This is a genomic window from Sinorhizobium americanum, assembly GCF_001651855.1.
GTDB classification, from domain to species: Bacteria; Pseudomonadota; Alphaproteobacteria; order Rhizobiales; family Rhizobiaceae; genus Sinorhizobium; species Sinorhizobium americanum.
Genome location: NZ_LNQC01000065.1, coordinates 1 through 57671, shown reverse-complemented (window position 1 = coordinate 57671; position 57671 = coordinate 1). Strand labels below are relative to the sequence as shown.

Genomic DNA, 57671 nt, shown 5'->3' with positions numbered 1-57671 from the left:
GACCACCACGCAGATCGAACAAATCATTCTCACCGCGTGTCGCCCACGCCCGGACGTTCGCTACGCGTGTCACGGAGAAAGACAACTTCGCCAAGGTGCCTCCTGCAACCTGCAGGCGCTCCATCAGCGGTGCGTAAAGCTCGTTGAGAATGCGTTCCTCCGAAACGACTGCCTCGAAAACCCGCACATATCCTTGCTCGCGGTCGGCAACCAGCGCGTCTGCTCTCTCACGAGCCCCCTCGTGGTCCTTGAGCTTCTCGGTCAGCAGATCGAGCGCCGTGTTTTCCTCGGCAATGCGTTTCGTCACCGCCGAAAGCTTGTTGGCGGTCTCCTTGTCCGCCGCGACCAGCTTTTCGAGGCGATCAATTTCGGCCTCGAGGACTGCGAGCGGCATCTTGGCCGGTTTATCTGTGTCGCGGAGATACGACCCGCTGTCATCGACTGGCGCCGTCGGCGGGGTACCCCGCCATGACGTCATTCCGCGCTGCGCCTCGGTAGCCTTCTTCGTCACCGATTCATCGACATCGCCCGAATAGGTCAGGAGGAAACGCTTCCAATCGTCATCCTCGAGGCCGGAGCGTTGGTGACGCTCCTGCATGGACCGCAGCACGTCGGGAGCCCGATTCTGCCTGAGATCCTGGACCTCGTTCCTGACGCCAACGATGGCGACTTGCTGGTTGGCGTAGTAGCGGATGTATCCACGAACCGTTTCCGCAGCCACAACGATCTCTTGCAGCCGCTCAGCCGTCTTGTTCGGACCCTTCGGTAGAAGGTTCTTGCGATCACCCTGGTATCGCGCGACCAGCTTCTTCTTTTCCTCGATCTGCGACTTCAGCGAAGCGATCTGCCGTGTCTTCTCGATCTCGGCGCCGATCTGCTCCGAAATCGAGGCCAGAGCTGCCTCCTCACGCTTGCGGGTGTCGCAGTACTCCTGCGCCCGCAACTCGAGCAATTCCTCGAAATTGACCGCGCCGTCGCGGTCGATCGAAGGATGCGCCTCGAAGATAACCCGTTCGATCTCTTTGATGAGGGTTGGCATGCCCTCGATCGAACAGAGCGTTTCAACGAACTGCTGCGAAAGGTAGCGTGCCCGCGGATAGGCCTCGGAGGACCAGTTCACCGGCGAATCGAGCGAAGCAGTCGTGGGTTCGCCACTTCTCCACTCCAGCATCACACTTGCGCCAGCGAGGTGCTCGGCGGCCCGCCCGAGAAAGGATGGGCGCTCCTCCGATGGCTCATACGAGTCGCAACCGGCTGCGATGATATCCGCGAGGGCGGTTTTTCCGGACCCACGGGCGCCGATGACCGCGACCAGGCCCGGATTGAGTTTCAGCTTGGGTGTCTTGGCCCAAGGCGCTTCGGAAATCGTCACCTCATCGATAATCTGGGATGGCGCGGCCCATGAGGGGGCTCAGGGGCTACATAGGCACGTTCGGGATCGAGGCAGGCCTGCCTCAAGGCATCGAAAGTTGGCAAGCCCTTGATCCAACAGAATCGGTCTTCCGCGGGGTTCGCAACTCGAGAGAGATCGTGAGCATCCGATCCCCAGATGCAAGGTTTGCAACCAGCGTAGCGCTCGCGAAGCTCATTGACGGTTGCCTTGCCATGGCCGAGCCAGAAGTCCCTTTGTTTTAGGCTGCTGGCAAAGATGGCGTGAGCAGCCTTCTCGATCTCTTCGCGGAGTGTGGCGTCTGCCGCTTCCTTGACGCCGGATGTTCCGTCGGCATTTCCCGACACGGCAATAGGGATGTTTTCCCCAGCCCATTCTATGTCGCGGTGGGCATCTATGAGGTTGTCGAGCGATACCTTGAACTGGGTGCAGCCATGTCGGAGCGCGTCGTCGTCATCGGTCTTGGATGGATCAGCACGTCGGCCGAGTCGGATAAGGTCGGAAGGCGTGCAAGCAAACTTGTCGTTGAATGCTCCAAACACAAGTTGAGCAAGGAAGCGGTTGAGTTCGCCAACGTGGTTCGGATCGTCAGGGCACACCAGAAGGTGGATGTTGACGAAGTTTCCTTTTATTGTGCCGGTGTTTAGCCGCAGCTCGATGTTTGGAAACAATAGATTGCAGTCTGGCAGTCGACCGCCTTCCTTGTACGACTTGGCGCGCTCGTAAGATCGGGTGACGCAATAGTCGGTAATACCGATCGCCCTGAGCTTCGGCGTCACGGCTTCTAACGCCGTCAGATACTGTACCCAGCCATCGACAGGGAATTGGTTTTCGAGGACCGTGCCGGGAGCGTGGATATGCGGCTCCCATCTATGCCATTCCGATCCTCGCGAGATCTGTGCCATCCTTGCTCCCCCTTCAACCATCCACCGAGTGCGGCACCCTTCACGGCCGCCAGGAGTTCTCGTGGCGGCCGAAATCCCTCATGCCCGTTCTCAATTCCAGCGGATATAATCTGCAGACAAGCGTTTGAACTCCGTGCTGGTCGCGCAGCTGGGGTTCGCCTCTATGTTGTTGATGAGGTAGCTTAGGCACTCGATCAGGCGCTGATTGATGACGTTCGTGCGAGCAGCTTCCAATGCCTGTTTGGCTTGAGTGCGGCACACTACCCGTCCCAACTGACCTGCAATCTCATAATGGCCGAAAGCTGCCATGATGTGCGGGGCGAACTTGTCGCCGCCCAGGCTCAGAATCTTGTCGTAGTATGGCCTACCTCCGGGGGAGACACCGTTGTTGTAGGAAACGCCTCTTCCGATCCGGCACAACAGGACGGTCTTAAATAGGCGTTCGGCCAGATTGTCGAAAATAGAACTCTGATCGGGGACATACGACCAGAGATTAGCAGCTACGGGCGCCTCGTGATGGAAGTTGTCCCAACCATTGTGCTTATCCGACAGTTCCGCGATTAGCGTGTCGACAATAACGAGGCGCTCCGACGCCGAACGGTACGCATTACCGCCGACAAGGCCAAAGAATTGCTCTCCAAGGGTATATTTGTCCCTGTACAGATTGGTGTTGTAGCCCTCAAGAACGATTCCCAGCCGATAACGCGGCTCGTCCGGGCACGTATTCCAGAGCGCGGGAGCCAGGACGGCTATGTTCTTCCGTACACCTTGATCGGTGTCAGGAGCGACGTAGATACCAAACACCGTCCGAAGCAAATTTCCACACAAGTGGCTAGGCAGCTCTGTAAAGCGCCGCTCGATGTTCTGCCTCGCGGCTTGATCAAGCGGGGCAGAATGTCCTTTCAGATTGGTGATGAAGGCTTGCACCTGGAGTGCTGCTTCGGTTGGACGATCATGTAGCACGTCCTGTACGCAGGTTTGCAGCCAGCCCAATAGCTCGAATGCGTTGATGTTGTAGCTGTTTGGGTGAGATATGCCGATATCGTTCCGCATATCCAGAATGTGCTTGAGCTTCTTATAGGTCGTGTCGGAGATCAGTTCCAACTTGCGGCATGTATCGAGGAGCACAGCATCCTTGAGGGCGGCCAGGTCGTCCTCGGTTCTGTAGAATTCTCGCGTTTTGCTACCGCCTACGGCAGCATCGAAGAAAATATCGAGACCGTAGAGCGAAGCCTTCTTCCGGAGGTCTACAACGACTTCATTCCAAATAGCATTGAGCGCATAGTCGAACAGACCCGAGCCTGCCCCTATCACAAACTTAGAAAGATAGCGCGCGTCGCGTTTGACCTCTGCTGGAAGCGACTGAAGATATCCAGGAAGGTTGCTCGCGATAATCGATCGCTCCGATGGGTCAGCCATTATATTTTCATAGGGAAGACCAACGTCCCGGAGAAAATCGACTAGTCGTTGTGCCTGCGGGTCCACAAGGCTAGCTGAGCCTATCGGAGTGATGAAGTTGTTCATTATATTCGCTCAATACTTTCCGCTGCATGGTCACGCGGAGATGCCGCGATTGTATCTAGCATAACGTGCAAGTGCGAGCGCGCAATCGCGAAGATATTCATCCAACTACCAAGCCAACCCCTGTTTTTGTCTCATTGGCGGCGCTTGCCTTGCGGTAGTCGGCTCGAGTCCGGATGATCTCGAAAATGGAACCAGATCTTGTTCCGAGCCCTATCGGAAGGAGAACCGGCTCATGGCTCGCTCCTTCGAGCCCCATTAGGAGGCTGCCGTACTCAACAGCGACGCCTCAGCGACCAACGCCTCTAACACCTGATTGAGCTTGGACAGGTCGTATTTGCCAGATGTCAGCGCGGCGGTGTCCTGCTTCATGAAATGGCGGTCATAGGATTCCTTGTGCTCCAAGGCGCCGTGCCACAATCCTATCTCGCTTGAAATTGCTCCAGATCACCTGCGCCGGCGGATAGTCGGGCAAGTTTAGGTCGAGGTAGCATTCGATCGCCGCAGCGCGGCCGTTGATATCGCAGTTGCTGAGCCCCTCTGGGCCGAGAGCCGGAATGCTCCTCAGTTCTTCGACATCAGGCAATACCATGCTGCGCAGGTTTGCCGGCATCCTTAACTCCTTGAGCTTCCGGTACGCATCGATCCCCTCCGCATCGTTGTCGAGAAGGAACAGGACCTGGTTCTGGATGTCGATCCGGACCAGCCCCTCGGCAAACCGGACCAGGTTGCCGGTGCCCCAGAAATTGTGCCGTTCGTCGCCGTCGATAAAGCGGAAGAAATCTGCAACGTCAGGCCGAAGGAGCTCGAGAGCGCGGCGCAGGATACGAGCATCTGAAGCCCCTTCGGTCGCGACCAGGATCGTCTGCCCTCGATCCGCGCCAGCGACAAAGGCCTCTCGCTCGACATAACCCGCACTCACGATATTGCCGAACTGCCACATCACCTCTGCCTCCGCATTCCGCGGATCCTGGGCGAAGATCAAGAGCATCGAAGCAGCGCTGAGGATGCAGACTTTCGCCGACAGGTAGCTTGCCTCGGACCAATATGAGTCGGAGTTCTCGGTCCAGGGAACACGGGCAAATCTCTCAGCATGGTCGGCAAAGCGCCCTTGCGAAACGATGTCGCGGTCGTCGGTCTCGTACTCCACATACCCCTGCGCAAGGCTCGTCAGTGGGAACTGGTTGGCGAGAGCACAGAATTCCGCAAAAGTCAGGTATTCCGCCCTCTCTCCGTCCATCTCGGAAATGCTGGCTGACTCAGCCGCGAGAGCCTCGTACTCCGATTTCGCGGTTGCCAAGCTCTGGCCAAGGATCTGCAACCTCGGAACGACGCGCGACAGCGGGCGCACGAAGGAGAGCTCGCTCTCCGCAAGTTCGCCTTCCTCCTCAGGATGAGCGGCATAGTAGTCGTAGTCTATGCCGTCGCATGGCCGACGCGCCAAATCCTGGCTCTGAAACAGGTAACCGAAATCGTGCCCCATGTTGTTCTTGGCATAGGCGAGGGAGACGCCACTCACCGTCAGTTCAATCGAAGTACCCATAGGTTAGATCTTTTCCCCTCCGGAATCCTTGCGAGGCTGTGACACGATCTCCTCGATCTCACGCCGCTGCTCAGCATGCTTCTCTGGATTCTGAGCCTTCAGCTTTTCGAGGTTGAGCAGCTTCCAGCGGACGGCGGGCAGCTCCGCCGCCTGGGGCAGGCCGATTGCCTTGAAATCTGGTTTGCCATCGTGGAGTGACAGCAGGAAGCGCATCGCCTTGTCGTCGAGCTTTGCGAGGATATCCGCCGTCATCCGGGTCCTCGCTGCTTTCAGATCGTCGAGGCCGACGGGCTCGATCGTCATCCCCTCGAACTCCTTCACGAAGGCTTCGTCGAGGTCTGCGAGCGAAGGCCTGACCAGCTCGTGCGGCGGGCGCCCGGAGCTGGCGACATAGATCAGGAAAGTCCGGAACAGGGCGTCGGTCAACTCCTCGTTTTCATAGAGCAGCTTCACATCGAACAGGTCTCGCGGATGCTGCCGGTCCACCGCCGCGTGCAGCTTTCCGCCGAACAGGTCCTCGAACGAGACGACCTGCATTTCGGCGAACCCGTATGCGTCCTCGACGGCCGCGCTCACACGTCGGCGTTCCGCCGGATGGACCGTTCCTCGCGCAACGGGTGACGTCTCGATCTTGATTTCCCTGCCGGACGAGAACGCGCGTGTCGTTGTTCCCGCCGCCGGCGATCCTCTGGACGCTCACACCGCGCAGATTGCGGATCAAGTCTTCACGGATGTGCTCCAGTGTCGTGTCGATGTTTTTCAGCGTCGTTTCACGGTCCTCGATCGGCAGATAGGTCAGATCGATATCGACCGAGAGCCGCGGCATGTCGCGATAGAAGAGGTTGATCGCAGTCCCGCCCTTCAGGGCGAAGGCCTCGTGGCGGGCGATGAAAGGAAGGGTCCGCACCAGGAGGTCGACCTGGCGCATGTATTGTTCACGGGCCATTCGGGGTCTCCTTTGGCATCAAGTCGGCCGGGACTGTGATGCGGTAGATAGGGTGCAGCCGGCCGCCCGGCGTCAGCGCCCGGTCACCCTTGCCGAGATCGACGGAGGAGATGTCGATGTGCCGGCGCCAGGCATGATTGTGCTTGTCGGCAAACACGAAGAAGAGGCGCTTGGTTTTGACGCTTCGGCATAGGGTGAGGAGCGTCGTCAGCAGTTTCGGGCGCAGATTGGCGAGGCTCTCGAACGCCACGTCCACCTTGTGGAAGCTTTCTCCTTTTGGGACCTCGTCGAGCATTTCGAGGATCGCGCGTTCGGGTGAGGACATCGGCATCGGCCAGCGCCATGGGCTTTGTGCCAGCTCCGGATCCTCGTCGTTGGAAAGGTCGAAATCCGCGTTTTCGACGCCGATCGCTCCTTCGCCGAACAGGACGTTGCTCCTGGTCTTCACGTCGGCGTCCGTCCGCAGCTTCGATAGCCATGCCGGGATATCGGATCCGTAGAGATAGAGGGCGAATTCGCCGCCGAACGACAGGTAATGAGCATGTCCTCGCAAGGAGAGGGAACTTGCTCCTCCGACATGAAATTTATGCCGCATGAGCCAGACGGCCGAGAGCAGGGGAATTTTCCAGCCTCCGACGGCTTCTGGATTGGGGTCCGAGGAAAACGGGCGGCGGTACACGCCCGACATGACCGGCTCGAGCCAGCCCTGTTTGACATAGCCCGAGACGGACTGCCGCGAGATGGCATGGCGAGCCATCCACCCCGAATCCACCAGGAAACCAGGGGGGACTTGCTGGAGGAGGTGCTTTAGCTTTGTCTCTGATTGTCCACTCATGTTTGACATTATGGCATAATGTTAAAGTTCGTGCGACTCCAACTTTACGGGGCGCCAAATTTGTCAATTCAGGCTTGACCGCATGCGTTGGTCTCAAAGTAGAAGTCAGGTGGGCGCCCTGCAGACCGGTCTGTCGGCATAGATGAAGCCCTGTCGGCTCTTCACCCATCCGGGCAGCCATCCCTTGGCGCTTGATCACATGGCGAGTAGGCGTGGTCTGAAAACTTGGCGGTGAGTAGTCGCAAATCGAACAGTCGGCGGTTCGATTCCCCTCAAGGCGAAGGATCGGAGACATCCGAACTGAGCGGCATTTTGCCGGCTTCCAGTTGTCTCAGGCGGATGGAGAGTTCGCGTTGCCGCCTTTGACCGGAACGCCCTAGAAGCGGGAACGGTCTTGGTCGGTATGAATCCGAGCGTCTCAATTGGGGCAGTTAGCGGAATCTGGCCCGCCGCCATGACCAGTTTTTGGTCCTGATTGGTCATGAAGTTTAGTGAGCCAACGCTCAAACGCAAGGTGATTTTCAGCGTTGTGCAATCACCCCTTGTAAAGCGTGACACATGGTGAGTATTCTGAGCCATAGAAATGCAGAGCTTGGGGGGCGCTGTGCAGGATTTTCGTGATTATTGGACGTGCCTTGTCTGAGGCCGATTCAATTGCCCTGGTGCCGAAGATTTGGCCGTCCATCGACAACGTTTCGCCGAAAGAGCAAGGCGGACCGATCGCAAGGCAGGGTTTTTCCTATCAGGACGAGATTGCTGTCGGATTTATGCTCGACATGATCGCGGATGCGGGTTTGGTCAAAATTCACTTTGAAACCCATGATGATCTTGTTCTCGTGCGTTCCAAGGGTGGTGACCGGGCTGAGGCAACCGCCGAGTTCGTGCAGGTGAAGGCCAGTGAACCCGACAAGCTCTGGTCTGTTGCCGATATATGCCAACGAAAGAAGAAGGATGCCGCGGGGACGTCGATCTTCGAGACTTCCCTTGCGCGCGATGAACACGAAGAGATCGCTACCTTTCGCCTTGTGACCCTCCGCCCGGTCGTGTCCGATCTTGCGCCACTTACATATACCTTCGGGTTGGAAGGACGAGATCCAAAATGCGATGCCATGAAGGCCTTGGAAAAGGCCCTGAACGACAAGTTCCCAGGACTAAGATCCGCTAAGGAAAATGACTGCGGCTACTGGTTGGAGAGTTGTTTCTGGGACGTTCGCCATGACTTGAATACTGTAAAGAAGGCCAACAGGCTTCGCCTTTTCACTCTCGCGGAAGAGGCAGGGCAACCACTTTTGCTGGAGCAGATCGAGGTACTTCTCACAGAGTTACGAGGCTGGGTCAAAGCGGCCGGCGATGCTAAATGGATACCGGATAAGTCAAAAAAAATTGTTGCACGCGTGGACGCGATTGCTTGGTGGCGGCAAAGTCTAGCAAGGTTGGCACATGCAGCAGATGCCGCTTCAGGTGGAACTCTTGTCGAAAAGATGAGAGGCGCCAGACTTCCTCAAGAGCTCATCGCCATGGCTGTCGAACTGCGACTGAGCTACGCAGCCAAGGTTCGAACCGCCACCTATATGGAGCCCGATCTCTCAGAGGCGTTGCAAGAGCAGGTGAAATCTACCACTCAATCGCTGAGCGCAGATCTAGCTGCTGGGCTACTAGATCTAAATGGCCCACAGTTCCATGCTCGTTGTTTGACGGAGATGAACAAAATTAACGCGGCGCGAGCCAACGGGACTAAAGACCATGCGGCATTCCTGAAAGGATGCCTCTACGACATTGCGGATCGGTGTTTGCTGCGTTTCGACAGGAGCGTTTCGTGAAGTCGCTGGTTCGTCTGGGAGCCCGGCCTGCGAGCCTTCCGCTCGCGGCTGACGATATCTTGGAATTTCATGCCGCAAGATTGTTGCTCCTCATGCACATCTGCGGAACCTCGGGGCGTATTGACGGCCTCACGAAGATGGCCAAGCTCGACTTCTTCACCAGGTATCCGGACTTTTTCGAAGCCGCTCGCGCAGCAATCGATAACACTACCGCAACTTCGGCTCCCACAGTCGACGCCGTGGAATCCTCCATGGTTCGCCATCACTATGGGCCTTGGGACAAGCGGTACTATCAGGTGCTCGGCGTGCTTGAGGCAAAGCAGCTGATAGCTGTCACAAAGCACAAGCAGTCCTACCAAATTGCCTTGTCACCTATGGGCAAGGAAAGGGCAAAGGCGCTCGCTGCAAAACCCTCCTTCCAGGATCTCGTTGCCCGCCAACGGGAGGTAAAGAAGGCGTTCGGCTCCAAGTCCGGCACTTTCCTAAAGGATCTCATCTATCGCCTTTTCGACCAGGAAGTCGGCAAGCGCACCCTTGGTCAGGTTATTACTCCATGAGCCGCCCTTACCTCTCCATCACTTCCCTTGATCGACGCTTGGCGACCGGCAATGTCGAGACCCTAATTTTTCATCCGGGGGTCAACTTTTTGTGGGACCTCCCAACACGGGCAAGACCAAATGGCTTCAAACGCTGGACTTCCTTTTCGGTGATGCGGGTTCTAATCCCTATGAATCCGCTGATTCGGAAGGCTTGGCTGAAAAGTACGATGCAGCCGGGGCTTGGTTGCAGATAGGCGAAGACAGCTTCCGCATCGAACGTCGCTGGAATGAACCGGGCGCCAAGGGAAAGATCTTCGTCGGTGACGAGGGTTTGCTCGCTCGGGATTTCCAGCATTGGCTGATGAGCAAGCTCGGCATCCCTGTGGTGAACTTTCCCAAGGGAAATCCCATGTCTGGCCAGACTTGGCCCGAACTGAGTTTCAGAAGCCTGCTTCGCCACATACACCGCCAGCAGCGGTTCTGGGGTGGCCTTGTTGATCAGCAGCCTGACGCTGAGTTCCATGCTGGCCTGCTGTCTTTCCTGGGACTGGCCGACCGCGTCTACAGCGAGGACTATGGTACGTTGGTGAAACTGCGTCTTGAAGCTATGAATTTGAAGGCTAGGCGCGATCAGTACAGTCAAACATTGAACGATCTCGCAATCGATCTGCTCGATACCGACGACGTCAGCCTTGGCGTCAACGAGATGACTATTCTCGGAGCCCAGCGGCGACTGCGCGATGCAATCGATAAACTTCAAGAAGAGCGCGTTCGCGTCCTCGAAGAGGCCAGCGCGAAGGCAATTCCCTACGACCGGCGATCTCGGATCGAAACACTCAGTCTTGCCCGGGCGCAAGCTCTTGAGGCACTGACCGCCGTCAATCAGAGGCTAGAGGCGGCGAACGAACGCCTCAAGGAGGTTCTCAGATATCGAAAGGACCTCTCCGACGAGATCGACCGGATGGCTCGTGCGGCAGACGCCGGTGAGATCCTGTCGGATTTGCGCGTCACTCATTGCCCCGCCTGCGATCAGGCGCTCAAGACCGCCCACGCCCCAGATCACTGCTTCGTATGTCACCAGCACCTGCCGGATGAACCCGACATCGAAGGCCTTGGGGCGGTGCGGCTTCGGTTTGAGCAGGACCGATTGAAGGCTGAACTCAAGGAGGCAGATGATCTTCTGGACGCCCTGCGTCGCGAGGTCGAAAAGCAGGTGTCGGAGAAGCGATCGACTGAGGAGGCCTTGCGCGCGATCGAAGTCGAGCTCGGCCCGGCACGCCAAGCCGTCGCCGCCCTCGCTCAGGCCGATGTCAGCGCGATTGACGTCAAGCTCGGCCAAGCCGCGGAGCGCGCTAAGCAGATGGGTCGCGTGACAGCTGCCCTAGAGCTAGGCAAGACGCTAACCTCCCAAGTCAAGGCTCTAGAGGACAAGATCGAGCCACTTGCGGAACGGGTCGACGAGTCCTTCAGGGCAATCGACTTCGACGGTGCTGCGCAGTGGCTCGAGGACGGCATGAACGCTTATCTGGAGGCCCTGAATCGTGAACGGAAGCATACTTGGAAACATAGCCGGGTCGAGGTCGATCTGACGCGAACCGGCGTCTCCTTCCGGATCGGTCGAAAGAAGTGGCAGGGCGCCCTAGGTGGGACCGACAGCCTTTATTTCCTGATGGCCTACAATTATGGCCTCCTTTCGCTCAGCCCGCGTCCCCAGACCCACTATCCGGGAGTGGCGATCATCGACGTACCTGGCGAATTTTCCGGCGAGTCCATCGGGGACAAGGAGAATTTCATTGTCCAGCCCTTCATCGATCTGCTTAAGGACGAGGCATTCAAAGGCGCTCAGTTGATTATCACCGGCGCCGCCTTCACTGGCCTGGTAGGAGCCCATGTTCAAGCCATGACCAAGGTCCACGTCGCCTGAGGATAGTGAACGTGAAGATCTGACCAATATCGGCCCTCACGTGGGCTAACCGTAGCGTGATCCGTGATCTGAATTTCAGGCACCTATATCGTCAACGGCCGTGTCAGCTTTTGGTAATCTGCCCAGGTCGCTCGTGCGGCTGTAATGGAAGGGCAATGCTGTCGTTTGCAGAGCTAAAGCGTGGACGCGCCTTACGCGCCGGACAGGATTGTGCTTCCACGAGCCTTGCAAGCCTTGTTGCTGTCATGTTCACCCTCTGGGCCACGAAGATCGCATAATGTATCGTCGGGAACTTCGAGCTCGAGCTCCGCGTCGTGGCTGAAACGTGCTTCGAAGAGTTCGGCTCGCCCAGTAGTTGCCAGCCGCGCTGGGACCTCAGTGTAGATCGAAATCGCCGTCGGAGGCCTGCCTTCATCACAAAGATTTCCGCGCCATTCCTAAACGCGCTTAGTCTCTTCAACGATCACGGGCTGGGGTCTGCTTCGGCGATTCTCGTATGCCCGTACCAGACCACGTCGTGGGGTTCGCAACGCACTTCGATATTGAGCTCGCCACAATATGCTAGGCGGCAGAGTCGAGTTATGTTGGCCAGCAACACTTGCGTGTGACGTTTCAGCACTCTGGGGTGGCACGATATGAGCTGCAAAATGCCGCCAACGGGACTCCAAGGCATAAATCGTAGCGATCGCGTCCAGAACGTGGAGTGGGAACATGAACTTCCGGTGAATTCTTTACTGCTACAATTCGAATTGCGACGCTTTATACCCGGAGCGGGATAACCTTGCCGGAGTCAGGGAGCGAGCTGGGGTTGATCTGCGCTATGCTCAGCCAACGTAAGGACGTCTATCGTGGCATTACTTACGATTTGGCGCTTGTTATCCGAATGCATTTTCTATACTATCGATCTTCAAGTTTTAGCACCTGTAAGATTTACTATTATCGGAAGGAGACGTCTCGTGTTGTTGAAACGTGTTTCCGTCCTCCTGTCGGTCTTTTTGACGGCGTGCGTGCCATCCTTCCGGTTTCCTGCACCTCCGACCCCCGAGGCAAGCAACTGTCAGAACACCCCTCCGAGTGCCGCCGAATCTGCGGACTGGAGCCGTGCACAAAGGCTCAATACACGCGAATCATACAGGGCTTTCCTCGCGAGGTATCCTCGCAGTTGCTACGCGGGCTCGGCCGTGAGCAGGATGAAGACAACGGTTCAAAAGCAACCTGTCGCCGTACGAAATTTGCCGGTTAAGTATCGGCGAGCCTGGTCCGGACGAACAGCTTACTAGCTCTTGGGCAAAGATGTTCTCACGGGTTGCGAATTCCGTGAGAGCTGCGAGCGGCAAACGGGGGACGCATGATTTTCTCGGAGTTGGAAACATCCTCTAGGTTGGCTGATGCACTTTGATGTTGTTCATGCTGCTGACCCACGATTTCATGGCGGGACGTCGAGCGCATTAAGAGCCGAATTAAAGGCAGCGAAACTTTGGGGGTTGAGCTGTGGTTTGCTGCCATTTCTAGGACATCAGCAGTCTCCCGTTGGCGTCTTCGAAAATCGCTTGGCGGCCGTGATCGACCAGTCGAATACTGTTTGGCTGACCGGATCGGAAGAGGCGACCTGCGACATTCTTCTGGCGCATCATCCTGCCGTCTTTGAACGAATGCCGCGTTCGCCGGTACGTTTACGGCCTCGCCGTGTCGTGTGTGTGGTTCATCATCCGCTTTTCGACGGTCAACGTATTCAGCAATATGAGCTCGCAGTTGTGGAGCGTGTTTTGGATCGCCTCTTCGGCGTTCCGGTCACCTTTGCTCCTGTCGGTCCGAAAGTCAGATCTCAGTTCGAAGGACTCGGCACGAGAGGGCCCACACTTCTGCGGCACGATTTATGGAACATGGTCGACCTCGCCGAATGGCCCCAACATCAGAGAGATGCTCCAAAAGACCGCGTTAATTTGGGACGGCACACGAGGGAGAACCCTCTGAAATGGCCTGATTGTGTGGATGACTTGCGGGCAGCCTATCCGGAACGGGATGATTTCAGCATTAAAGTCCTGGGCGGTGTTCCCGACGCGCTTCGGAACTGGATAGGCTCGAACTGGGAAATTCTTGCTTTCTCAGAAAACGATGTGCCCGACTTTCTCAGGCGCCTGGATTTTTACGTCTATTTTCACAGCAGGCATTGGGTGGAGGCGTTTGGCATTTGTGTCGCGGAAGCAATGGCCAGCGGTCTGGTGACAGTGCTTGATCCCTCATTTGAGAGCCTTTTCGAAGATGGCGCCGCCTATTGCAATGTTGCGGAAACGGGAAACGTCATCGAGCGATTCATCGGTTCGCCTTCAGCTTATGTCCAACAATCAAATGCCGCGCGAGAACTCGTCCGGAGAAAATTTGCGATCGATCAGTATCCGCAAAGGATGGCACGCCTTTACGATGATCTGGAACTGCCAACGGCTCCGGTCCTGAAACGCAGTCAAGCTATGGGCAGTCCTTACTCAGAGAGAAATACTGCAGAAGACAGACCGGTCCGTTTACCCCCCCGGCGGATAGGTCCGAGGCGACGGGTTCTTTTCGTGGCCACAAACGGGGTCGGGCTAGGACACATCACGCGTCTGATGGCTATCGCTGAGCGTTTGTCTGATGACGTGGATCCTATCTTCTTTACGAGATCGGCCGGAGCCGCCCTGGTCTTTGCGCGAGGTCACGCGGTAGACTATATCCCCTGCGGCCTCGCGATGGGGGTTACGGACGAAAGCTGGAACAGGGCGTACGCGCAAGAGTTGCTGAGCGCCGTGGAGGCCTTTGATGTTTCAGCTGTGGTGTTTGATGGCAATAGGCCATTTCCAGGATTAATTGCCGTCGCTGAGAGCCGTCGTGATGTGTCCTGGATCTGGATACGTAGGGCCTTGTGGCGCGTTGATCATGAGTTCAGTCCGGACTCCCAGGACGTGTTCGACATGGTCATAGAGCCAGGCGAATTTGCCCATGACGAGGACCACGGGCCGACCCGCGATTTGCCTGGTGCGGTTACCGTTCCGCCTTTGCTTCTTTTGGAGCCGGGCGCGGGCTTGCCTCGGAGCGAAGCTGCCGCCAAACTAGGCGTCAATTCAGACCGCTTCACTGTCGCAGTACAATTGGGCTCACAGCGCAATTTCGACTTTGCAGGCCTGCCCGAACTCCTTCTCGCCCGATTGGCAAGACGGGATATCCAAACGGTCCAGATCCTCAATCCCCTTGCCAGGCCTTCCGACGATGGTGGATCGGTGGTTCCACGCAGAAGCCTTTATCCCCTGACTGACTGTTTCAGTGCGATCGATCTTCTGGTGACCAACGCTGGATACAACAGCTTCCATGAAAGCGTCTTTGGGGGAATCCCCTCGATTTTCGTGCCTAATGAAGCGCCGGAAATGGACGATCAGCATCTTCGCGCTGTTTATGCCCAGTCGGCGGGATTAGGCCTATGTCTGCGATACTCCGAGTTGAACCGCGTAGAGACAATCCTCGACGTGGCGCTTTCCGATAACTTTCGGGCCGAGGTCCGGCGGCGGTCAGCGCGCTTGAGTTTCGTCAATGGTGCTGCCATCGCCGCGAAGTTGATCGAGCAGCTTGTTTTTAGTATTCGCGCTGACCGCCCTTTGCATGCCTCGATTGCTCGCACGTGAGCTGTTGGACGATGTTTTCGCCGATCTGATCGGTAAGAAACTCATCGATGCTCGACGACAGTGCAATTTCGTTGGAAATGTCCCATTTCGCCAGGATCAGTGCCCAGCGCTGGCGAATATATCGGCCATAGTTTTCCGGTGGCACTGATGGTAGGTGCCGATGCGTGGGAAGGAATTCCAACGGAGCGGAACGGGCAGCAATCAAATCCACCCGCAATTCTGACAGTACCACAATTGGAAATTCGGTGTTGCCTCTGCAAGCTTTTACCGTCGTGTCAAGAATCTCGACAAGATTGGCGGGCATTGTGCCCAAGACGGAGATCAAGCTTCTGGGATTTGCCTCGAGCGTGGGGTCCTGGAAGAGATAATTCAGGCTCCTCTCTTCCTCAACAGAATCGTTGGCGCTCACAATTCTGTTGGGCCTGCTCAACGAAAAGTACGAGCCGGCTCTGTCGATAATCCAGCGCACTGCCACTCCTGTGCTTCCTAAACCCACGTCATAACAAATACAATTTCAAAGCCCGTTCTGCTGAACAAATAGTTCAACCTCTTCCTCGACCGCTTTTCGTGCGGCGGCATCGAGTTTCTCGCCAACTGCTGTCCTCGTTTTATCCGCCCCTTCGACCTTGAAGCGGGTTGCCAGCGTTGCATTGAAATATGCGCGCCGCATGTCCGGCTTTCCACGCGCAAAGGAACCTTCCGCGTAACCTTTGGCGAGCTCGAGATAGGCGTCCTCAAAGCCCCGGCGCGCTGACAATTCAAACAACGAAAGTGCGCGATTGGCATCGCGGGGCACCTTGCCATCTCCCTTCAGGAGAAGGCGCCCTGCGTAGAGTGGCGCATACTGGTTGCCCATCTCCGTCGCACGGAGCATCAGATCCAGTCCTCGTTTGACGTCCTTTCGCACGCCCAAGCCGCTGACATAGGCACGGCCGAGATTATTAATCGCGTCGATCTGCCCGGCATCGGCGGCTGCAGAATAAAGTTTTGTCGCCTCGATATCATCCTTCTTCACACCCGTGCCGCGGCGGAAGCTGTCGCCCAGCGCGTTGATTGCATTCGACCAGCCACTCGATGCTGCAAGCCTGTACCAGAGGATCCCTTCCTCGGGGATTTTCGGCACTCCTTGGCCACGTATGTAAGCTGATCCGACATTCGTCCTTGCCCTGAGATTTCCGAGAGACGCCGCCTTCATGTACAGATCGAAGGCACGCTTGAAATCCACCTCACGACCCATCCCGACGCGCGCCATATATCCGAGGTTGACGAGTGCGGCGCTGTATTGTTGTTCGCTGGCGAGCTCGTAAAAGTGTTCGGCCCATTCATAGCGCCGGGCTATTTCCAGAACCCGGCCAAACTGGTACTGCAGGCGCGGATTTGTGGGATTTGCAGCAAGCGCGAAACCACAGGCTCGCAGCCCATCGCGGACATTGACGAGCCCGTTTGTGACACCAGGTACAACGCGTTGCGGGTCGTTTGGATCGGCTGCGTAGAGGTCGCAATCCGTGACAAGCGTTTTCATTCCGCTTTGCGTGGCTGGCATTTCGCGCGGCCAGACACGAAAAGTCTCACTTACGGCGCGTTCGCCGGCTTGCTGAAAAACAAACTCCTCACCAGCGGCTGCAGTCTTCGCACTCAAGGGCGCCTCGGTGGAAATCGGTGTGGCAGCAAGTGCGCCAGTGACAAATAGCCCACGCTCATGCAAGGCAGCAATCTGGAGTTTGCTTCGTTCAAGCGCTTCCGCCGCAAGCTGGCTCTTTGGAAATGCCTTTACGAAGCGTTCGAAATCCGTCGGGTCGGGACTGTCCTGAATGAAGTGCCAGAGCACCCGATCGAGCGTCAGTTCCCCGTTACGAGCCGAGCCCTCCGGTGCCGATTTGATGTCGCCCGGGCGAAAGACGAACCTTGTCTCAATCGAGCCAGTGATCCACGGTATCTGCGATCCGTTGGTAGCGAGCCGCACATCTCCGCGCACTGTTCTGAATGTGTCATAAACGTCGAGTCCGGGCTGCTGAAGCGCATTCGCAAGCGCCGAAGAATAGGGGCTGTTCACGCCTGTACCGTCATAAGCCACTTCGCCGGCGCCTGTGGCAAAGGCGATGAGAACCTGGCCTGCGCCGGCCTCGATATTCGCCAGACCCTCCTCCAGTCCCTTTTGGGAGGTGAGGGGATTGTTGCGGCAGGCGTCAAGGATGATCAGTTTGACGCCAACCGGATCGTCCTTCACGATGTCAATGAGTGAATTGAGCGCGATGGCGTCATCAATGACCTCCTTCGGCGATCCCGTTCTTACATCGACGGGCAGCAGCAGGTTTCGCCCTTCGTGCTGCAACGCATGGCCCGCATAGTAGAGGATAGCCATATCGGCGCCGAGAAGATGGGTGCGGATTGCATTTTCGAGGTCATCGACGACTGCTTTTTTGACGTCGTAGAAAAGTAGGACATCGAAGCCAAGCTCCGTCAGCGTCGCGGCGATCAGCTTCGAGTCGTTTTTCGGATTTGCCAGAGGCGCAAACTCGTATTCGCCGTTTCCAACCACGATAGCCGCTCGCCGTTCCGCGTAGGCCATCGATGAGAACGCCGCTAAGAGAAGCGCCACCAGTGGAAGCAGGAAAGTCCATTTCAGCCGAAAGGAAGAAATATTCTGTGCCATTGGCGCCGTCAGCCTAATTGCTGCTTCGTTCGATTGCTTAGCGAGAATATTTGCATAGCCATAGTAGTGCAAATTTTGCAGTTCCGCAGCCGGGAAAAAACAGGGTCGTTTGCAAATGTGAAAGGTTGTTCCCCGCTCATTTTCTGGCCGGATCTCGGTGCGCCAGCGTGAATCAGCCAGGTTTCGCCGCTCAGGCTCTGTCCTAGAGAGTAACCAAGTCGAACAGAAATGACTCCACCTGCAATTTTTGAGTGGAAGATTCGAGGTCGATACTTCAAACTGGGAGTATAGAGCGGTGCAAGGACATGCGTCTTTCGAGGCGACTGGTCTTTATGGTAGGTTGATTGTCGAAGACTGCCGGCGTCACGAGACAGGGGGCACTCTCCGCATGGCCGAAGACCGCAAGACAATCGTCCGGACGCCACTAGACCCCGGGACGCTGACCTTCACGCATCTCATCGGCCATGACGAAATCAGCCGCTGCTTTGCATTCACCGTGGGATTTGTCAGTTCCGACGAGAACGTCGACCCACTAAAGCTCCTCGGAAAGCCAATCTCGGTGGAGGGTGAGTCTCAGGATCCCAAACGCTGGTTCAGCGGGCTCATTACGGATTTTCGCCTGATCCGCATACAAGAAGGATTCGCATACTACGAAGCCGAGGTGCGGCCGTGGCTCTGGCTGTTGGGTAACACAACCGATTGTCGTATCTTCCAGAACATGAGTGTTCCGGAAATCGCCGAGGAGATCTTCTCTAAATACAAGCCGGCCAAGTTCGAAAAACGGTTGCAGGGTTCCTACGAGGCGCGGGAATACTGTGTTCAGTATGATGAAAACGACCTGGACTTCGTGCAACGCCTGCTCGAGCACGAAGGCATCATGTATTTCTTCGAGTATGGCGACGGCGAACACACCCTTATCCTTGCCGATGCCATGAACAAGCTGAAGCCTGCGCCCGGTTATGCGACGGTCAAGTTCCGCGCGGAAGGCGAACCGGTGCGACGGGACCTGGAATATATCACCGAATGGGTGGCGACAACCTCCGTCCACCCGGGTATCTATGCCCACACGGACTACGATTTCACTAAGCCCGCCGCCGATCTGATGGCGCAATCGGCGCAGCCCTTCAGTCATTCGGAATCACAGGGAGAGTACTACCGTCATCCCGGCGCGCACCTGACCGTCGGTCGCGGCGATTCCGTTGCCGTCGTAAGGCGCGAGGAAATCCAGGCTGCGCACAGGCGGATCGCAGCCGCCGGCACTGTGCGCGGGCTCGCTTCGGGATGCACGTTCAAGCTCGAAGACTTCCCTCGCAAGGATCAAAACGCGGAATATCTCGTGCTTCGCGCCGAGTACCGCCTTTTTGACCCAGGCTACCGGCCCGCCGCCTATGCGGAAGAGGAGACCTTCCGCGCCAGCCTGAAGGTCGCGCCCACGTCGCTGACTTACCGGCCGCCGCGCATCACGCCTCGGCCGATCATGCGTGGCCCGCAGACAGCGACAGTCGTCGGCCCGAAGGGCGAGGAAATCTTCACGGACAAATACGCTCGCGTGAAGGTGCAGTTCCACTGGGACCGACTTGGCAAGAAAGACCAGAACAGTTCCTGCTTCGTGCGGGTCTCGCAGACTTGGGCAGGCGCGGGCTGGGGGTTCATTCAGATCCCACGCATCGGCCAGGAGGTGATCATCGACTTCCTTGAAGGTGACCCCGACCGGCCGATCATCACCGGCAGGGTTTATAACGGGAAGGAAATGCCTCCCTACGAGCTTCCGGGAAATGCCACTCAATCGGGGCTGAAGACGAATTCCTCACCCGGCGGAGGAGGCTGGAACGAATTGCGCTTTGAGGACAAGGCGGGATCGGAGGAAGTCTATTTTCAGGCGCAGAAGGACAACAACCTGCTGATCAAGAATGACCGCAGCAAGCTGGTCCAGCACGACCAATCGGACCGCATTGATAACAATGCCAAGCATTCTGTTGGCGTGAACCTCGACGAGGATGTCGGCAACAACAAGACGACCAAGGTGGGCGTGGACCGCACGGTCAATATCGGCTCCAACGATACCGAGACGGTCGGGCTCAATCGCTCGCTCACCGTGGGCGTTGATGAAACGATCAGCATCGGCTCGAATTCCACCGAGACGATCGGCTCCAACCACACCCAGACCATCGGCATCGTCCAGACGGTGACAGTGGGGGCGTCTCGCGTCGACTCGGTCGGTGCGACGGAAACCAGGTCGGTCGGGACGGCACAGATGAACACCATCGGCGCGACGCGGTCGGTGAGTGTGGGCAGCAGCCAAAGCCATGACATCGGTGCGTCTGACAGCTGGGAAATTGGCAGCGACCAGAGCGTCCAGATCGGCGGCGGACAGATGAGCGAGATCGGCAAGGGCCGCAGCGCGAGAATCGCTGCGGACGATTCAACGCAGATCGGCGGAGCGAGATCGGTGAAGGTTGCCAAGAGCAGCCTGGTCGAAATTGGCCAGGATGGTGGTGTGAACGTCGGGAAGAAGCTGGTGATCGAGGCAGGCGAAGCAATCACCATCAAGACTGGCTCGGCAATGATCGTAATGAAAAAGGACGGCACGATTACGATCGAAGGCAAGGATGTTTCGGTCAACGCAAATGGCAAGTTTGTCGGCAAGGCTTCGGGCGAGGTCACTTGGAAGGGCAGCAAGATCAATCAGAACTAGGGGGCAATCATAGATGTCCGACACTCGGGAACGTATTGAAGGCGTGGTGATCGGGATTTTGCTGGGCTTTGAGGCAGGCGCACCGCTGGTAGTCTTTCCTGGCAATCCCCGCGAAACCGCACTGCCTGCGCGCAGCCTTGCCGACCTGACGTCCGTGACGATCGGAGCCGAAGTCGCGCTGCTCTTCGAGGGCGGAGACCCGGCACGGCCGCTCGTTGTTGGCCGGATCGTCGAACCGGCGCGCAAGACTTCGACGCCGAATGTCGTTCGGGACGGCGAGCGCGTGCGCATCACCGGCGACGAGCGCATCGAGCTTCGCTGCGGCAAGGCGACAATCATCATGGAAAAAGACGGCCATATCACCATCCGCGGCACCTATGTGACCAGCCACGCTAGCGCCGCAAACCGCATTCGTGGCGGATCGGTGAACCTCAACTGATGGCCGCCGTACCCATCCTTCGCGAAATTGTCCGGCAGCATGCCGAAATGGCCGCATTCCTGTGGACGGTCTACGACTGGCATCTGCTGCATCCGTATGAGAATCCCGACATGGACGAGGAGCGGCTCGACCGGTTGATCGAGCGATTGGAAGCGCATCTCGACGGTCTGCGCGTGGCGGGAAAGGCCGGGCTGGAAATTGCCAGCGAGCGCTACGCCGAATACCCGGAGGCCGGCGAGTTGTTCGTGATCCGAATGCTCAAGGCAGCACAGCCTATCCCGATCAGGCAATTGGACCTGGAGAAAGTCAGGGAATATCTCAGGGTAAACGGGGTTTTGCAACGCTGAGGACAGCGCTATTCGCTGGCGAGGGCCCACATGTCGTCGGGAATCGGTATGCGCTCCCAACGATCCTCCTTGAAGACAGCGACGCCGCCATAGTCGAAGAGGATGATATCGCGTCCGACTACCTCCATGCGGTTCGGCGTTGTAAGATCGGCGGGCAGCTCTATCGACCGCCTGTAGGCGAACGCCGTGTCGAAGACATGAATTCCCGCCTCGCTCAGGATCGCGATTTCGCCCTGCCACGGGCTGATGGTATAGAAATCGTCGGTCAGGCCGGTGGAGGAGAGGTCCTCCGTTGCGTTGAGACCGCTTGCGCGCACGATGATGCCGTGGTCACCCACCGCAACGATGTCACCGCCGGGCATGACGATACAGTCGTTCAGGCCGCCGCGAGCGTCCGTCGGGGCTTCCGTCCACCCACCATCGCGAAGGTATAGCGCCGCTGACGGCGGCACGCGGATCGTCCGGAACCGTTGTTGGAGAGCATCGGCGCCATCCGGATCGCCGCTCCTGCGTGCGCGGTCGATCTGCGCCTGTTGCTCCGCCGTAGGATCGTTGTACTGGACCCGCTTCTGGCCGCAAAGCGCCAGAGGACCGCTGCCAGGGCGGATCGCCATTCCGAAGAAGGCGCAATCCTCAACCCCCGGCATATCGGAATCGCACAAGCGCACCCAGTCGTCCTGCTGCCGGCGCTCATAAAGCTGCGAACCGTAACCGCAGGCATAGAGCCGGCCATTGTCGCTCGCGATCCGCGACATTGCTCCATAGCCTTCAGCGTCATCGCTTAGCACGCCGGCGCCCTCTATCTTTTCGACCGGGATGTCGCCGATCAGGAAGTATACGTCTCCCTCATTGCTCATCGGAACGAAGACCGGCTTGCCGTCGCCAGGGTCGACGATGGAGGTGATCGACTTGATCGTACGCGGTAATTCCGCATAACCCCACAAGATCTCGTGGCCTTCGTTGTACATGAGGACGATGCTCTGAGGGTCTTCGTCTCTTAGCTCGCCAATCGAGATCGCGAACTGCTGTCGCGACACTGCGTGCCCCGCCCATATCCTGATCATCAGCTTCGCTCCTTCCCAGAGCGCAATGCGCTCACATGCGTTCGCGCCACCGCTCTACCTATTTGTTTTTGCCGCATTTGTGCGACGTCAGGTGATTCTACCCCCCTGCAAAATGCCCTAGCGATTCATCATGCGGCCTTTGGCGGCCCGGCTGGGTAGCGCGTTTGACGTCCGCAGCGTCTGGTCGCCGTCGAGCGTCTTGGATTGCTTGGTGACAGCCCGCTTTGCCTTGCGGATGCATTCCGGCGAGAGATCGAGCTCGTCGAGCGTGGACTTGGCCACGTCGTGGACCTCCTCCGAGGTCCCCGTGCCCCACTCGCCGGATTTCTTCAGCTGCTCCTTTTTCTTCTTTAGCGCTTCGCCCTTGAGCGGCTTGCCCTTAGCATCGACTGCCCCCGCCTTGCCGATCGCGTCCATGCCCTCGCGTTCCGCTTCATGGATCTTGTCGTGGTTCTTCGGCGATAGACAGATGCAGACACCCTCGCCCAGTGTAGGCGCGCCGGCAACGCGCTTCTTCGGGTCGTCGGCCTGGTCTCTTGTCCCCGTGCGATAGGCCTTGTCGGGCACGATGTGATGTGCCTCGCCGCCTGCCTCGTTGCACTTGTCGGCGATGTCGTCGTAGCTGCCGACCATGCATTCTATGCCGGCGTTAGCCTTCGTTCCCGGCCTGCCCGCGCGGATCATCGGCGGTCCGCCACCCTGCGGGGAGGTGTGGTCGTTCGAGGCAATGTCCGAGAAGCGGTTGACCGGCTCCCCATCCATCTTCACGTCATTGGACCAGGCGTGCGCGTATTCCTTGCCTGTAATCTTCGAAGTTATGATGTTCTTTTTCGGCGCACAGCCCGCCTCGTCTCCGGTGCACTTTGAATAGTAGGATTTGTTCTTTTGGTTGACAGTTTCTCCCCCAATCTTGACCGTGCTCGTACCTTTGTCAGTATCCGAATCCATACCGAACGTCGGGTAGGGCACGGGCACGCCGGGCGGAGTGGCCGGGGTCTGCGGCGGCGTGAAAGCGACATAGGGAAACGCCGCGATCACCTTGTTTGCTTGCGCCTTGCAGGACACCTCCAGCCCGTTCGCGAAAACCGTCATCTATTCTATCTCCGTCTGGTCTTGCCGGTGGTGAACACGGCCGCGCCGCAGGCGCCATCGTCGCCCGAGGCTTCGATCAAAACCGGTTCGCCCGCATCATAACCCTTGCGCGCTGCCGTCATTGCCATTCCCGCCATCATCGGGACTACGGCGGCCCCGACATTGCCGACGCTTTCGGTGGGGCTCCAGAAATCCTGGAAGCCGTGATGGCCCCTGACCAGTCGCAGCGACGCAAGTGCAGACTGTTTGAAGAAATAGCTTTCGCCGATGGCGTCGGATATCCGGTAGCCGATGCGGTTCATCTCCATGCCTGCCTCGGCGAGGGCGGCGCGGTATGCGCTCGTCATGCCATCGCCGCGAAAGGGCAGGTCGGCGTGGTTGTAGATGTAGGCGGTCTCGCGGGCAAGGCCTAGGCCGAGGAGGCGCATGAGACCGCCCCCGCGGCGCGCGCAGAGGGCGGCGGCGGCGGCCTCGCCGGGAATAAAGCCATTTGGATTGTCCAGGGTCAGCAGGCGATTATCCGAGAGGTAGTGCCTAACAGCCCCTGCCGTCAGATAGCTGTCCACACCGGCGATCATCACATAAGGAGCCTCGCCGGCAGTGAGCATCCTTCGCGCCTGCTCGAGGGCGACATGTCCCGAGGGGCGCCCGTGGGCAACGATCCTTGAGCGGCCGTGCGGTGGACATTCCGCGAGCTGCGCAATCCAGTCGAGGAGGCGCGTGCCATCGGGCGCAGGGCGGCCGGGTCGGCCCTCCTCGGCAAGGCAGAGAATGAGCGCGGTCTTGCCGCGGGCTTCAGGCACTGACTCGAAGGCTTCGCAGATGGCACCTGCCGCCAGGTGGGCCATGCGCTTTTCGCCGATCCAGCTGCGTGGCAAAGGCACCGGAGCACCGATCAGCCAATCGCCGCCAGATCCCAGAAAGCGCGTCTCCTGAAAGCCGTCCAGATGGGCCCGCATCGCCGCGCAAGCGGAAGGGGCGTCGAGGCCGACGGCTGTCACCATGCCGATGGAGACGATGTCGATCGGGATGCTCAAACCGCTTCGTCCTCTATTTCTTCTATCCCATTGGCGCGGATGTAGCGTCGTCCCGTCGCACGTGCCCGCAGCATGGATTGCGTCGGCGGCCCAACCCAGCATTCGCTGAAGTCCAGGATTGTCCGGTGGATCCGCTGCGAAACCCGCCACACCAGCGAAAGGCGCCGGTGCTCCAGATCGAACAAGACAGTGTCGGGCAATATCGAGCTCTCGAAGGTTGCCTCAGATCCCCTGAACAGCGTCATTGGCAAGCTGGTGCTGGGGAGACGAAAGCTCTCGCGGCCAGCGGGGGTCAGGTTCACCAGCACCACCTCTTCGCCACCCTTTGGTGAGTTTATCTGCTGATCGGCTGGCGCCATCTGAAAATAGCGCTCGTCGAAATCCGGCGGCAGGAAGGGAAAGATTTTTTCAGTCCAGTTGTCGTCATAGGTTCCGCCATGCTCGACGCGGCCAGGCCAGCCACGTCCATACGGCCCGAAGCTCATTGGCCGGTAGTCGCCGAAAGGCGAGCGGATCTCCTCGCCGATGGCTTGCGTGTTGGGTAATTTCAGTCCGGGAATAAGATGCTGGTTATTCGGCCGCGCCCATCCTGTGCCAACGGGGTTGAGGTGGTAGCTGGCGGGAAGATCGTCATCGGGATCGAGGCGGTCGCTGCCGCCCCAGGCCGTATCGTAGGAGAATGGCTGGCGAAGGAAGGGCAGCGGTGCCGTTGCGGCAAAGAGCGGCCCGCGCGCGCGCCATTCGCGCTCCCCCACCACGTCGAAGGCCTTTGACCAGTCACCAAGCTTGATCCCGACCCGGACACGCTCGGCGGGACGCGCCCCCGGCGCATAGGCGCACCCATTGGCGATTACGTCGCAGAGCGGCTTGCGGAAGGCGAAGTCCGTCTCCCAGAGAGTGGCCGAAAAACCCGGTTTGCCGGTATGACTGTCGGCCATCACCAGCGGCACCTGCTCGGATGATTTGCGCAAAGGACCGCCCGGCGTCTCGGGGAAGTCGAATGTCCCCTTGACGACGATGAGGATGTACTCGTGCCCGGCCTTGTCCATGGCCATCGTGAATTCAGTCGGGAAGCCGGTCTGGTTCCAGATCTGCATCAGCCGGACCTCAGATCTGCGCAAAGGAGTTCGCGGAGGGTCAGTTCGGGTTCGTCCGGATTGACCTCAATCGGTTCGGACCCCCGAACCCAGAACACCATGCGCCGGACCAGGTTGCCCTTGGCCGGGAGCGCTGGAAAGGGAAGCGAGCTTAGGTGGGCGGCGAGGCCGTCGCCGTCGAGTTGACCCGCGCAGGCCGATGTTCCAGCTGCCTCCAGCGCATCGAACCACTCATGAGCAGCAGTCGCAATATCGCTTGCTGCAACCGGAGGTGCCGCAGCAATCGTCAGCGGAAACGGCCGACCCGCACGGTCGGTGCTGGCCATCACAACGCCGGTCATGGGCCCGAAGACCTCGCGCCCGACGAGGAACCGCAGAACGGGGTGCGCCTGCGGTGAATTGTGCGAAAATCGGTGAACCAGATGTCGGCTGATCCAGCGATCCCATGCGCTAACGAACGAGGCCGGTAGGCCGCGCGTGACGAAGTCTCCGGTCGACGGGAGCTTCCCGAAGAATCCCGGCAGGGTCAAAGCCGCGTCGGACACGTAAACCTCGCGAACATTTTCAGGTCATATGGATTAGCAACGCTCGCGGCCCGGAGTTCAAAGTCAGCGTAATGACCTTGAGCTGCAAGCCGCAGCCGGTAGAGTTCCGGAAGTTCGGTCCTGGTCAAGCGGCCGGCACGCAGCATCCGCAGTAGTGCCCAGCTTCCCGTCTCGCTGACCATGACCTCCGGCGAACCGTCGATCGGCTGGAAGGCAAGGGTGATAACGCCGGTTCCGTCCTTTCCTGGCCAAGTCATCGGCTGCGGTCGGGTTGGGTTGTTGTAATAGGAGAGACTCTGTCCATCGACGTTCAGTGTTACGCGGCCAACGGTCGGCGAAAGGTCCTTTGCCTCGAGTGTAAAGGTCAAGATCGGTCCGGCGCCGCCGGGGAAGAGACTGTCACGGATCAGCCGACTCTGCTCCAGAGCCGCCAGAGCCGATGAATCTAGCCGGATGTCGGCGCGCCACTTCCAAGGGTGTCGGGTTACGTCAATATAGCTGACCAGGTGATTGTTTATAAAACTGTCGATCAGTCCTCCGGGACTGAAGATACGGGCGAAGTCGACGACGTTGACATCGATTGCGCTCTCAGGAACGAACGGATAGCGGTTCGTGAGTGCGGCTTGGCAGAAGGGCAGCACGTCGGCGCGCCAGATGGCATTGAGTTCCGAGGTCACCGCCTCCGTTGTGAGACCGCTCGTGTCCCCGGCGATGCCCGCCAGCCAATCGTCGAGCGGGTCGGGCAGGGTCGAGGCCTGCTTTGCGACAGCCCCCGTCAGTTCGGCCAAGCCGCCTTGTCGCTTGATTGCATCTTGGGCATCAGGGCTTGCCGACACGGTCTGCAGCATGTTCGAAAGCGCAGTCAGGGCCGCGATCGCATCGTCGAGTGCTGGAGGTTGGCCGTCGACCTCGGCGATTGCGCCCTTGATCGGCTTGAAATGCTCGGCGACCAATGCGCCCGAGAGATCCACTTCAGACTTAGAGCCCGGAGTGGGCATCAGCTTCACGCCTTTTTTGGCGAGCTTGCCGATCTTGCCAAGCTTCGATAGGAGCTTGGATGCTCCGGCTGGTGCCTTGCCGCCACCGTCGGCTTCGGAACGGGTAAGTTCCGTCTCATGCACGACGGCGTTCAGCAGCCGCTTCATCGAGGAGTCCGCGCTGGAGAGATCCTTGAGATTCTCGCTTGCCGTCTGCAGGTCTCCCAGTTGGGCGAGCCGAACATCGCGTAGGAAGCTGTCCCACTGCGAGATGTAGTCGTCGTAATAGAGCTTAAGAATATCCTGGGCAAGCGAAGCGACCGATGGGCTAGCGCTTTCCGAGCAGCCGCCGGCAAAGACGGAACGATCGAGCGCGGCCTGCGCGGCCACGTCCTCCAGCCTGGCGAGGATCACGTTATGGAAGCCGTCATAGGTGAAGGCCCCGCTGATGCCTACTCTAAAGGTCTTCTCCGAGCGGCGAGCGAGAACCTTCGGTCCGTTCGGGCCGACATGATCCGCGGGGATCCATTCCTTCAGCGCCCTAACCTCCGAATCGGAGAGCAGTGCGTTATAGGCGCGCACTGGCAGTGGAATCGAGCAGATACTGCGCAATGCTTCGCCTACCAGCGCCTCATCGGGAGAGATCAGACTTTGATCCGCAGCCATATTGGCGATCGCGGCGAGTTGATGATCGGCAGCCATCTCGGTCCGGAATGGCGGCACGGGCGCGAATTCAGGCAATCGGTCCGTCCACCACTGCTCGGCGAATTCGGAGTCCATCGGCGATAGCCCGGTCATCATGCGATACGTCTTAAGTGCGCCGAGCTGGAATTCCGGGTCGCGGATCTGGCGCCACATCGTTGCCTCGAGCAGCGCAACCATTCGCGGTTCCAGTATATTGCGTAAAGTGCGGTGATAGGCGTCAGCCTGAGCCTGCCTGATCTCGGTTGCGGCGGAAGGGCCGATCAAGGCCGCAACTCCAGCCGGCGGCTCGCTACGGGCATTCGAAACCTCGGTGACAGCCTCGAGCGCCATGTCGAGATCGAGCGGTTCAAGTGGCGCCTGACGTGCAGCAACCGGGGTGAGCGGGAGTTGCAAAGCCTCGAGCTGTTCTGCTTGGGCAGCAAGAGCCGCGTAATTCTTTCGATAGGAGATCGTGAAGATCAGACCGGCGACGAGCACCAATCCGGCTGCGGCTACAACGGCGCCGCGCCATATCCAGATACGCCGTTCTTCTGCGGCGGGATCGAAAGTCCCGAGCCCCGCTTCCTTGAAGATTACTTTCGAAAGCAATTCCTTGAGGAAAAAGCTGCGCTTCTCGGTATGCGGAATGGGGGATACCGGCTGTGCCGGCAGGCCGAAGGAGGATGCGAGAGCGGCCGTCAGCCGATCGATTGCCGTACCTTCCTGCGTTGCGGAGGTAAGATAGATACCGCGCAACCAGGCGCTTTCCGCGTAGCGGCTTTCACCGAACACGGTTTCGACTAGAACACGAACCGGCTCGGAAAGGGTCTCGACCTGAGCGGGGAAACGGAATATCTCCGCCCGGGCGGCAAGGTTCTCCTCGTCTTCGAGACGCGGAATGAGGCGCCGTTCCAGTACACCGGTCAGCGCCGCGAATTCCCGTGAGACGTCACTGCCGTCGATGCGTGCCCCAGGCGGGAAGGTTGCTCCCCACACCTGCTCGCGATCGGCGGTCGAGAGCCCCCCGAAGAGGGTCTCGAAGCCCTTTATCAGATCCGCCTTGGTCAGCATCAGATAGACTGGCAAGCGGATCTTCAGGTGTTCCTGAAGCTCGGTCAGTCGTTTGCGGATTTGGCGGCCATGTGCGCGGATGGCCGCATCGCCTTCCGAAAGCGTCTCGACAGAGAGCGCCACGATTACGCCGTTCAAGGCGCGACGGCCCCGGTGCTTCTTCAGAAGATCGAGGAAGCCCAGCCATTCGGCTGCGTCGACCTCGGGCTGGCTCTCCTGTTGAACGTAGCGCCCGGCGGTATCGATCAGTACGGCCTCTTCCGAGAAGAACCAGTCGCAGTTGCGGGTCCCGCCGACCCCGTGCAAATCGTCGGTGAGGTCGATAGGGAAACTCAGTCCCGACTGCCGCAACGCAGTGGTCTTGCCGGTCGCCGGCGGGCCTATAATCACGTACCAGGGCATTTCCCTCAGAAACTTCCGACCCCCCACTTTGCGACGCTTCAGTTCGCTCATCACCTCCCGAAATTTTGCGCCCACGGCGGCAATGCCATCTTCTGCCGGACTCGGTGGCGCTTCCGGTTGAGCCGCGATTTCCGATACGAAGATACGATTGGCACGGATTGCCCGGCGCTGAGCCGCGATCCACCAGATGAGAAACAGAAGGAGCAGAACGCCGATCACGATCAGCCGCAACATCTCCGATGCCAACGGAGCGCTCTCTCCGACACTGACGATCGGGCCGAATATCCAGATGATCAGTGACAGCAGGATCAGGCCGATGAAAGTCCAGAGCCAGCGCGAGGTAAGGACGGCCCAGAGAAATCGGAAGAACTTCATCTCAGAGCCTCTTTGTGATTAGAAGCTCGATCCTGCGATTGGCGGCTCGACCTTCGCGCGTATCGTTCTTGGCCAGGGGTTGCGTCGCCGCACGTCCTTCCGAGCGCAGGCTTTCGGCCGGCACGCCGCTGGCGACCAGCAAAGCGGCAATCGTCGCGGCGCGGGCTTCGGACAGGCGCTGGTTGTTTGCCAAGGGATTGGTAGCCTGCAGTGGAACATTGTCGGTGTGGCCGACGATCGTGACACTTCCGATCAGTTCAGCATTGTCCTTGAGAACAGCGGCAATTGAGGCGACGAGCGGTTCGAAGCTTTTCGTCAATTCGGCCCGGGCAGACTGAAAAAGCTCCGGATTGCTGGATTGAAGCAGGAGTGTGACCGAAGAGGCGGTTTCATTTCCCTTCAAGGCAGGCCGCAGCGCTGCGGGCGCCGCGGTCCGAAACTCGGGCAAGAGCTCGAAGAGGACCGGTTGCACAGGTGGCGCATCCGGCGCTGGCGTGCGCTTGTTCGGTCGGTAGATTTCGGCCCGTTCGGGCGGCGGCAACGCCCGAACGAGGGTCGCCAGTTCCTCCGCCTTCGCACCCAGCCGCATCGATAGCGGTACGTAAAATGCAGTCGCTAGCATCACCGCCACGACTGCGAGCACCCAGATCGGAATGGCAAAGCGGGACGGTTCGTCGGCTGCCATGACGCCCTCCCACCGGGGCGAGAGCTTCGAATTCTCGCCGTCCGCGTCTCGCAGGAAGCGGGCAGCTGCGGCGCGCACGGCGTTCAAAGAACGATCGCCTGCACGGCCCGGAACGCGATATTTGCCCCGGAAGCCGAGCGCCAGGCAGAAGTAGTGCAGCTCGAGCAGTTCACGGTCGCGGCCGGGATGGCGTTCCAGCTCCTCCAACCGGGCGAAGAACTGTGCGCCCGCATCCACGTCGCCGCGAAGCATGACGACGAGAGGCTGGCGCGGCCACGCGCTGGAGCCTCCCCAGGGCGTGTTGAGCGCCAGGTCATCGAGAAGTGAGGCGACGGCCCAGGCGGCCGCGTCTGCCCGTGCGAGGGTCGCTCCGGAGGCCACGGCGGCATCGCGCGCCGTGACCAGCTCCTCCATCAGCCTTGTTCTGAGCGCTTCGGGGTTGCCCGGCGGTAAGGCATTCTCAAGCTCCGGCGCAAACTCCAGCAGCATGGCGAAGGCATTGATCAGCGTGTTGGGATGGTATCGCGCGCGCCTCGTCAAGGGGCCGGTCGGGATTGTCCGTATCGCCCCCGGCGGCGGACGGATACGCGTGCGGCCCTGATCTTCCGAAAGGCCGAATGGGTCCTCACTTGCCATGGCGCTACCTGCTGACCGAATAGCAGTCTACTTGCGGCTCGCTGGGCAAAATACCGGAGACGCCAATCACGAAGCCGGGCGAGCGCAGAAGTGATTCCCAATGCTCGCTGCGCTGATCCAGCTCCAGGCAGAGTCGGTCCCCGTCATATGGGATTTCCCGCGGCTGCGAGTGAAGGGGCTTGAGGCGTATGCCAGGGAGTCGAGACTTCCACAGCGCCTCGAATTCGTCCGCGGCACCGACGGTCACCTGGTCGACAAAGATCTTGCGGAGCGCTTCCTCGGAGACATCGCATCCGACGCGTATAACGATGCGGCTCGTCGTCAGCAGTTCGGGGTTGTCGATGCGTACCTTCCATACATTGGTCGCATGCTTCACGACGGGCAGCGCCCGCGACTTCGGCTCGACATAACGCAAACTCAAAATAAGAGACCGCAAGGTGTCTGCCAGCGCGGCAAAGGCGGGGCCAGGCGCCATATGCTCGTAAGTTGGAAGCTCCGTCAGTCGCCTTGAACCTGATCCGTAGGTCGCCATTCGTCCAGCCAGGCCGCTGAGCTCGAGAAAAAGCTCGGCTGGATGAAAGACCTCCTGTGGAAGCATGTGCGCCAATCGGGGTCGAGCCGTGTTGGCGAGATCGAGCACTAGCAGATTTTCCACGCTGCGGCCGGCGCCGCCGAGCACCATCTTTCCATGCGCTTCCGCGATGCGGTCGAGGCCGGTAATTACCTCCTGCAGGAGCTTGCCGTAAAAGGGCACAGCACCGGTCGTCAGCGCCGGCGGCAGGAAGTTTTCAGCGACCGCAACGCTTCCATCGGCGAGCAGTCCGTTGACGCTCGTCACAGGCATTGCCGTGTAGCCGCCCGCCGCCTGAGCCGGCGATAGAAGCAGGGCTTGCGGTCGGGCGATCTCGATCTCTTCAGGATCGGCGCCGCCATGGACGGCGTCGCGGATCCACTCGATCCGCCCCCGATATCGCGCTCCTGTCGGTTCCCGGTGAGCAGGATCGAAGCTCGCTTCGCCAAGAGGCTCCACCGGCAGAGCGAGCTGCACCGCACCGGCGCCCATGTCGCGCGTTATTGCAAGCGGTGTGGGGGCGTCCATCGTTTCAGGTATCGCGAACGGGGTGCCGTCCGGAAAAATGCCCCGCGCCGACGCCACGGCGACCCGTCCGGCTTCGAGTTGTGCGGCATCGAGCGTGAGAGATGCGAAGCCGAAGGTCTGGAGCCGACCGGCTTGCAGCGCGCCTCGCATCAAGCCTTCGGTATAACGATCCTGCTGCTGAAAATGCTGCGTGCGGAGGAAGAGTCCCTCCAGCCATACCACCTTGTTCGCGTCCGTCATGCTGAACGCCCTCCATTCAGGCGAGCGCGAGCGTCATACCGCCGCGGTTGAGGATTACTTTCGCCGTCACACTCGATTCGGGTTTGATCGGGGCGGTCCTTCGCCAGGTGCGACCACCAGGTTCTCGGAACAGAGCGACAACACCGAGGTAGGTGGCGTCGGTGGGAAACGCGACCGTCTTTGAGGCGGTCTTGCCGGGGGCAATCGTCAGTTGATCAGACCCGACAAGGTCTGCGCCGAGTGCGGTAGCCGGATCTTGCAGAGCAAAGCTATCCGCAGCGTTGAATTTTCCAACATCCTTGAGCCTGAGGATCAAGAGGGTGACTGGACGCTCTCCGCCGTCGGCGGCAAGATTCATGCCCGCCTGTCCCACCGCCGCAACGGTCACGGTTGAGGATTTCGGCGGACCACTCATGCAGCCCGAAATCAGGCCTGTCGCGCCCATCACCATGAGAAAGTCGCGTCGATGCAGCATCAGTCGTTCTCCCTCTCTTCATAACCATCCCGAAAGTCGCTACCGATCTCGCCGAGGAAGCGCGTTGTCGCGCTCTTGGCAATTTCTCGATAGCGGTTCTCATAAAGCTCCCAGAGTTTCGCCCGCCGTCCACCGGCGAGCAGGGCGTCCAGCGCTGAGCGCGATTTCAGCTCGCCCTCGAGCGCCGCCGGATCGAAGCGCTCGATCATTCTCGCAAGCGCCGCCTGGACGCCGCGCCATGTTCTCACATGATGGTGGGCGAGGTCGCGGATGGAACCGCTGATCGCTGCCTGAGGAGGAAGAAAGCCCACGCTGCGCTGGGCCAGAAAAGTCGCAATAACGTCGTCCACCGTGGGCAGGAATTTGAGAGGGTTGACATCGGATGCTCCGACGACGGTCTGAACGACCCTTGCCTCGTTCTTTTCCTCGGCACGCTTGCGCAGGAGATGCATCAGTCCTTCAAGCATCATCCGATACTCTCGGCCGAAATTCTCCATCTGGGCGGCCGGGTCGGAGGCCGGAAACTCTTCGGCGCTCAGCCCCAGCCCGCGCAGGAAGGCTTCCCGCAGTTCGAGCTCGGAGGGAGCCGCCACCGTCGGGGCCGGCTTCGCATGCTGCTCCGGCACGGGTGTCGCCGCGGCCTGGGTTTCAAAGACGGCCGGCTGCGGTGGTGGGCTCGACCATGGAAAATCCCAGGACTGCTCGTGTTGGCCCGATGCCGATACAGGATCAAGGCTGAATGGATCGTCAAACATCGGTGGGCGTTTTACTGCATGACTTTCGTGTGGCGTTTCGGCGGGTTGTTCGAATGGATCCGGCAAGCCGGTCGGCCGTTGGGGAGGTGGCGGCGGCTCGCTGCGCTCGGAGAAGAACGTGTCCTTCTCAAAGCCTATGGGCGGCGACGCCGTCTGTTCAGGAACCCGCTCCACAGGAGTGGCTTGAACGTCGACGCGGATGACATAATTGCCGAGTTGCAGCCGTGCCCCATCATGCAGTGCGGCGGAATTCCCCGCCCCGAGCGGTGTTCGCGAGCCGTCGATGAACAGCCCGCCGCTTGAGGTGTCGGTCACGAGATACTGACCGCGAACGCATTTGATCGTGCAATGAGCCCTCGAGACATACATGTCGGGATCATCCAGCCGCCAATCGGCCTCCGCGCTGCGTCCAATGACAAGCTCGCCCTCGACGAGGCTCATCTGGCGAACGGCTTGCAGCTGGGGCGATTGCTCGAGAGTAAGGATCAGCATTCGGCAGCCTCCAGCATTCCGGGCCGCCAGCCATTGACCGTGCGCATGCATAGATCTTCTGCGTCACTGCGATCTTTCCGTGGAGCGACCCACGCCGTGTGCCCGATCCGCGCTTCTCCCAATCGTGCCGGAGGAACCTCGTCTCGCTTGAGCACGAGCCTGACGTCGACGTCGAGCCCGTATCCCACCAGGTCCCCGATCGCCGTTTTCAAAGTTTCGCGCCGTTCGGTGCCGGGGAGGAAGGCGATGTAGTCGGCAAGCGTCAGCGGCCCCAGGCAAAGTTCTATTCTCTGCTGGCGTTGGAAGATGCGCGGGCCGATTGTGGCACTTCGGCCAAGTCGAACATGGGCGTCGGCAAGTCGGGACTGAAGCCGCGCCGGTATCGTGCTCCAGGTGCCGACAAATTCCCGAAGGCGAACCGGGACCTTTAAGAGATCGACAAGAAATCGAGTGAGTCTCTCGGGCCCTTCTATTTGATTGGCGAGCGCAGGCGCATGACGCAGCTTGGTTTGATCAATCACGGAAGGCTCACTGTGTCCTTGTCCACTGAGGCCAAGACCTGCCAATGCCGCCCGTAGTGCGCGAATGCGCCCGCCGCCCGGACGCCCGACCTGCACGGCCGGATGAGCGTCCGCCCACGCGCGGTAAAAGAGCGCAATCATTCGATGCTGGAGAACATTCACAAAGTCGAGAAAGGTCGTATCGCTGATCTCACGCATGTCGGCCGTTGCGAACCAGCGCTGCGAAAGACGATCCAGTACCCAACGCGTCAAGTAGAGGGGCATCGGACCTTCTGGTCCGAGTAACCCGATATTTGTCACTGTAACCCGGGCTGGCGCCTTTTCGGTTGCCATTTCAACGTTTGTGACGTCCTGTACCGCGAAGCCGAGCCGCACATGCTGTCCAAGCCGTGCTGGCTCCCGATCCGGTCGGCCGGCTTGGCCGAAGAACCTTCCGCCCTCTTCCAGGCGCCTGAGGAGCTCGAAAAAGTCGAACTCCGTCGGGAGCGGCTTGGCGTCCTTACTCAGATCAGGTTGCGATTGCCCGGCGTCATTGGCCATGGCACATCCTCCTGCTTCTGGATCACTCGCGCGCGGGTTCGCACGAACGCATTGATAGATGCATAGCGGGAAAAAAGCTTTGACAGCAGGCCGGAGAGTAACAACGCGCTGTGCCCGGCAAGCACAGTCTGATCGATATGAAGCGTAATCTCGGTGCCTCGCCCGAAGCACATCGGACCCGGAATGGGGAGGCGTTCGATCACAGAGCGCGACTCCACTCGTGCAATCGCGCGTACATGCCGGCTGAGGCTCGGATCTCCGCGGTGCGCGTAAAGCTCAAGTATGGCGTGAAGCGGGTCCACCCCGCGGCCTTCCTCTGCCAGGCTGAGAAAATTGAGCGAGAGCTGCGCCACAAGCCTCCAGGCTAGTTCATCAGCTCGTGTGGCATCCACAGCTCCGGCCGGAAGCGCGGCCGGAATGGAAGGCACCGGCGGGCGCACTGCTCCGAGAAGCCGGATACTCTCGACCGGATCGCCGCTTTCGAGGGAGAGCGACGGTGTGTCGTCCAAGATAGGCAGGTCACGATTTGTGCAGAGCGCCGTTACCTCGATTCGTTTCGGTGGCCGCGCCGCCTTCGCGTGGGACGGACGCGAAAGCGTCACGAAGACATCGTCACCACTATAGGAGGTTCGGGTTTGTCCCTGGCGCAGCTCGTCCTCGTTCGGTCGCCGCGGGCGGCGTTCCGTAAAATACACAAAGCCGCTTCCACGATTCTGGCCCAAGCTGAAGAGCGCCGAGATCTCGGCGTCCGGCCCACCGACGTCAGCATCTTCGACATGGACTGGGCGGTAGATTTCGAAATCGCTTGGACGGGTCCGATCGACATGGAGCACCTGTCGTGTGCGCCTCGGATCGAGTTCGATGACGTTACAGTTGCGTTCGAACAAATTGATGATTGGCGTTGCGAAAAGCTCGAGATCAGTTGTCGCCATATTAGCGAGCTCGGGGGCGGGACGCCGCAGGAGAAACACCAGTTCAAGCAAAGCCCCACAGCGACGAACGACCGGTTGCAGCCTTCTCACCCGCACATAGTGGAATCTCTCTGGCGCGACGAAGTATTCGCGCAGAAGCCTGTAGCCCTCGAAAGTTTCGCGCGTGCGCGGCAAAAGCGCCTCGTCGTCCGAGATTCCGACCATCTCCGGTTCGGCGAGTGCGCTCAGCGGATTATCACGGCCTTCCGGGCGAGCGCCGGTGGCACAACAGGCACCGAAGATCGTATCGAAAAGCGAGGGTGCCTTGCTCTTTTCAGCGAAATAGAGATCGAGGTGATCGAGCGACAAATCGCTGAGTCTGCCTTTGCCGGTTCGACTGAAAACGATGCTCAACGCGGCCACGCCGGATTGTCCGCCGATCGGGCCTATTCCGGCCGCCGCGAGGGCGCTTCGATCCTGGATGTAGGTGGCCGAGCTTATCGTGAGCGGCCAGAGAACCACGTCCTGTGCTGTGGTGTAAATGCATCGTGTCGAAATTCCGGGCCGGGCACTCGAAATCAGCCGTGTCCCTCGCTTTACGAGGTGCCCCGCAGCCATTGTTTGGACCTGCTGGCCGGGCTTCAGCAAAGCCATACCGATTGCCGGCGCGGGGCAGACGAGATCGGGATAGAAATTCTCGAGCACGCTTCGGGAGAAACGTGCGCTCTCGGCATCCACTTTCTGGCGGGTGCGAGCGGCAAGATAGGCCACACCGTCGAGCAGGCGTTCGACATAGGGATCGGGACAGGGGACCGTATCGAGGGAAAGATTGCGGGCGATCGAGGGATGCATGTCCGCAAACTCTGCGGCGAGCGCGCGGATATGTGTGAGTTCTTCCTCATAATATTCCAGGAAGACTCGATCCATGTCAGGTGTCCTTGATCTCGGTGCGTGCCGAACCGTTGTCGAGATCGAGAACGGTTCGAAGCCGTAGCCGCTCTGGCGCCGGCGCGGTGAGCAGCAGCGCATCAATGTCGATCCTGAGACCGGTGGCCCTGTCGCCGAGACTGACAGTCACCTTTGTTGCGCTTTCTTTTAGCCGAGGCTCAAATGCCGCAAGCACGCTTCTGATTTCCTTGGCCAGTTCGTCGCGGTCAAAGTCGCGAGACGAGCGGCCGGAGAAGGGCGGCACACCATAATTGATTACGCTGCGGCGAACCTCCGGAAAATCCTCGAGCGAGGGAGGGTTGTCACCAGCCTGATCGACCTCGAAGTCAGTCAAGAGTGGCGAGGATTCGAACCGTTGGGCATTAAAGAGCGCCTCGATGTCTCGCCGAACTGCTTCACGCAACACATCGCTCGAAACGACGACGCCGCGGCTTTCAAGTTCTGCCCGGCGCCGATCCAGCGAGACCAGGCGGTGCAGGTTCTTTTTTTGCTCGACGCTCAAATCTGTAGCTGCGTCGATTTGGCGAATACCCCCGGCAATCAACGCATCGAGCCGTTCGCCATTTAATTCGTTCTGCAAAGCCTGCCGAAGCTGCTTGATTTCCGAGCTCAGCCCCGGCAGGTCATTGACCAGCCGATCCCACAAGGATGGCTGGATTGCCTCGCGCGTCGCCCGCAGGTTCCCCCCGGGCGGTCTCGCTTCCCTTCCAAATCCTTTCTTTTGCCAGCTTTCACTTGCCGACATAGACATCCATCTCGACCTCGTCCTTATCGTCGTAGTTGAAATTGATGTTCTTGTAAGCGAAGCCGACCCGCTCTTCGATGAGGTCTGGCTCTTCCTCGCTCGGCTTCATGACATAGCTGGTCACCGACGCGTCTTTTAAGGTTATGACCAGGTAGTCGCTTGTCTCGCCTTCGATCGTTCTTCTCGCTGAAAACTTGACTTCGTCGAGGAGCGTGTTGTCGAAGAGAGCCTTTTTCAGATACGGCGAGGATTTGTCGTAGTGTTTGATGAAATTCACCATGCCCAGGCTGACGCGGCCCCTCCTCGACAACGAATTGGGATCGAAGGGAGCCTGCATTTCAAACTCTACGCCGTGCACTTCAATCTCTTCTTCGTGGCCATCGCGGATGCTCGGTCCGGTAATGTCGGGGACCTTTAGAAATCCATCAATTTTCATGAATAACCTCCATCAGCTCTCTGGTGTTTTCACGACTTCATAGACGGCAGCTCCGAAACGAGCCGGAGCGAAGCATTGATGCCTTCCAACTGATAATGTGGCCGGAGATAGAACCGGGCGTTGTACCAGCCCGGCCGGCCTTCTACGCTGTCAACCTGGACTTCGGCTGCCGCGAGTGGCCTCTTTGCTCGAGCCTTTTCGTCGGCGAAGGCAGGATTGGCGAGAACGTAGCGATTGATCCACTCCGACAACCAGATTTGCATGTCGGCGCGTTCCTTGAATGAGCCGATCTTGTCCCTGGCGATTGCCTTCAGGTAATGGGCAAACCGGGAAACCGGGAACAGATAAGGCAGGTTCGCGCTCAACCTTTCATTGGCCTGAGCGTCCGGATCGACCAGCCGGCCCGCTCGCGTCTCATCGTCCTGCAGCGAATGGGCTCCGATGAAGGCGGCTATATCGGTGTTCTTGCGATGCAGGATCGGCATCAGCCCGAGCTTGGCGAGCTCGGCCTCGCGCCGATCGTCGATTGCGACCTCTGTCGGGCACTTCATCGCTACCGTGCCGTCATCGGTGGGAAACGTATGGACCGGAAGATTGATGACGGCGCCTCCGTTTTCGACACCCCGAATTTGGGTCCCCCAGCCGAAGAGCTTATGGCTGCGGTTTATGTTCACTCCCATCGGGAAGGCCGCGTTCATCCAGACATATCGGTGATGGTCGCCCTGAACCTCTTCTTCGAAGGCAAAACCCTTCACGGGGACCGTTTCTGCTCCATAAGGCAGTCTCGCCAGCACTCGGGGCATGGTCAGTCCGATATACCGAGAGTCCTCGCTCTCGCGCAGTGACTGCCATGATGCATAGGCTGGAGACGACACGATTTGTTGCAGGTCCTGCGGGTTCGGCAGTTCCTGCCAACTTTCCATACGAAACAGACGCGGGGAGGCGGCCGCTATGAAGGGAGTGTGTGCCGATGCGCAGATCCCCGACATGTTGCGAAGAAGGGCGACATCCTTCGGGTGATTTGAGAACTCGTAGGCGCCAATCAGACATCCGTACGGGTTGCCACCGAGCATCGAGTATTCGTCGGTATAGACTTTCTTGAAGATGGGACTTTGATCCCACATCTGCCCTTCGTAGTCCTCAAGGGTATCCGCCAGTTCCTCCTTCGAAATGTTCATGACGCGGATCTTCAACTTCTGATCCGTCTCGGTGTTGTTGACGAGGTACCACAACCCGCGCCACGTACCTTCCATCTGGAGCACTTCGGGCGCGTGGAGGATCTGGTTGACCTGCTCGGTCAGAAGCTTGTCGATGCCGGAGATCAAGGACTTGATTGACTTGATTGCATTCGACGAGATGACAGCCGAATCCGAGCGGGACCGCGCGGCAAGCGCGAGATTTCGAACGAGGGCCTGAAGCTTCTCGCTGTCATCCTTCTTGACCTTGAAGTCCTTCTCTAGAAGCTCGCTGAATTCCCCGAGGTCGACTCCCTCCGCTTCCGCAACACCAGCAGCGGCGGCTTTTTCCTGTTCGGCCATGGCTCAGACCTCCGACTTGCTGCTATCTTCGATCGCCTGGTCAGCGATCTTTCCTAAGAGTGGCTCATTGTTCAAAAGTTGTGCGATGCGTTTTTCCGCGTCGATGCGGCCATCCATGAAGCCGAGCAGTTCCTCGAGCTGGCGGCGCATCCTCAACAGTTCGGCAAGCTGCGGAACTTGTTCGGCAACACGATCCGGCGTGAAATCGGCCATGCTTGTAAAGGTCAGGTCTACCGCAAGCTCTTCATCGCGTTCTTCGCCGGGAGGCTGGGGAAGAGTGTTCTTCACTCGCGCTTTGACGCGCGGGCTGAGGGCTTCCATGAAACGGCCGAACCGGTTTGCGTCCGTCTCGACAAAAGCGCGATCCCGTATGGATTTGCGCGCCTCTGGCGTCTCTGAGGCGCCGGCGAGATCGGCCATCACGCCCATCACAAATGGCAATTCGATCGTTGTCGGGCTGCCGTATGTTTCCACCTCATAGGCGATCTGGACGCGAGGCGCCCGGTTCCGTTCAATTACCTTCGCCTTAGTTTCGCTCATAGGTCACCTTTCGTCCCGAGATTTCTTGTTTTCTGGCACACCGGCCAGGAGCCGGAACTCTTTCAGACCGGAGGGCGCCAAGTCCTCCATCAGTTCCAGAAAATTCATCGGCACCATGCGTTTGATCCTGCGTGCCAGATGAGGAATGGGGCTCGACGGCTCGGTGCGGTCGTAGAAGTCAATCACGAGGTCGATGCACCTTGTGACCTCCTCGCGCGAGGCAAGTCGCGACGGAAAGACTGCCGCAGTTCCGGTGTAGGTCGATTCCGCGCCGGAGCCCGTTTGAGCAGGTGACTTGTCAAGAACGGCGATTTCCGCGCTTGCGACCTCCTGCTGCGCGGCGGGTTGCGCCCGCTCGAGCGTCGAAATCACGCGTAGAAGGAACCGACCCAAATCCGACAATGTAAAGCGCACATCCCCGCCCATCTGCCGGTTAAGCGATGTTTCGAGTTCTCCCAACGCAGCGGCCGCAGCACGTGCATTGGCGATAAGCTCGGCCGCTTTCTCCGAGGATTGCTCCGCAAATGCCGCGCAGCCTATTCTCATACGATCCAACAGGCGGTCATGCTCGCTTACAATTAATGATTTCTCAGCCTCGCTCAGTCCCGGTGCAGCCTCGGCAAGAGCCGTTCGGGTGTCGATCGATCCGCGCTCTAAATCCCGGCCGGTAAATGGGCCAACACCATGGGGCGCAAAAAAGGTCATCCTCCGAAGGTCGCCCAACAACCCATCCTTGTCGTTTTGAAGCTGGAGAAGCGCGTTGGTCCGACGCAGCGCCGCATCCCGAGGAGTTGAGTCTGGCCGAAGTTCTGGATGCATCGTTTCCCAATGCAGGTCGAAGGTCCGGGCGATCAGGCCAAGTCCCGAGGACAGGCCGGCAAAACCCTGTTCATTTGCAAGGGCGCGAGTGACGATCACCAGGAGCCGCAGATCCCGCCCGTGCTGACGCAGCTCCTCCGATTTCCGAAGGACGCTTGTCCAGTCGACAGGCACTTCGGCCCTTGCCACCGGGTTGTTCCGTTCGTCTCGGCTGATCTCGATTTGAGGTTGCATGAGGCGTTCCAGCTCGTGGAATCGCCCATCATTCCGCAAGCTTTCGCCAGAGGGGTTATTGCCATTCAGTGGACTTAGCCAGAGAGCGGAGTCGAACAACAGATCCCCCCGTTACCAACTAATGTTCTCCTCTCAGCGTACTTTTACCACAGTTTTTCAAGATGTTCTATTTCAACGTCGCTTCAAGGTAAGCGAATTTCTAGTTCCTGGTATCGATCAGCCGGGTGGCGATAGAGAGGACCGAAACACGCCCTGCGGCGATGACCGCACGCAAGTCTTCGGCAAAAGACTTAGTGGACTCGGTTGTAGGTCGAAGCTCGCGAAAAAGTGGTTCATTCGTCTGCAGGACGATGATCAGACTCCTGCCGAATGTGCTATCGACGGCGAAGGAGAGCTTCGCGGTATCGACTGCACCTTCGGCCGTCGGATAGGCAACCCGGATCGTTCGCATTCCCTCAGACACGGTTCCGAGGTCGGCAACCGCATGATTGGGTCTCTTGATATTCGGAAGAACGTTAAAGAGATTGCCAGTGACGTCGGCGATAGCGACCCACAAGTAGCCCTCGTCAAGCGTGGCCGGCGCCAGCACGTCGATAACCGGATTATCGCCAACCGAATAGATGCCGGACATGTTCGGTTCGGACTTGTCGCCATATCCGAGGACGATTGTCATCGGACCCTGCCTTGCATCCGGCAGCAGCTCCTGAACGACGCATAGCTGGCTATTGAGCACTGTGGCGTCGAAGCGCATCTCGCGATCTCCAAGATGCGGGGCAAGCGCCTGTTGAACGGCCTGGATGTCCCTGCTGGAGGCGACGTTTCCCCGGATAGACACCATCGCTCCAAGGGGGTAGGTACCCGTCTGCGGAGGCAGAATCACGAGTGGTCCGCAGGTCTGCAACGGCACCAGGAGGGATTTCAGTTGATCCGGCGACAGATCGCGGGGACCGGCGGCGATACGTAGGACAGGCTCATAGCCGGCCTCTTTGGCAGCCGCAGCAAATCGGATTACCGCGGCTTCGCGTCCTTTGACATCGCCCGCAAGTCCGGTAAGGCGAACCGTTCGATCAGCAACTTCCAGCTTCCACTCGTCCAACCGAGCGGCGAGCGCGAAAAAGGCGGTCAAGTCCTGTGCCCATCGTTCAGACGGAGCGCCGTCAGCAAGAGTAAGGGTGCCCTTGGGTGGTGCGCGCCCGACCGATTGTTCAAAGTTCGAAAGGATTGCCTCTTGCTGGTCGGCATCGGGAGCAAAGCCGGTGAGCATGGTTCGTCCTTGTCCGTCCACACCGGCAACTAGCTTGTAAGGGGTCGCGAGCGGGAGGGCCGTCCTCGATAATTCCTCAAATGCCCCCAAAAGCCAAAGCCCAGCGATTGCCGCCAGCGCCCCGAGGGGCAGGATGACAAGCCATGGTCTCCAGGTTGCTTTTTCGAAGCGCCCCCTCTGCGGCACACCGCCAAGACCGGGCTGCAGCAACCGCCCGATTTCCTTGACGACGGCGGCGGCGCTTGGCGGCCGGTGGGCAGGCTCGGGCTGAGTAAGATCGTCAATCAAGGTCTTGAGCGGTTCTGGTACGCCAGAGGTATCAAGCCGGCGTTCCTTATGGCGAATGACCTCGCCCGGGCTCCTTCCAACGTCCGGGATCTTCCCGCGAAACGTTGCGAGCAGCGATGCTCCCAGGGCATAAAGGTCTGAGCGTGGCTCCGCCTGACCGTGCATCTGCTCTGGCGCGGCATATTCGTACTTGCCCGCAAAGTCGTTGCCGACGATCGTGCGGGCACCTGCGGTGCTGTCCTTCGCGATGCCAAAGTCGATAATGACGGCTTCCTCCGGTCTGCCGTCACGCAGGATGATGTTATCCGGGGAAAGGTCCCGGTGAACGATCATGCGCTCATGCGTCGCGACCAGCCCTTCGGCCACCCTGTGTGCCACCACCAGTAGATCTCGGGCAGAAGCCCCGCCGCGTTCGAGCCATTCGCTGAGAGGGGTGCCTGCTATGTAGTCCATCACCAGGTATACGTGACCGTCGCCGGTCTGACTGCAGTCGGTGTAGCGAACGACCGCGTCGTGCGAGATGCTGCGCACCTCTTCCTCTCGCTTCATGAGCTCGAGATAACTGGCATTTGCCGACAGATCGCGCTTCAATGCCTTGATCGCCACCACACGGCCGGTGATGCGGTTGCTTGCTCGATAGACCTCGCCCGTCCCGCCGCGGCCCAGGACACCCTCAATCTCGTAGGTGTTGTTGAGCACCTGGCCTTTGCGAAATATGTCACCGGGCAGTGGATCGAGCATATGGTGTCTCCAAACGCACCCAATGGAAACCAGCTACCACAATATTCACTAAGAACGCGCTGCCTGATTATTTGTCAAGAATACTATAATGTGGCACGCTGTGACTAGTGATCCAAGACTAGAGGCGCCTACTCCAAAACACCGGCAGGAGCCGACCGACATGCAGCAGAACATGTCTTCTCCAAGCTTCAAGCGCAAGGAACTGGTCGGCAAGCTCAACCCGATATGCCTGCGCGCATTCAAGGCAGCGGCGGACGCCGCCAAGCTTCGCGGCAACCCTTATGTCGAACTCGTTCACTGGATTGAACAACTGACGCTTGTCGACCGCGCTGACTTTCAGTTGATTCTCAGGGACGCCGGCGTCGACCTCGGCCGTCTTGCCGCCGAAATGGCGAGAGCGATAGACAAGCTACCCTATGGCGCGACCTCCATCGAGGAATTTTCCGATCACATCTTTCACGCGATCCAGGAGGCTTGGAGCCTGGCCAGCCTGCAGTTCGGATCTGAAGTGGTGCGTGGAGCCTATGTCCTGTTAGCCTGCAGGAAGGTGCCGGTGCTTGACGGGCTCCTCTCGAAGATTAGTACTGAATTCGATCGGATCGATGCGGAATCGATCGTCGCTCGGCTCGATGACGTGCTCGCTGGATCACTTGAAAGCGCCCGCAATGAAGAGACGCCGGAACCATCCCGGAAAAGACGTCAGGCAGGCGGTGACTCTGCGTTGGCGAAATATGCCGTGGATCTCACTCGACGTGCACGTGACGGAAAAATTGACCCGATCCTGGGCCGTGATCCAGAGATACGGCAGATCGTTGACATTCTCATGCGCCGGCGACAGAACAATCCTATCCTGACGGGCGAAGCAGGTGTGGGCAAAACCGCGGTGGTCGAAGGGTTTGCTCTGCGGCTTGCAGCCGACGATGTGCCGCCACCGCTAAAAGGGGTGTCGCTCCACATGCTCGACATCGGCTTGATGCAGGCGGGGGCGAGCGTCAAGGGTGAGTTCGAAAGACGACTCAAGACAGTAATCGATGAAGTTCAGGCCTCGGAAACTCCCATTATTCTCTTCATCGACGAAGCTCATACGTTGATCGGCGCAGGCGGTGCGGCGGGAACAGGAGATGCGGCAAATCTTCTCAAGCCGATGTTGGCGCGCGGCGAGCTTCGCACGGTCGCCGCAACAACCTGGGCCGAGTACAAGCAGTACATCGAAAAAGATCCCGCGCTGACACGGCGTTTCCAGGTGGTCAAGGTCGAGGAGCCCGATGAGGTCGGCGCTGTTTTGATGCTACGTGGTGTGGCAGGCGTGTTGGAGAAACACCATCAGGTGCAGATTCTGGATGAAGCGATCGAGGCGGCCGTCAACCTCTCACACCGCTATATCCCGGCGCGCCAGCTGCCCGACAAGGCGGTCAGTCTCCTTGATACCGCCTGCGCGCGTGTGGCTGTATCGCAGCACGCGACACCGGCGGAAGTCGAAGATCTGCTACGGCGCAAGCAATCCCTTGAGATCGAGCAGGGGATCATCGGGCGTGAGGCCGTGATCGGCTTTGAGGTTCAGGAACGTCAGGCCAAGGTGGCAGCCTTTCTCGACGAAACGGAATCCGAGTTGCTGGTCGCAAAGGCTCGCTGGGAAAAAGAACAGTCGATGGTATCCGAAATCCTCGAACTGCGAGCAAGGCTACGCGGAAAGGGAGTTGAGCTGGACCATGCATTAGCCAGCGAGAGGGCAGGCGAGAATGCGGCGGCACTCGCCAATGGGGATCATCCCGCGTCGGAAGGGAGCGATGGAGCGAGCGCTGAACAGAGCTCGGACCTTGTGCGGCTCAGGGTCCTTATGGGGGAACTTGCCGAGGTGCAGGGGGAAACGCCGCTCGTATTGCTTTCTGTTGACACGAATGCCGTAGCCTCGGTGGTGCAGGATTGGACGGGTATACCCGTGGGACGAATGCTGACCAGCCAGACGGAGAAGGCGCTCCAACTAGCGAATGTTCTGGCAGAGCGTGTGGTCGGTCAGGACCTGGCGATGGAGGCGATCGCACGGCGGGTGCAGACCAGCCGAGCCGGAATGGGTTCTCCTGAAAAGCCCGTCGGCGTCTTTTTGCTGTGCGGCCCATCCGGCGTCGGTAAAACGGAAACTGCACTGGCTCTCGCCGAGGCCCTCTTTGGCGGCGAGCAGAATCTGATCACCATCAACATGTCGGAGTTTCAGGAAGCGCACACGGTCTCAACTCTCAAAGGCGCTCCTCCCGGCTACGTTGGCTATGGCAAGGGCGGCGTCCTGACCGAAGCGGTCAGACGCCGACCCTATTCAGTCATTCTGCTCGATGAAGTCGAGAAGGCGCATCCGGACGTACACGAGATCTTTTTCCAGGTTTTCGACAAAGGAATGATGGACGACAGCGAGGGGCGGCGGATCGACTTCCGCAATACGCTCATCCTTCTGACGTCGAACGTCGGCTCGGAGGCTATCATGAAGCTGACCGACAGCGGCCGGACGCGGCCTCCGCTTGAGGAGTTAGAAGTCGTCCTGAGGCCGCAATTGCTGAAGGTATTCCCGCCGGCATTCCTCGGCCGCGTTATCGTCGTGCCCTATTATCCGCTCTCAGACCTGATGATTGAAGCAATCACGCGACATCACTTCCGCAAGATTGCACGCCGGTTGCGCGCTAGCCATGACGCTGAGCTGGTTATCGAAGACGGCGTTTTGCAATTAGTCAAGGCGCGTTGTACTGAGGTTGAATCGGGGGGGCGCATGATCGACGCGATCCTGACCAACTCGCTTCTGCCGGCTTTGAGTAAAGGCGTTTTGAATTCGGCGCTCGAAGGCAAACGCCTGTCCAAGGTGACGGTCGGCGCATCTGCGGAAGGCTTCACCTACGCGTTCGAATAGCGGCAGCATTGCTGACGATCTTTTGTTGCGGCCGCGTCCTTAGCTAACTGCCTGGAACTCTACGCGCCTGTTCTCGTCGGCCTTCGGGTTTCCCGAATTGAGAAGAAACTGCTCGCCTACGCCAACCGCCTCCAGGCGTTCGAGAGCAATGTGGCATTCGTCGGCGAAGAACCGTGTCACTTCCTTCGCGCGCAGCATCGACAGCTGCTGATTGTAAGCCGCGCCTCCGACGGCATCGGTGTGCCCTATCACTCGGACGAGCTTGATGTCCATTTCCTCCATGATTCTGCAAAGCTGGCGAAGCGCCGGCTTCTGATCCAGGGCGATGGCGGCGGAATCGAAGGCAAAGTTCACGCGCACATTTATCTGGTCCGAAGGCGGCAGCTTCCAGTAGGTCTGCGGATCGGTGGTCGTCTCGGCCGTAACTGCCGATGTCGGCGACGAGTCCTTTGCTGCGGTTGCCGGAGGCTGAGCTACTTCGCTCTCATCGGGACCGGATTGGATGCTTTGGGCCTGAGTGGCAGGAGGGGATGGCGGAGCGACTTTTGCTTCACCCGTCGCGTCGATTGCCACCGGCGTGGCCGCTGCATTTGGCCCGGGGTTGGTAAGAACCAGGCCGCGCGGGGCCCCAAGCTTTGATGCCTCTGCAGCCTTGAACAACTTAATTTGGCGCTGAAAGCGCTCTTTCAGCGTAGAATCGGTGAGTTCCTGTGCCTCCAAGACACTTTGTGGAACGAAGAATAGAGCAAGAAACACCGCTAGATTCGCTGCCGGCAGGCGCATCATCTCAAGGCTCCCTTTGGCGAGGAGGTTTCGCCGTCTACAAAATTACTATAGGATAACTTGGGGGGCAACTGTTCAGGTAACGGCTTCGCGATGGAGCGAATGAGAGGGTTCATCTGCTCATGACCCAGGATTCGCGGGACGGTTCATCGACGCGTGTACCTAACCGGCTGGGGAGGCCGGAAGGAGCGGGGCTGAGCCACACTGGTCAAGTGCGCAACAGCAACGAGGACGCAATTCTCACTGATCCCTCCGGCGCACTTTGGGCCGTTGCCGATGGAATGGGCGGATATGGCCATGGCGATGTCGCTGCTGACATGGTCATCGAGCAGCTTGCATTGCTCCCCCACGCACCGATTACGTCTGCTCATCTCGTTGGAGCACTCCAGGCAGCCAACTCCGAAATACGGCGATGGGCGGCCTCTGCCAATGTAGAGCAGATGGGCGCAACAGTAGTGGCCGCGCTCGTCGACGGCCAGGCAGCGACAATCGCTTGGGTGGGAGACAGCCGGGCCTATCGCTTGCGAGGAGGGGAGCTGTCGCAGCTTACACGCGATCATTCGGTTGTGCAGGAACTTATCGATGGCGGACACCTCGCGCCAGCCGCAGTGTGGCAGCACCCGCAAGCTCATGTCGTAACTCGGGCAATCGGAGCTGGCGATCGCCTGGATGTGGACACGACCGAGGTCGCGCTGGAGCCGGGGGACATTTTGATTCTTTGTTCCGACGGTTTGACCGACTGCGTTGCAGAGGCGGAGATCACCTCATGCGTGAAATCGGTATCGACGCCTGAGGCTGCCTGTCGACGGCTGGTCGCCGCCGCTCTCGATCGCGGTGCTCCGGACAACGTCTCTGTGGTTGTGGTTCGCATTGACGGAGCTGCAGCGCCTTGAGGCCAATGAACCCAATTGCAGCCCTCGTCATCGGCATGAGCATCGTTCTTGCGGCGGCGACTTTTGCCTTCGTCGCTGACCTGCTTCGCAACGTAGAGCCGGATCCGAATGCTGCAAAGATAGACCGGCTCACTCAACAGCTTGCCCAGCAGGACGGAGAAATTCAGGCGCTGCGCGCCGAACTAAGCGCACTCAGGAGAGAGCTTGCAGAACTGGCGGCCGCCCCCCGCCCTGAACCCGTTCCGTCCACGCAGCCAGCGCCGCCGCCCGACCAACCTGCGACCGAGCAGTCATTCTCGCTGGACCAATTCGGCGGCATGGCGCCACCACAGGAAACTGAAGACCTGACGGAACCCATGCAGTTGGCAAAGAAGCGCTTCAATGACGGCATCCTCCGTCCGAAGCCGGGGGTGCTCCGCGAAATCCTGGGCGAGCCGCGAACCAGTTATTCCACAGCCTGCCAGCCGGTGACCAATCCGAAACTGGTCAGAGCTCTGGCGACCCGCAATTTTGGAAACTTCCGACTGACGATGATCAGGCCCGCGCTCGAGTCTTTGGGCCAGGTATTGGAGCGCCTGAAAAAGGAAGAGCCGGACATCTATGCTGCGATCGGAACGGCTGGTGCGCTTTGCGCACGTTATGTGCGCGGTTCTGCCAAGTCCGTATCCTCGCACGCCTGGGGGGCAGCCGTCGACCTGACGCTCAAGAGGAACCTCGACAGGATGGGCGATGGCAGCACGCAGTTCGGCCTCGTCGTGCTTGCAGAGTTTTTCAACGACGCGGGCTGGTACTGGGGTGCCGGCTACAGTCGCGAAGATTCCATGCATTTCGAGGTCGGCGAAGCGCTGCTTCGCAAATGGGCCGCAGAGGGCAAGCTGTGAAAGATCATGTCCGATCGCCCGGTCAGGATGGAATGCGAGCGGACGTTCTTCCTGCATTGGCTCAGCCGCTGCTAGCGCTCGCAAAGCGCGCCGAAAGCGAGAAACGGCCGGACCCAAACGAGTTGGCAGCAACCGCACGCACACTCGTAGCTGCATTCGAGATCGAAGCCCGCCGAAAGAACGTTCCGCCGGACTGGCTTCTGGACGCTCGCGACGCGCTCGTCACTTTGCTCGATGCCCGCGCGCGCAACAATCCGGCGCTGCCAGTGCGGCAATGGGAGCGCGCTTTTTCGGCCGCGCTTCCAATCAGCCGGAGCCTTGGTTCAAAACGCCTCGCAGAACGGGCGGCGGAGGCGGCGAGGGGCGGTCCGGCACGGCGCGATCTCGCCCGTTTCCTCGGTCACTGCGACGAGGCCGTTCAAGCCGCACATTCGGCGGGTGAGAAGCATAGAACGCGAGCAGATCGCGGCCTGGTATTTTTAGGCGTCGTGTGTTTCTTCGCAATATTGGTGGCTTGGGCAGCATGGGCCGAATGGCGGTTCCGCGAGCAGCTGATAGCGCAATTGCCCGACGTGGAGCGCGTTATCGAAGCGGGCATTGCCGCAACCCCGGCCGCGCGCGCTGCTCAGCTTGATGCCTTCGCCGCAGCGGTTCGCCTCGTTGAGCAGAATGCGTCGAGCTCACCGCTCGGCGTTATTCATTTTGTTGAGAGTGTCGATCCTGGTGCGACCGCCCGTCGCCGCTACAGCGAGGCGGCGGATGCACTTGCTGCAGGCCCCCTCGCCGAGGCACTTGCAGTTGCGCTCGCCACGGAAGGGGACGCCAATGCGCTCTACGATTCCCTGCGGGCCTGGTCGATATTGAAGGGTACATCGGACTGGCAGCCGCGTTTTCTGGCCGGCTGGGTCGCCGACCGGGCCCGGACCTTCCCCGAACTCGCTTATCTCGCCCAGCATGTTGCCGCTATGTCCAGGGCCCCGCCGGCCATCCCATCTGCGGATCCGGAGACGATCGCCCAGGCACGCCAGTTCGCTTCTGAAGGCTTGGCGAGCGAGCGCGCCTTGCTGGAACTGATCCGAGCTGAGGAGGCGGCGGAACTCCCATCATGGTCTCTTGACGAGGTAGTCCCTGGCCTTGACTCGATTTTGATACACAGTTCAGGTCTGGCGATCGAACGCGAGATATCGGGCCTGTATACGGAGTCTGGATGGGATTATGCGCGCTCCGGCGGCGCAAAGCAGGCGATCGAGCGGGCGAGCTCGCAGGCTGCAACGCTTCTAGCGGCTGAGGGTACGACAACGACGGAGGTCGTGATGGATCTCCTTCAAAAACGCACGTTGGAAGAATGGTCCAACTACCTCGGTGATCTTCGCGTCCGGCCGTTCTCCGATCAACCCACCGCCGTACTGATCAGCGGTGCGCTAAGCGCCAGCAATTCACCGCTTTCGGCGCTGATCCGAGAGGCTTGGCGTCAGTCGGGGGGCACCGACCGCAACCGAAGCCATGCCAACCAGCTTCGCGTCGCGGCCGCATTGGGGCCGGCCATACAGTTTGTCGAACAGGGGCGGATGTCGGAGATCTCCCATCTCTTCGTGTCGTTGAACGTGGCCCTTTCCGTTCTCGATGCAAATGCCGAGCTTGGAAAGAAACCGCTCATGGACGCCCAGGAGCGCGCCAACTCGATCGTAGCATTGCAGCAAGCCCCCCTTCTTGTGGTGCAGATAGTAGAGGATGTGATTGCCCAGACGGCTGCTCCAAAAGAGCCCGAGGCGACTTCGGAGTCTGTCCCGCAGGAGAGAGCCCAGCAGAGAGCCCAAGAGAGACCACAGGAGAAACCAAAGACACCATGGGGTTCAGAGATCGGGACCGCCTGTCAGGCGGTCGTGAGTGGCCGGTATCCTTTCTTCGATGGCCCCGACGCGGACCTTGCCGCAGTGGCACGAATCTTCGCACCTGACGGCTCTGTGGGGAGCTATTATCGTGCGCAATTGGCGCAATTGATGGACACGTCCACGACTCCGTGGCGCTGGAAGCCGGAAGCGCGCCTTTCTGGCTACACACCCGAAAGCGCTATCTTTTTCCAAAGGGCGCTTGCCGTCGGAGGCGCTTTTTTTGGCCAGGGAGCGACGCCTGACGTATCGGTAACGCTGGAGGCGCTCGCTCAACGAGGAGCGGCAACGATTTCGATTGGCGGTGCTCATGCTCCGGTCGTCACGTCGGGCGACGCCGTGAGGTTGAACTGGCCGGGGCCCTCACCCGCGCAAGGCTTCGAAATTTCGTTCGACATCGGCACTGCGGTCGAGAAGAAGAGCGCACCCGGTCCATGGGGCTTTTTGCGGTTCCTGGACGGGGCACATTTGCGGCCACGTGAGGGCGGCCGGCGCTTCCTGGTTGATGTGCGCGGCAAGGGCGCTCGGGCCTATCTTCAGATGTCTTTCGGCAGTGCTGCAAATCCCATAGCTGCGCGTGCACTTCTGCGGGGTTTGACCTGTCCGCTCACTCTTCAACCTTGAGTTTCCAAGCTGTGCAGTCCGGCTTGATAGGTTGATCAAGGGATAGGCACCGATCCACGACTTGGCGAAATTCTGGCGCGGTGAGGTTGCGTGGCGATTGTCCTCCGAGGACATGCTCAAGGGATGTCAAGGCAACTTGTCGCGAGCTATGTTTTAAGTTCAGGCTAAAAAGATGGTGTAACGGGCGGACCCCGGCCCGGCAGGTTTGAAGGGCCGGTGGTCGTCCCTCACAATGATGGTGTCGCGGAGTCAGGAGTGGCCTGCTCCATAGCATCACGGAGAAACGACCATGAAGCAGTATGCCGGCATCGACGTATCCTTGGAATACTCGAGTGTGTGCGTGGTGGATGCGGATGGCCGCATCGTCCGGGAAGCAAAGATCCTCAGCGAACCCGATGCGCTGATCGCCTGGTTTGGCGCACATGGCGTGGCGATGGAGCGAATTGGTCTGGAGGCCCGCCCGTTGTCGCAGTGGCTCTATGCCGGCATGGTGAAAGCAGGTCTGTTCGTCGAGCTGATCGAGACGCGCCACGTGCGTGCAGCCTTCAAGACGATGCCGGTAAAGACCGACAAGAAGGACGCACGGGGCATTGCGCAGTTGATGCGGCTTGGCTGGTTCAGACCGGTCCACTGCAAATCGCTGGCCGCCCAGGAGGTGCGGGCTCTGCTGACCGCCCGCAAGCTCGTTCAAGGGAAGCTTCACGACATCGAGATGAGCATCCGCGGCATCCTGCGCGGCTTCGGCCTCAAGGTCGGGCCGACGACGCGGTGCACGTACGCGGGGCGCATCCGCGCGCTGATTGCCGGCCATTCGACCTTGGAAGCGATCGCTACGGCGCTGCTGAAGGTGCGCGACGCGCTGGTGCAGGAATTTGCAGGGTTTGAGCGCAAGCTGCGTGCGATCGCCCGTCAGGACGACAACGCACTTCGGTTGATGACGACGCCCGGCGTTGGCGTCCTGGTGGCGCTGACGTTTGTGGCGGCCGTCGATGCGCCGGAGCGCTTCCGCTCCTCCCGCGCCGTGGGGCCGCACTTCGGATTGACGCCAAAGAAATATCAATCGGGCGAGACCGATCACAGCGGTCGCATCTCGAAGGTCGGCGACGGCAGCGTGCGCACCGCGCTCTACGAGGCGGCCCACGTCATCCTGACGCGTCCGGTCAAAGGGTCCGATCTGAAGGGCTGGGCGTTGGCGGTCGCCAGACGAGCCGGTCCCAAAAAGGCGCGCGTGGCGCTGGCCCGCAAGCTGGCGGTGGTGTTGCATTGCATGCTCAGGGACAGAACCAGCTTCATTGCTCATAAGGGAGCGCCCACCCCGGCGGCTTAAGGGAGGCGACAACACAGACTTTCGGACGGGCCCAGCCATCAGTCCGCCGGAGCAAGGTCCCTTCGCCGGGACGATGGATGGGTTAGGCCGTTATGCGATCAGCAGCACGCGGTGACTGCGCCTCTAAAAGATTGGCCAACCGGTCCTCAGCAGACCCCATAGAGCAGCGGCAAAGCTCCGACTGCGGACAGAAGCAAGCACTCGGCGAGGGATTACGCTCACAAGGGATTGACGCAACGCCCGTTACAGAAGATCGCATAAATGTATCAACAGGAACCGCACAGGGCGCAACTGCAGGGCCCACGCTTTGATTTGCCTTGAGGCGGTGCCATTCCCTGAATAGGGTTACCGCTGATATACATAAGTGCCGGGCGCATCATCGATAGGGAGATAGCCTTTTTTTGGCGCGCCGAAGTCCGGCGGTGGCACTCGTTCCGGCGCTGAATGGCTGGCGAGCCACTCGACCCAGTCCGGCCACCATGAGCCGTTCTTCGATTTGGCCGCCGCGGCCCATTCGTCTGCACTGACACTAGGATCGACATCACGTGTCAATGCGATGCGAAAAACTCTTCCGTGGTGACCTGGCTCAGAGACGATGCCGGCATTGTGGCCCCCGCTGGTCAGCACGAAAGTGACGTCGGTGTCGGTGAGATAATGTATCTTGTAGACGGAACGCCATGGTGCGACATGGTCTCGCTCTGTTCCGACGACGAACATGGGAATGCGGATGTCCTGGAGGTGAGCCGGGCGTTTGTCAATGATGAAACGGCCGGCGGCAAGCTCGTTGTCGAGATAGAGGCGCTGCAGATACTCCGCATGCATCCTGTAGGGCATGTGGGTCGGGTCGGCGTTCCACGCCATGAGATCGGTCATCGGGGTGCGTTTGCCGATCAGGTAGTCGTGGACGAGGCGCGACCACACGAGGTCATTGGTGCGCAGCAGCTGGAATGCCCCCGCCATCTGATCGGCGGAAAGACAGCCACTATGCCACATGATACTGTCGAGGAAATGCAGCTGGCTGTGATCGATGAACAGCGCCAGTTCGCCAGGTTCGGAGAAGTCCGTCTGGGCGGCAAACAGCGTGACCGAAGCCAAACGCTGGTCCTCGGTGCGCGCCATCGCGGCCGCCGCGATCGCCAGAAGCGTCCCTCCCAAACAGTAGCCTGTTGCGTGGATCCTGTGTTCAGGAACGATGGCGCTGATGGCATCAAGCGCGGCCAGGACTCCCAATCGCCGGTAATCGTCGAGCGTGAGGTCGCGGTCGTTCGCTGTCGGATTGCGCCAGGAAATGCAGAAAACGGTGTGGCCCCGCGCCACGAGATAGCGGATCAGGGAATTATGCGGTGAAAGGTCGAGAATGTAGTATTTCATGATCCAAGCCGGCACGATCAGGATTGGCTCGGCCATGACGTTCTCCGTCGCGGGCGCATACTGGATCAGCTCGATCAGGTGGTTTCGGTAGACGACCTTTCCAGGCGTGGCCGCGATGTCGCTGCCTACGCGGAACGCTTCCGTCCCGACCGGAGGTTGCTTCATGGCCATCCGGCTGACGTCTTCCAGCCAGTTGCGGAATCCCTGCGTGAAGTTCGCCCCGCCCGTCTCCATCGCCTTGTGGATCACTTCCGGGTTGGCAAAGGGAATGTTGGACGGCGAGAACATGTCCAGCAACTGACGCGCGGCGAAGGAGACGACGTCCTCGTGGTGCGGTGTCATGCCCGGAACGTTGCGCGTAACATTGTGCCACCACTGCTGGCACAGCAAGAAACCCTGCGCCCAAACTGTATAGGGTTGCTTTTGCCAGCCCTCAGCACGAAAACGGTTGTCTCCCGGCAGCGCCTCGATGCAGGGCGGCGCATCCGGACGCGTGGCGGCTGCGGCCATGTAAGCCAGCAGAAGGCCCCAATTCTGCCCGGCCTTTTCGGCGAGTTCCATGCGCTTGCCTGGGGCCGATGCGAGGTGGATCCACCAGTCGAAAAAGGCGAGTGTCAATGCCGCAGGTGAAAGACCTCCGGTCGCCATTCCACTCAGGGCCTCGCGCATCCGATCGATCGCCCGGAATGCTTCGCCGTCCGCGACCCCGTCTTCGTTTGGCAGCGCCGATTGAGCCGCGTTGACCGCCCCTGCTTTCGTCGCGCGGTCTAAGGCCAAACCTGGTCTGTCCCACGTCTTCATCGCGAAACTCCATTCAGCCTTAACGCCCGGGCGTTGGTCCCGATTAACGCCCGATCGCCGACGGGGCATAACGAAGTGTCCTCGACGGGGCTGCGGACGGAAGTTTTACTGCTCATGATGGTGCGCTGCTTCTCAGGTCTGTGCAAGTCAGCCTTTCGGGCGCTCCCTCAAGTGGGTCTCGAGGGACAGGTCCGGGGCGCCTGTGCCGTGGGACGGCGTATTAACTTGCGCAGAAGAGCCCAAAACCGTCAGGGTCGGGAGGCGGTGTCTGACTATGGTGCGCATCTCTCAGAAACCATATCGAACCAGGCGCCCCATACGATAGGGAGTGAGGATGGTGCCGAAGAGCTGCAACGCGATCTGGGCGGGCGGTGACATCCGCGCCACCTGTTCTGGGTCCCAATCCGAATGGTCCTGGATGAGCCTTAGCCCCGATACCTGCCGCTCCATCTCTGCTGGATCGTCAAGCGCCCAATGAAGACAGGCGCCGGTGGCGCGGATCGCCGGATTGAAGCGCAGCAGTTGGATTGCGAAGCTGCTATAGGCATCGAAGGCTATCTCGCCGGAGGGAAAGTGGCTGGCGATCCCCCGCAAAACCTGCGCAACCTGCTGTTCCTCCAGATATGGCAGAACGCCCTCGCCGACGATCATGGCCGGCCTGTCGGTGGGAAGTTTTGCAATCCAGCCGCGCTCGACGATCGAGCTGGCAATCATCTCGCAGCCCGCTCGGTCGGGGTAGATCTGCTGACGCAAGGCGATGACATCGGGGAAATCCAGTTCGATCCAGCGAACTCCCGGCCCGGGATCTATGCGGAAGATCCGACTGTCGAGACCACAGCCGAGATGGACAACAGTGGCCTCCGGGCAGCGCTGAAGGAATGCCTCCGTCCAGCGATCAAGCACATAGGCACGCAACGCGATGCCGATGGTCATGTCGTGACCAACCTTAAGGTGACGACTGCCCTGATCGATACGGTGCAAGGCATCTGCGGCGAAGCGGTCGCGCAGCAGCGAATCCGGCATGATGCTTTCAGCTGCCTTGGCTTGGAGCGTGATCAGCAGGGTCTCCCTTGCGCCGGTGAGGCGGATTTGCTCCTGTTGCATCGCTTCCTCCAAGGTGCCGAAACCAGGGAGGGTACCCTCTCAACCGCATCAGCAGCAACGATCTTGTTAAGGGCTTAGCGGTTCGTTGCGCGGTCCCCTTGTCCCTGCAGACTGTTCGAAGGCGCTACGGCTCAAGCAGCGGCTCGTGAGCGGCTTGGGTCTTCTGAATGCGACCCGGCTATCCCCAGGCGCCCTCACCGGAGCCGCGATGCTGCCGGATGAGCGGAAGGACCGTCTTGGGGAATGTCTCGAGGCAGGGAGTCGGGAATTAGGAGAGAAGGCAGTTTTGCCGTTCTGAGGATCCATGGGAGAAAAAAACTGCGACGAGATCGTGCTTCGTACCAACGTGGCGGTAGAGGCTGGTCTTCACCGGACGCAGCGGGTCACAGAGACGCACCGCTTGGCTGCGCTGAAGTCCTCCGCGCCCGGAAGCATGCATCTATTCGAAATCGAGGGGTCGGCGGTTCGAATCCAGTCAAGGTGAGGGACGCAGTCAGCTTGCCGTCGTGTCGCTTGTGCAAGTGCCGATCGTCTCGAGTGGGTGGAATGGACTAAGCCGCTCGCGCGGCATGGCGCTTGTGGCTGGCGGTGCGTTTCCTGATCGACGGCGGTTCTTTGTGTCTCGGGTTCCTGGCCCGACGATTGAGGCTTCTCAATCGATGGACAGGAGGGTCCGATGACAGAGGAGAAGACCACCCGGCTGCGTGAGCGGATGATCGAGGACATGCGCATCCGCGGGATGGGCGACAAGGCGCAGCAAGGCCACATCCGGGCGATCGAGGATTTCGCGGCCTTTCTGGGGCGCTCACCCGACACGGCGACGCCGGAGGAGTTGCGAGCCTATCAGTTGCACATGACCAATGCCGGAGTGACGCCCTCGACATTCAATGCCCGGATCATCGCACTCAGGTTCTTTTTCGCGATCACCTGCGGGCACGAGGAGATGAAGCGGTACATGCAGTTCCAACGCAAGCCGCAGAAGCTGCCGGTCGTCTTGAGCGTCGAGGAGGTCGGCGACCTGCTCGCCGCCGCTCCCGGGCCCGGGCTGAAGTATCGTGCGGCGCTCAGCATCAGCTATGGCGCCGGGCTGCGGGCTTCGGAGGTGTGTCACCTCAAGGTCACCGACATCGACAGCGAGCGCATGCTGATCCACGTCAAAGAGGGCAAGGGCGGCAAGGATCGCAAGGCCATGCTATCGCCGGGCTTGCTGGATCTGCTGCGCGATTACTGGCGCGAGGCGCGTCCGCGGGGATGGCTGTTTCCCGGCAAGCCGAAGATCAACCCGATCTCGCCGCGCCAACTCAACCGGGCCTTCACCGCGGCCAAGCACATGGCGGGCATCGCCAAGCCCGCAACGCTGCATACCCTGCGCCACAGCTTCGCCACGCATCTGCTGGAGGCGAACACCGACGTGCGGGTCATTCAGGTTCTGCTCGGTCATGCCAAGCTGAGCAGCACAGCCCGCTACACCCACGTCGCCACCAAGCTGATCCGCGACACCATCAGCCCGTTCGAGCGCCTGAAGCAGTTGGAGGATCTGACCCTGAGGCGTCGGCTGGAATGAATCGCGTGCCGGGGTGTCCCGGCAAAAGCTGGAGGTCGCTGACATCTTCCGAGCCTATGGTCCTGCGTGGCGGCGAGCCAATG

The 57671-nt window shown here is 59.6% G+C and carries 40 protein-coding genes and 2 pseudogenes (1 of these 42 running past the window's edge); 13 read left to right on the top strand and 29 right to left on the bottom strand.

Annotated features, from left to right (window positions below; genetic code table 11):
• The 6 genes and pseudogenes from ATC00_RS19900 to ATC00_RS19880 form a co-directional block, all read right to left on the bottom strand.
• Positions 1-2295, bottom strand: a pseudogene (locus ATC00_RS19900) (TrlF family AAA-like ATPase) (it extends 656 nt beyond the left edge of the window).
• A 90-nt stretch (positions 2296-2385) separates the two neighbouring features.
• Complete coding sequence (locus ATC00_RS19895) at positions 2386-3819, bottom strand: hypothetical protein (RefSeq protein WP_064254072.1); 1434 nt, start codon at positions 3817-3819, stop codon at positions 2386-2388.
• Positions 3820-4198: 379 nt separating this feature from the next.
• Positions 4199-5359: a HEPN/Toprim-associated domain-containing protein gene (locus ATC00_RS19890; protein WP_082912445.1), complete on the bottom strand. Its 1161-nt coding sequence runs from the start codon at positions 5357-5359 to the stop codon at positions 4199-4201.
• 3 nt (positions 5360-5362) lie between these two features.
• Positions 5363-5989, bottom strand: a complete 627-nt coding sequence (locus ATC00_RS19885) for a nucleotidyl transferase AbiEii/AbiGii toxin family protein (protein ID WP_268801738.1) — start codon at positions 5987-5989, stop codon at positions 5363-5365.
• A gap of 94 nt (positions 5990-6083) precedes the next feature.
• Positions 6084-6287: pseudogene (locus tag ATC00_RS33850) on the bottom strand (nucleotidyl transferase AbiEii/AbiGii toxin family protein); the annotation flags it as partial.
• A gap of 7 nt (positions 6288-6294) precedes the next feature.
• The gene (locus ATC00_RS19880; protein ID WP_064254079.1) at positions 6295-7140 is read right to left on the bottom strand and encodes a type IV toxin-antitoxin system AbiEi family antitoxin domain-containing protein; all 846 of its coding nucleotides are present in this window, start codon (positions 7138-7140) and stop codon (positions 6295-6297) included.
• 635 nt (positions 7141-7775) lie between these two features.
• Between ATC00_RS19880 and ATC00_RS19875 the strand changes: the two genes are divergently transcribed.
• The 4 genes from ATC00_RS19875 (at position 7776) to ATC00_RS19860 (ending at position 15073) form a co-directional block, all read left to right on the top strand.
• A complete protein-coding gene (locus ATC00_RS19875) occupies positions 7776-8960 on the top strand; it encodes a dsDNA nuclease domain-containing protein (protein WP_161951931.1) in 1185 nt (394 codons plus the stop codon).
• Positions 8957-9517 (top strand): hypothetical protein, encoded by a 561-nt coding sequence (locus ATC00_RS19870; protein WP_082912443.1) that lies wholly within the window; start codon positions 8957-8959, stop codon positions 9515-9517. The genes ATC00_RS19875 and ATC00_RS19870 overlap by 4 nt, the downstream gene beginning before the upstream one ends.
• A 91-nt stretch (positions 9518-9608) precedes the next feature.
• Entirely contained in the window at positions 9609-11423 is a 1815-nt protein-coding gene (locus tag ATC00_RS19865) for a coiled-coil domain-containing protein (protein WP_064254070.1), read from the top strand.
• Positions 11424-12811: 1388 nt separating this feature from the next.
• Positions 12812-15073: a glycosyltransferase gene (locus tag ATC00_RS19860; RefSeq protein ID WP_064254069.1), complete on the top strand. Its 2262-nt coding sequence runs from the start codon at positions 12812-12814 to the stop codon at positions 15071-15073.
• Here the strand turns inward: ATC00_RS19860 and ATC00_RS19855 are convergent.
• Together ATC00_RS19855 and ATC00_RS19850 are read right to left on the bottom strand one after the other, a co-directional pair.
• Positions 15024-15548, bottom strand: a complete 525-nt coding sequence (locus tag ATC00_RS19855) for a hypothetical protein (protein ID WP_064254068.1) — start codon at positions 15546-15548, stop codon at positions 15024-15026. The genes ATC00_RS19860 and ATC00_RS19855 overlap by 50 nt on opposite strands.
• Positions 15549-15587: 39 nt before the next feature.
• A complete protein-coding gene (locus tag ATC00_RS19850; protein ID WP_064254067.1) occupies positions 15588-17726 on the bottom strand; it encodes a caspase family protein in 2139 nt (712 codons plus the stop codon).
• 388 nt (positions 17727-18114) lie between these two features.
• Here ATC00_RS19850 and ATC00_RS19845 point away from each other — a divergent pair, with 388 nt between their 5' ends.
• Genes ATC00_RS19845 through ATC00_RS19835 form a run of 3 tightly spaced genes read left to right on the top strand, consistent with a single transcriptional unit; the run spans position 18115 to position 21207 of the window.
• Entirely contained in the window at positions 18115-20421 is a 2307-nt protein-coding gene (locus ATC00_RS19845) for a type VI secretion system Vgr family protein (RefSeq protein WP_064254066.1), read from the top strand.
• A gap of 13 nt (positions 20422-20434) precedes the next feature.
• Positions 20435-20860, top strand: a complete 426-nt coding sequence (locus ATC00_RS19840; protein ID WP_026186894.1) for a DUF6484 domain-containing protein — start codon at positions 20435-20437, stop codon at positions 20858-20860.
• On the top strand, positions 20860-21207 hold the full coding sequence (locus ATC00_RS19835; protein WP_064254065.1) for a hypothetical protein: 348 nt from the start codon (positions 20860-20862) through the stop codon (positions 21205-21207). Before ATC00_RS19840 ends, ATC00_RS19835 begins: the two co-directional genes overlap by 1 nt.
• Positions 21208-21215: 8 nt before the next feature.
• On the opposite strand, the gene ATC00_RS19830 is transcribed toward ATC00_RS19835, so the two are convergent.
• The 18 genes from ATC00_RS19830 to ATC00_RS19745 form a co-directional block, all read right to left on the bottom strand.
• The gene (locus ATC00_RS19830; RefSeq protein WP_234782363.1) at positions 21216-22271 is read right to left on the bottom strand and encodes a hypothetical protein; all 1056 of its coding nucleotides are present in this window, start codon (positions 22269-22271) and stop codon (positions 21216-21218) included.
• 117 nt (positions 22272-22388) lie between these two features.
• Positions 22389-23363, bottom strand: a complete 975-nt coding sequence (locus ATC00_RS19825; RefSeq protein WP_037382670.1) for a PAAR-like domain-containing protein — start codon at positions 23361-23363, stop codon at positions 22389-22391.
• Between the two features lie 5 nt (positions 23364-23368).
• Positions 23369-24400, bottom strand: a complete 1032-nt coding sequence (locus ATC00_RS19820) for a 3-oxoacyl-ACP synthase (RefSeq protein WP_064254064.1) — start codon at positions 24398-24400, stop codon at positions 23369-23371.
• On the bottom strand, positions 24397-25497 hold the full coding sequence (locus tag ATC00_RS19815; protein ID WP_064254063.1) for a DUF2169 family type VI secretion system accessory protein: 1101 nt from the start codon (positions 25495-25497) through the stop codon (positions 24397-24399). The genes ATC00_RS19820 and ATC00_RS19815 overlap by 4 nt, the downstream gene beginning before the upstream one ends.
• Positions 25497-26042, bottom strand: coding sequence for a type VI secretion system-associated protein TagF (tagF, locus tag ATC00_RS19810; protein ID WP_064254062.1), 546 nt, complete (start codon positions 26040-26042; stop codon positions 25497-25499). Before tagF ends, ATC00_RS19815 begins: the two co-directional genes overlap by 1 nt.
• Positions 26024-29551: a type VI secretion system membrane subunit TssM gene (tssM, locus tag ATC00_RS19805; RefSeq protein WP_064254061.1), complete on the bottom strand. Its 3528-nt coding sequence runs from the start codon at positions 29549-29551 to the stop codon at positions 26024-26026. Before tssM ends, tagF begins: the two co-directional genes overlap by 19 nt.
• A gap of 1 nt (position 29552) precedes the next feature.
• Complete coding sequence (gene icmH / locus ATC00_RS19800; RefSeq protein ID WP_064254060.1) at positions 29553-30872, bottom strand: type IVB secretion system protein IcmH/DotU; 1320 nt, start codon at positions 30870-30872, stop codon at positions 29553-29555.
• Positions 30873-30876: 4 nt separating this feature from the next.
• Positions 30877-32211 carry a type VI secretion system baseplate subunit TssK gene (gene tssK / locus ATC00_RS19795; RefSeq protein ID WP_064254059.1) on the bottom strand — a complete coding sequence of 445 codons (1335 nt, stop codon included), beginning with the start codon at positions 32209-32211 and terminating at the stop codon, positions 30877-30879.
• Between the two features lie 16 nt (positions 32212-32227).
• Positions 32228-32686: a type VI secretion system lipoprotein TssJ gene (gene tssJ / locus ATC00_RS19790; protein ID WP_037382678.1), complete on the bottom strand. Its 459-nt coding sequence runs from the start codon at positions 32684-32686 to the stop codon at positions 32228-32230.
• Positions 32686-33933, bottom strand: a complete 1248-nt coding sequence (tagH, locus tag ATC00_RS19785; RefSeq protein WP_064254058.1) for a type VI secretion system-associated FHA domain protein TagH — start codon at positions 33931-33933, stop codon at positions 32686-32688. The genes tssJ and tagH overlap by 1 nt, the downstream gene beginning before the upstream one ends.
• A complete protein-coding gene (gene tssG / locus ATC00_RS19780) occupies positions 33927-34994 on the bottom strand; it encodes a type VI secretion system baseplate subunit TssG (protein WP_064254057.1) in 1068 nt (355 codons plus the stop codon). The genes tagH and tssG overlap by 7 nt, the downstream gene beginning before the upstream one ends.
• Positions 34958-36832, bottom strand: coding sequence for a type VI secretion system baseplate subunit TssF (gene tssF / locus ATC00_RS19775; protein WP_037382683.1), 1875 nt, complete (start codon positions 36830-36832; stop codon positions 34958-34960). Before tssF ends, tssG begins: the two co-directional genes overlap by 37 nt.
• Before the next feature lies 1 nt (position 36833).
• Positions 36834-37598: a type VI secretion system baseplate subunit TssE gene (gene tssE / locus ATC00_RS19770; RefSeq protein WP_037382685.1), complete on the bottom strand. Its 765-nt coding sequence runs from the start codon at positions 37596-37598 to the stop codon at positions 36834-36836.
• Positions 37585-38034, bottom strand: a complete 450-nt coding sequence (locus ATC00_RS19765) for an Hcp family type VI secretion system effector (RefSeq protein ID WP_037382687.1) — start codon at positions 38032-38034, stop codon at positions 37585-37587. The genes tssE and ATC00_RS19765 overlap by 14 nt, the downstream gene beginning before the upstream one ends.
• A gap of 29 nt (positions 38035-38063) precedes the next feature.
• A complete protein-coding gene (tssC, locus tag ATC00_RS19760) occupies positions 38064-39572 on the bottom strand; it encodes a type VI secretion system contractile sheath large subunit (RefSeq protein WP_037382689.1) in 1509 nt (502 codons plus the stop codon).
• 3 nt (positions 39573-39575) lie between these two features.
• Positions 39576-40112, bottom strand: coding sequence for a type VI secretion system contractile sheath small subunit (tssB, locus tag ATC00_RS19755; protein ID WP_037382691.1), 537 nt, complete (start codon positions 40110-40112; stop codon positions 39576-39578).
• Positions 40113-40115: 3 nt separating this feature from the next.
• Positions 40116-41264, bottom strand: coding sequence for a type VI secretion system protein TssA (locus tag ATC00_RS19750; RefSeq protein WP_064254056.1), 1149 nt, complete (start codon positions 41262-41264; stop codon positions 40116-40118).
• Between the two features lie 100 nt (positions 41265-41364).
• Complete coding sequence (locus ATC00_RS19745; protein WP_064254055.1) at positions 41365-43458, bottom strand: serine/threonine protein kinase; 2094 nt, start codon at positions 43456-43458, stop codon at positions 41365-41367.
• Between the two features lie 160 nt (positions 43459-43618).
• Between ATC00_RS19745 and tssH the strand changes: the two genes are divergently transcribed.
• On the top strand, positions 43619-46351 hold the full coding sequence (gene tssH / locus ATC00_RS19740; RefSeq protein ID WP_064254054.1) for a type VI secretion system ATPase TssH: 2733 nt from the start codon (positions 43619-43621) through the stop codon (positions 46349-46351).
• A gap of 39 nt (positions 46352-46390) precedes the next feature.
• On the opposite strand, the gene ATC00_RS19735 is transcribed toward tssH, so the two are convergent.
• Positions 46391-47137 (bottom strand): OmpA family protein, encoded by a 747-nt coding sequence (locus tag ATC00_RS19735; RefSeq protein WP_064254053.1) that lies wholly within the window; start codon positions 47135-47137, stop codon positions 46391-46393.
• A 119-nt stretch (positions 47138-47256) separates the two neighbouring features.
• On the opposite strand from ATC00_RS19735, the gene ATC00_RS19730 reads away from it, so the two are divergent.
• The 4 genes from ATC00_RS19730 to ATC00_RS19715 all read left to right on the top strand — a co-directional run bounded on the left by ATC00_RS19730 (position 47257) and on the right by ATC00_RS19715 (position 52748).
• Positions 47257-48027, top strand: a complete 771-nt coding sequence (locus tag ATC00_RS19730; protein ID WP_037382701.1) for a PP2C family protein-serine/threonine phosphatase — start codon at positions 47257-47259, stop codon at positions 48025-48027.
• A 35-nt stretch (positions 48028-48062) separates the two neighbouring features.
• Positions 48063-48908, top strand: coding sequence for a M15 family metallopeptidase (locus ATC00_RS19725; RefSeq protein ID WP_234782362.1), 846 nt, complete (start codon positions 48063-48065; stop codon positions 48906-48908).
• Between the two features lie 32 nt (positions 48909-48940).
• Complete coding sequence (locus ATC00_RS19720; RefSeq protein WP_064254051.1) at positions 48941-51421, top strand: ImcF-related family protein; 2481 nt, start codon at positions 48941-48943, stop codon at positions 51419-51421.
• 289 nt (positions 51422-51710) lie between these two features.
• Positions 51711-52748 (top strand): IS110 family RNA-guided transposase, encoded by a 1038-nt coding sequence (locus tag ATC00_RS19715; protein ID WP_064254050.1) that lies wholly within the window; start codon positions 51711-51713, stop codon positions 52746-52748.
• Between the two features lie 345 nt (positions 52749-53093).
• On the opposite strand, the gene ATC00_RS19710 is transcribed toward ATC00_RS19715, so the two are convergent.
• Both ATC00_RS19710 and ATC00_RS19705 read right to left on the bottom strand, forming a co-directional pair.
• Positions 53094-54920, bottom strand: a complete 1827-nt coding sequence (locus tag ATC00_RS19710) for a PHA/PHB synthase family protein (RefSeq protein ID WP_064254049.1) — start codon at positions 54918-54920, stop codon at positions 53094-53096.
• Between the two features lie 288 nt (positions 54921-55208).
• Positions 55209-56024 (bottom strand): class I SAM-dependent methyltransferase, encoded by an 816-nt coding sequence (locus ATC00_RS19705; RefSeq protein WP_064254048.1) that lies wholly within the window; start codon positions 56022-56024, stop codon positions 55209-55211.
• A 676-nt stretch (positions 56025-56700) separates the two neighbouring features.
• On the opposite strand from ATC00_RS19705, the gene ATC00_RS19695 reads away from it, so the two are divergent.
• A complete protein-coding gene (locus ATC00_RS19695; protein WP_064254046.1) occupies positions 56701-57588 on the top strand; it encodes a tyrosine-type recombinase/integrase in 888 nt (295 codons plus the stop codon).
• Positions 57589-57671 lie beyond the last annotated feature (83 nt).

Excerpts from the sequence above, each read along its gene's own strand:
- ATC00_RS19895 (WP_064254072.1), bottom strand. The coding sequence starts at position 3,819 with ATGAACAACTTCATCACTCCGATAGGCTCAGCTAGCCTTGTGGACCCG.
- ATC00_RS19890 (WP_082912445.1), bottom strand. The coding sequence starts at position 5,359 with ATGGGTACTTCGATTGAACTGACGGTGAGTGGCGTCTCCCTCGCCTAT.
- ATC00_RS19880 (WP_064254079.1), bottom strand. The coding sequence starts at position 7,140 with ATGAGTGGACAATCAGAGACAAAGCTAAAGCACCTCCTCCAGCAAGTC.
- ATC00_RS19860 (WP_064254069.1), top strand. The coding sequence starts at position 12,812 with ATGCACTTTGATGTTGTTCATGCTGCTGACCCACGATTTCATGGCGGG.
- ATC00_RS19850 (WP_064254067.1), bottom strand. The coding sequence starts at position 17,726 with ATGGCACAGAATATTTCTTCCTTTCGGCTGAAATGGACTTTCCTGCTT.
- ATC00_RS19845 (WP_064254066.1), top strand. The coding sequence starts at position 18,115 with ATGGCCGAAGACCGCAAGACAATCGTCCGGACGCCACTAGACCCCGGG.
- ATC00_RS19840 (WP_026186894.1), top strand. The coding sequence starts at position 20,435 with ATGTCCGACACTCGGGAACGTATTGAAGGCGTGGTGATCGGGATTTTG.
- ATC00_RS19835 (WP_064254065.1), top strand. The coding sequence starts at position 20,860 with ATGGCCGCCGTACCCATCCTTCGCGAAATTGTCCGGCAGCATGCCGAA.
- ATC00_RS19830 (WP_234782363.1), bottom strand. The coding sequence starts at position 22,271 with ATGATCAGGATATGGGCGGGGCACGCAGTGTCGCGACAGCAGTTCGCG.
- ATC00_RS19825 (WP_037382670.1), bottom strand. The coding sequence starts at position 23,363 with ATGACGGTTTTCGCGAACGGGCTGGAGGTGTCCTGCAAGGCGCAAGCA.
- ATC00_RS19815 (WP_064254063.1), bottom strand. The coding sequence starts at position 25,497 with ATGCAGATCTGGAACCAGACCGGCTTCCCGACTGAATTCACGATGGCC.
- tssM (WP_064254061.1), bottom strand. The coding sequence starts at position 29,551 with ATGAAGTTCTTCCGATTTCTCTGGGCCGTCCTTACCTCGCGCTGGCTC.
- icmH (WP_064254060.1), bottom strand. The coding sequence starts at position 30,872 with ATGGCAAGTGAGGACCCATTCGGCCTTTCGGAAGATCAGGGCCGCACG.
- tssK (WP_064254059.1), bottom strand. The coding sequence starts at position 32,211 with ATGACGGACGCGAACAAGGTGGTATGGCTGGAGGGACTCTTCCTCCGC.
- tssJ (WP_037382678.1), bottom strand. The coding sequence starts at position 32,686 with ATGCTGCATCGACGCGACTTTCTCATGGTGATGGGCGCGACAGGCCTG.
- tagH (WP_064254058.1), bottom strand. The coding sequence starts at position 33,933 with ATGCTGATCCTTACTCTCGAGCAATCGCCCCAGCTGCAAGCCGTTCGC.
- tssG (WP_064254057.1), bottom strand. The coding sequence starts at position 34,994 with ATGGCCAATGACGCCGGGCAATCGCAACCTGATCTGAGTAAGGACGCC.
- tssF (WP_037382683.1), bottom strand. The coding sequence starts at position 36,832 with ATGGATCGAGTCTTCCTGGAATATTATGAGGAAGAACTCACACATATC.
- tssE (WP_037382685.1), bottom strand. The coding sequence starts at position 37,598 with ATGTCGGCAAGTGAAAGCTGGCAAAAGAAAGGATTTGGAAGGGAAGCG.
- ATC00_RS19765 (WP_037382687.1), bottom strand. The coding sequence starts at position 38,034 with ATGAAAATTGATGGATTTCTAAAGGTCCCCGACATTACCGGACCGAGC.
- tssC (WP_037382689.1), bottom strand. The coding sequence starts at position 39,572 with ATGGCCGAACAGGAAAAAGCCGCCGCTGCTGGTGTTGCGGAAGCGGAG.
- tssB (WP_037382691.1), bottom strand. The coding sequence starts at position 40,112 with ATGAGCGAAACTAAGGCGAAGGTAATTGAACGGAACCGGGCGCCTCGC.
- ATC00_RS19745 (WP_064254055.1), bottom strand. The coding sequence starts at position 43,458 with ATGCTCGATCCACTGCCCGGTGACATATTTCGCAAAGGCCAGGTGCTC.
- tssH (WP_064254054.1), top strand. The coding sequence starts at position 43,619 with ATGCAGCAGAACATGTCTTCTCCAAGCTTCAAGCGCAAGGAACTGGTC.
- ATC00_RS19735 (WP_064254053.1), bottom strand. The coding sequence starts at position 47,137 with ATGATGCGCCTGCCGGCAGCGAATCTAGCGGTGTTTCTTGCTCTATTC.
- ATC00_RS19730 (WP_037382701.1), top strand. The coding sequence starts at position 47,257 with ATGACCCAGGATTCGCGGGACGGTTCATCGACGCGTGTACCTAACCGG.
- ATC00_RS19725 (WP_234782362.1), top strand. The coding sequence starts at position 48,063 with ATGAGCATCGTTCTTGCGGCGGCGACTTTTGCCTTCGTCGCTGACCTG.
- ATC00_RS19720 (WP_064254051.1), top strand. The coding sequence starts at position 48,941 with ATGCGAGCGGACGTTCTTCCTGCATTGGCTCAGCCGCTGCTAGCGCTC.
- ATC00_RS19715 (WP_064254050.1), top strand. The coding sequence starts at position 51,711 with ATGAAGCAGTATGCCGGCATCGACGTATCCTTGGAATACTCGAGTGTG.
- ATC00_RS19710 (WP_064254049.1), bottom strand. The coding sequence starts at position 54,920 with ATGAAGACGTGGGACAGACCAGGTTTGGCCTTAGACCGCGCGACGAAA.
- ATC00_RS19705 (WP_064254048.1), bottom strand. The coding sequence starts at position 56,024 with ATGCAACAGGAGCAAATCCGCCTCACCGGCGCAAGGGAGACCCTGCTG.
- ATC00_RS19695 (WP_064254046.1), top strand. The coding sequence starts at position 56,701 with ATGACAGAGGAGAAGACCACCCGGCTGCGTGAGCGGATGATCGAGGAC.